The 54825-nt window shown below is 73.7% G+C and carries 53 protein-coding genes (2 of these 53 only partly in view); 28 read left to right on the top strand and 25 right to left on the bottom strand.

What is annotated here, in order from left to right; translation table 11 throughout:
- The 6 genes from ACJ6WD_RS10400 to ACJ6WD_RS10375 form a co-directional block, all read left to right on the top strand.
- Nucleotides 1–354: the 3' portion of a phage tail protein gene (locus ACJ6WD_RS10400; protein ID WP_407615620.1), read on the top strand. Its footprint begins 66 nt before the window's first position; only the last 354 of its 420 coding nucleotides appear in the window; the start codon falls outside the window, past its left edge; the stop codon is at nt 352–354.
- A gap of 135 nt (nt 355–489) precedes the next feature.
- A complete protein-coding gene (locus tag ACJ6WD_RS10395; RefSeq protein ID WP_407615619.1) occupies nt 490–1380 on the top strand; it encodes a TIGR03621 family F420-dependent LLM class oxidoreductase in 891 nt (296 codons plus the stop codon).
- Nucleotides 1381–1442: 62 nt separating this feature from the next.
- Nucleotides 1443–1868 carry a GNAT family N-acetyltransferase gene (locus tag ACJ6WD_RS10390; protein ID WP_233659032.1) on the top strand — a complete coding sequence of 142 codons (426 nt, stop codon included), beginning with the start codon at nt 1443–1445 and terminating at the stop codon, nt 1866–1868.
- A gap of 257 nt (nt 1869–2125) precedes the next feature.
- The gene (locus ACJ6WD_RS10385) at nt 2126–3463 is read left to right on the top strand and encodes a hemolysin family protein (RefSeq protein ID WP_233659031.1); all 1338 of its coding nucleotides are present in this window, start codon (nt 2126–2128) and stop codon (nt 3461–3463) included.
- Nucleotides 3460–4479, top strand: a complete 1020-nt coding sequence (locus tag ACJ6WD_RS10380) for a hemolysin family protein (RefSeq protein WP_020929283.1) — start codon at nt 3460–3462, stop codon at nt 4477–4479. The genes ACJ6WD_RS10385 and ACJ6WD_RS10380 overlap by 4 nt, the downstream gene beginning before the upstream one ends.
- A gap of 174 nt (nt 4480–4653) precedes the next feature.
- Nucleotides 4654–5934 (top strand): FAD-dependent oxidoreductase, encoded by a 1281-nt coding sequence (locus tag ACJ6WD_RS10375; protein WP_376440717.1) that lies wholly within the window; start codon nt 4654–4656, stop codon nt 5932–5934.
- Here the strand turns inward: ACJ6WD_RS10375 and ACJ6WD_RS10370 are convergent.
- Nucleotides 5909–6532 carry a TetR/AcrR family transcriptional regulator gene (locus ACJ6WD_RS10370; RefSeq protein ID WP_407615618.1) on the bottom strand — a complete coding sequence of 208 codons (624 nt, stop codon included), beginning with the start codon at nt 6530–6532 and terminating at the stop codon, nt 5909–5911. The two genes, ACJ6WD_RS10375 and ACJ6WD_RS10370, sit on opposite strands and share 26 nt — an antisense overlap.
- A gap of 89 nt (nt 6533–6621) precedes the next feature.
- Here ACJ6WD_RS10370 and ACJ6WD_RS10365 point away from each other — a divergent pair, with 89 nt between their 5' ends.
- Complete coding sequence (locus ACJ6WD_RS10365; RefSeq protein WP_407615617.1) at nt 6622–7527, top strand: SGNH/GDSL hydrolase family protein; 906 nt, start codon at nt 6622–6624, stop codon at nt 7525–7527.
- On the opposite strand, the gene ACJ6WD_RS10360 is transcribed toward ACJ6WD_RS10365, so the two are convergent.
- Entirely contained in the window at nt 7524–7904 is a 381-nt protein-coding gene (locus ACJ6WD_RS10360) for a hypothetical protein (protein WP_233659026.1), read from the bottom strand. The genes ACJ6WD_RS10365 and ACJ6WD_RS10360 overlap by 4 nt on opposite strands.
- Nucleotides 7905–8092: 188 nt before the next feature.
- On the opposite strand from ACJ6WD_RS10360, the gene ACJ6WD_RS10355 reads away from it, so the two are divergent.
- From ACJ6WD_RS10355 to mug, 3 genes are all read left to right on the top strand, one after another.
- Nucleotides 8093–8248, top strand: a complete 156-nt coding sequence (locus ACJ6WD_RS10355) for a hypothetical protein (RefSeq protein ID WP_407615616.1) — start codon at nt 8093–8095, stop codon at nt 8246–8248.
- Between the two features lie 119 nt (nt 8249–8367).
- A complete protein-coding gene (gene purB, locus ACJ6WD_RS10350; protein WP_038523846.1) occupies nt 8368–9801 on the top strand; it encodes an adenylosuccinate lyase in 1434 nt (477 codons plus the stop codon).
- Between the two features lie 12 nt (nt 9802–9813).
- Nucleotides 9814–10362 carry a G/U mismatch-specific DNA glycosylase gene (gene mug / locus ACJ6WD_RS10345; RefSeq protein ID WP_233659025.1) on the top strand — a complete coding sequence of 183 codons (549 nt, stop codon included), beginning with the start codon at nt 9814–9816 and terminating at the stop codon, nt 10360–10362.
- A gap of 64 nt (nt 10363–10426) precedes the next feature.
- Here the strand turns inward: mug and ACJ6WD_RS10340 are convergent, their stop codons facing one another.
- Entirely contained in the window at nt 10427–10930 is a 504-nt protein-coding gene (locus tag ACJ6WD_RS10340; protein ID WP_331246526.1) for a hypothetical protein, read from the bottom strand.
- Nucleotides 10931–11065: 135 nt separating this feature from the next.
- Here ACJ6WD_RS10340 and ACJ6WD_RS10335 point away from each other — a divergent pair, with 135 nt between their 5' ends.
- Nucleotides 11066–12223 (top strand): ROK family transcriptional regulator, encoded by a 1158-nt coding sequence (locus ACJ6WD_RS10335; RefSeq protein ID WP_407615615.1) that lies wholly within the window; start codon nt 11066–11068, stop codon nt 12221–12223.
- Nucleotides 12224–12310: 87 nt separating this feature from the next.
- Here the strand turns inward: ACJ6WD_RS10335 and ACJ6WD_RS10330 are convergent, their stop codons facing one another.
- Nucleotides 12311–13057, bottom strand: a complete 747-nt coding sequence (locus tag ACJ6WD_RS10330; RefSeq protein ID WP_233659022.1) for a GntR family transcriptional regulator — start codon at nt 13055–13057, stop codon at nt 12311–12313.
- A gap of 212 nt (nt 13058–13269) precedes the next feature.
- On the opposite strand from ACJ6WD_RS10330, the gene ACJ6WD_RS10325 reads away from it, so the two are divergent.
- Nucleotides 13270–13932 (top strand): aspartate/glutamate racemase family protein, encoded by a 663-nt coding sequence (locus ACJ6WD_RS10325; protein WP_233659021.1) that lies wholly within the window; start codon nt 13270–13272, stop codon nt 13930–13932.
- Nucleotides 13933–13985: 53 nt separating this feature from the next.
- Here the strand turns inward: ACJ6WD_RS10325 and ACJ6WD_RS10320 are convergent, their stop codons facing one another.
- Complete coding sequence (locus tag ACJ6WD_RS10320; protein WP_233659020.1) at nt 13986–14408, bottom strand: VOC family protein; 423 nt, start codon at nt 14406–14408, stop codon at nt 13986–13988.
- A 210-nt stretch (nt 14409–14618) separates the two neighbouring features.
- Here ACJ6WD_RS10320 and ACJ6WD_RS10315 point away from each other — a divergent pair, with 210 nt between their 5' ends.
- The 4 genes from ACJ6WD_RS10315 (at nt 14619) to ACJ6WD_RS10300 (ending at nt 20123) form a co-directional block, all read left to right on the top strand.
- The gene (locus tag ACJ6WD_RS10315) at nt 14619–16208 is read left to right on the top strand and encodes an alkaline phosphatase D family protein (protein ID WP_407615614.1); all 1590 of its coding nucleotides are present in this window, start codon (nt 14619–14621) and stop codon (nt 16206–16208) included.
- Nucleotides 16209–16291: 83 nt separating this feature from the next.
- Nucleotides 16292–17695 (top strand): GNAT family N-acetyltransferase, encoded by a 1404-nt coding sequence (locus ACJ6WD_RS10310; RefSeq protein WP_407615613.1) that lies wholly within the window; start codon nt 16292–16294, stop codon nt 17693–17695.
- A gap of 116 nt (nt 17696–17811) precedes the next feature.
- Nucleotides 17812–19506 carry a DUF885 domain-containing protein gene (locus ACJ6WD_RS10305; RefSeq protein ID WP_233659017.1) on the top strand — a complete coding sequence of 565 codons (1695 nt, stop codon included), beginning with the start codon at nt 17812–17814 and terminating at the stop codon, nt 19504–19506.
- 170 nt (nt 19507–19676) lie between these two features.
- Entirely contained in the window at nt 19677–20123 is a 447-nt protein-coding gene (locus ACJ6WD_RS10300; protein ID WP_233659016.1) for an Lrp/AsnC family transcriptional regulator, read from the top strand.
- A gap of 22 nt (nt 20124–20145) precedes the next feature.
- Here ACJ6WD_RS10300 and ACJ6WD_RS10295 read toward each other — a convergent pair whose 3' ends face one another.
- From ACJ6WD_RS10295 to ACJ6WD_RS10270, 6 genes are all read right to left on the bottom strand, one after another.
- A complete protein-coding gene (locus ACJ6WD_RS10295) occupies nt 20146–23277 on the bottom strand; it encodes an AAA family ATPase (RefSeq protein ID WP_407615612.1) in 3132 nt (1043 codons plus the stop codon).
- On the bottom strand, nt 23274–24440 hold the full coding sequence (locus tag ACJ6WD_RS10290) for an exonuclease SbcCD subunit D (RefSeq protein ID WP_407615611.1): 1167 nt from the start codon (nt 24438–24440) through the stop codon (nt 23274–23276). Before ACJ6WD_RS10290 ends, ACJ6WD_RS10295 begins: the two co-directional genes overlap by 4 nt.
- 219 nt (nt 24441–24659) lie before the next feature.
- Nucleotides 24660–24836, bottom strand: a complete 177-nt coding sequence (locus ACJ6WD_RS10285) for a hypothetical protein (RefSeq protein WP_233659013.1) — start codon at nt 24834–24836, stop codon at nt 24660–24662.
- On the bottom strand, nt 24806–26278 hold the full coding sequence (locus tag ACJ6WD_RS10280; RefSeq protein WP_407615610.1) for a glycerophosphodiester phosphodiesterase family protein: 1473 nt from the start codon (nt 26276–26278) through the stop codon (nt 24806–24808). The genes ACJ6WD_RS10285 and ACJ6WD_RS10280 overlap by 31 nt, the downstream gene beginning before the upstream one ends.
- Before the next feature lie 125 nt (nt 26279–26403).
- Nucleotides 26404–26982 (bottom strand): hypothetical protein, encoded by a 579-nt coding sequence (locus tag ACJ6WD_RS10275; RefSeq protein ID WP_407615609.1) that lies wholly within the window; start codon nt 26980–26982, stop codon nt 26404–26406.
- Nucleotides 26983–27209: 227 nt separating this feature from the next.
- Entirely contained in the window at nt 27210–28475 is a 1266-nt protein-coding gene (locus tag ACJ6WD_RS10270; RefSeq protein ID WP_331246535.1) for an alpha/beta fold hydrolase, read from the bottom strand.
- Nucleotides 28476–28968: 493 nt separating this feature from the next.
- Between ACJ6WD_RS10270 and ACJ6WD_RS10265 the strand changes: the two genes are divergently transcribed.
- The 3 genes from ACJ6WD_RS10265 (at nt 28969) to ACJ6WD_RS10255 (ending at nt 31723) form a co-directional block, all read left to right on the top strand.
- Nucleotides 28969–29838 carry a universal stress protein gene (locus ACJ6WD_RS10265; protein ID WP_376440683.1) on the top strand — a complete coding sequence of 290 codons (870 nt, stop codon included), beginning with the start codon at nt 28969–28971 and terminating at the stop codon, nt 29836–29838.
- A gap of 151 nt (nt 29839–29989) precedes the next feature.
- Entirely contained in the window at nt 29990–30289 is a 300-nt protein-coding gene (locus tag ACJ6WD_RS10260) for a DUF1876 domain-containing protein (protein ID WP_331246537.1), read from the top strand.
- A 72-nt stretch (nt 30290–30361) separates the two neighbouring features.
- The gene (locus ACJ6WD_RS10255) at nt 30362–31723 is read left to right on the top strand and encodes a nicotinate phosphoribosyltransferase (RefSeq protein ID WP_376440678.1); all 1362 of its coding nucleotides are present in this window, start codon (nt 30362–30364) and stop codon (nt 31721–31723) included.
- Between the two features lie 28 nt (nt 31724–31751).
- Here the strand turns inward: ACJ6WD_RS10255 and ACJ6WD_RS10250 are convergent, their stop codons facing one another.
- On the bottom strand, nt 31752–32606 hold the full coding sequence (locus ACJ6WD_RS10250; protein WP_233659006.1) for a universal stress protein: 855 nt from the start codon (nt 32604–32606) through the stop codon (nt 31752–31754).
- 231 nt (nt 32607–32837) lie between these two features.
- On the opposite strand from ACJ6WD_RS10250, the gene ACJ6WD_RS10245 reads away from it, so the two are divergent.
- Together ACJ6WD_RS10245 and ACJ6WD_RS10240 are read left to right on the top strand one after the other, a co-directional pair.
- Nucleotides 32838–33602, top strand: a complete 765-nt coding sequence (locus ACJ6WD_RS10245; protein ID WP_233659005.1) for an HAD family phosphatase — start codon at nt 32838–32840, stop codon at nt 33600–33602.
- Entirely contained in the window at nt 33599–36004 is a 2406-nt protein-coding gene (locus ACJ6WD_RS10240) for a glycoside hydrolase family 65 protein (protein WP_407615608.1), read from the top strand. Before ACJ6WD_RS10245 ends, ACJ6WD_RS10240 begins: the two co-directional genes overlap by 4 nt.
- A gap of 33 nt (nt 36005–36037) precedes the next feature.
- Here ACJ6WD_RS10240 and ACJ6WD_RS10235 read toward each other — a convergent pair whose 3' ends face one another.
- Both ACJ6WD_RS10235 and ACJ6WD_RS10230 read right to left on the bottom strand, forming a co-directional pair.
- Nucleotides 36038–37510 carry an APC family permease gene (locus ACJ6WD_RS10235; RefSeq protein ID WP_233659003.1) on the bottom strand — a complete coding sequence of 491 codons (1473 nt, stop codon included), beginning with the start codon at nt 37508–37510 and terminating at the stop codon, nt 36038–36040.
- A gap of 136 nt (nt 37511–37646) precedes the next feature.
- Nucleotides 37647–38273 carry a YigZ family protein gene (locus ACJ6WD_RS10230; RefSeq protein WP_233659002.1) on the bottom strand — a complete coding sequence of 209 codons (627 nt, stop codon included), beginning with the start codon at nt 38271–38273 and terminating at the stop codon, nt 37647–37649.
- A gap of 242 nt (nt 38274–38515) precedes the next feature.
- On the opposite strand from ACJ6WD_RS10230, the gene ACJ6WD_RS10225 reads away from it, so the two are divergent.
- The 4 genes from ACJ6WD_RS10225 to ACJ6WD_RS10210 all read left to right on the top strand — a co-directional run bounded on the left by ACJ6WD_RS10225 (nt 38516) and on the right by ACJ6WD_RS10210 (nt 41716).
- Nucleotides 38516–39295: a type VII secretion system-associated protein gene (locus ACJ6WD_RS10225; RefSeq protein WP_331246540.1), complete on the top strand. Its 780-nt coding sequence runs from the start codon at nt 38516–38518 to the stop codon at nt 39293–39295.
- A 215-nt stretch (nt 39296–39510) separates the two neighbouring features.
- A complete protein-coding gene (locus ACJ6WD_RS10220; RefSeq protein WP_331246541.1) occupies nt 39511–40677 on the top strand; it encodes an acyltransferase in 1167 nt (388 codons plus the stop codon).
- 86 nt (nt 40678–40763) lie between these two features.
- Entirely contained in the window at nt 40764–41171 is a 408-nt protein-coding gene (locus tag ACJ6WD_RS10215; RefSeq protein ID WP_233658999.1) for a CoA-binding protein, read from the top strand.
- Between the two features lie 80 nt (nt 41172–41251).
- Nucleotides 41252–41716, top strand: coding sequence for a GNAT family N-acetyltransferase (locus ACJ6WD_RS10210; protein ID WP_233658998.1), 465 nt, complete (start codon nt 41252–41254; stop codon nt 41714–41716).
- Nucleotides 41717–41753: 37 nt separating this feature from the next.
- On the opposite strand, the gene ACJ6WD_RS10205 is transcribed toward ACJ6WD_RS10210, so the two are convergent.
- Entirely contained in the window at nt 41754–42611 is an 858-nt protein-coding gene (locus ACJ6WD_RS10205) for a class I SAM-dependent methyltransferase (protein WP_331246542.1), read from the bottom strand.
- A 95-nt stretch (nt 42612–42706) separates the two neighbouring features.
- On the opposite strand from ACJ6WD_RS10205, the gene ACJ6WD_RS10200 reads away from it, so the two are divergent.
- Nucleotides 42707–43222 carry a GNAT family N-acetyltransferase gene (locus ACJ6WD_RS10200; protein WP_407615607.1) on the top strand — a complete coding sequence of 172 codons (516 nt, stop codon included), beginning with the start codon at nt 42707–42709 and terminating at the stop codon, nt 43220–43222.
- Between the two features lie 22 nt (nt 43223–43244).
- On the opposite strand, the gene ACJ6WD_RS10195 is transcribed toward ACJ6WD_RS10200, so the two are convergent.
- A complete protein-coding gene (locus ACJ6WD_RS10195) occupies nt 43245–43802 on the bottom strand; it encodes a YbaK/EbsC family protein (protein ID WP_407615606.1) in 558 nt (185 codons plus the stop codon).
- 81 nt (nt 43803–43883) lie between these two features.
- Complete coding sequence (locus ACJ6WD_RS10190; protein WP_233658994.1) at nt 43884–44627, bottom strand: DapH/DapD/GlmU-related protein; 744 nt, start codon at nt 44625–44627, stop codon at nt 43884–43886.
- Between the two features lie 128 nt (nt 44628–44755).
- Between ACJ6WD_RS10190 and ACJ6WD_RS10185 the strand changes: the two genes are divergently transcribed.
- Entirely contained in the window at nt 44756–45322 is a 567-nt protein-coding gene (locus ACJ6WD_RS10185) for a gamma carbonic anhydrase family protein (RefSeq protein WP_233658993.1), read from the top strand.
- Between the two features lie 76 nt (nt 45323–45398).
- Here ACJ6WD_RS10185 and ACJ6WD_RS10180 read toward each other — a convergent pair whose 3' ends face one another.
- From ACJ6WD_RS10180 to ACJ6WD_RS10145, 8 genes are all read right to left on the bottom strand, one after another.
- Nucleotides 45399–46163: an enoyl-CoA hydratase/isomerase family protein gene (locus ACJ6WD_RS10180; RefSeq protein WP_407615605.1), complete on the bottom strand. Its 765-nt coding sequence runs from the start codon at nt 46161–46163 to the stop codon at nt 45399–45401.
- Between the two features lie 50 nt (nt 46164–46213).
- Complete coding sequence (locus tag ACJ6WD_RS10175) at nt 46214–47176, bottom strand: cytochrome P450 (RefSeq protein ID WP_308401771.1); 963 nt, start codon at nt 47174–47176, stop codon at nt 46214–46216.
- A gap of 392 nt (nt 47177–47568) precedes the next feature.
- Entirely contained in the window at nt 47569–48936 is a 1368-nt protein-coding gene (locus ACJ6WD_RS10170; RefSeq protein ID WP_233658990.1) for a cytochrome P450, read from the bottom strand.
- Between the two features lie 10 nt (nt 48937–48946).
- On the bottom strand, nt 48947–49537 hold the full coding sequence (locus ACJ6WD_RS10165; protein WP_055583375.1) for an ATP/GTP-binding protein: 591 nt from the start codon (nt 49535–49537) through the stop codon (nt 48947–48949).
- Nucleotides 49512–49892, bottom strand: coding sequence for a DUF742 domain-containing protein (locus ACJ6WD_RS10160; RefSeq protein WP_038523811.1), 381 nt, complete (start codon nt 49890–49892; stop codon nt 49512–49514). Before ACJ6WD_RS10160 ends, ACJ6WD_RS10165 begins: the two co-directional genes overlap by 26 nt.
- On the bottom strand, nt 49889–50299 hold the full coding sequence (locus ACJ6WD_RS10155) for a roadblock/LC7 domain-containing protein (RefSeq protein ID WP_016574205.1): 411 nt from the start codon (nt 50297–50299) through the stop codon (nt 49889–49891). Before ACJ6WD_RS10155 ends, ACJ6WD_RS10160 begins: the two co-directional genes overlap by 4 nt.
- Nucleotides 50296–51504, bottom strand: a complete 1209-nt coding sequence (locus ACJ6WD_RS10150; protein WP_233658989.1) for an ATP-binding protein — start codon at nt 51502–51504, stop codon at nt 50296–50298. Before ACJ6WD_RS10150 ends, ACJ6WD_RS10155 begins: the two co-directional genes overlap by 4 nt.
- A gap of 592 nt (nt 51505–52096) precedes the next feature.
- The gene (locus tag ACJ6WD_RS10145; protein WP_233658988.1) at nt 52097–53110 is read right to left on the bottom strand and encodes an esterase family protein; all 1014 of its coding nucleotides are present in this window, start codon (nt 53108–53110) and stop codon (nt 52097–52099) included.
- Nucleotides 53111–53406: 296 nt separating this feature from the next.
- Here ACJ6WD_RS10145 and ACJ6WD_RS10140 point away from each other — a divergent pair, with 296 nt between their 5' ends.
- A protein-coding gene (locus tag ACJ6WD_RS10140) for an AAA family ATPase (RefSeq protein WP_233658987.1) crosses the window boundary here: on the top strand, nt 53407–54825 show its 5' portion. Its footprint extends 519 nt past the window's final position; 1419 of the gene's 1938 nt are visible here — the first part of the coding sequence; it begins with the start codon at nt 53407–53409; its stop codon lies off the right edge, out of view.

Here is a 54825-nt window from a genome sequence, read left to right as displayed (position 1 = left end):
CAGGTGGAGACGGTCCGCTCGGTGTCCGGGCCCGCCTTCGACACCCCGCCGTCCGACGAGGACCCGTTCACGCACGGGATGGGGCACCCGGGCGAGGTCACCATCGTGCGCGGCCCGGACAAGAGCGCCGCCCTCACCGACTGGCTCACCAGATGCCTGGTGGAGGGCGGTGCCGCCGCCTCCCGGCAGGCGGTGACGGTGGTCCACTACGCCGCCGACCGCACCCCGCTGCGCCGCTACCACCTCGCCGGGGCGCTGCCGACGGCGTGGGAGGCCGCGAGCGTCGGCACGGATCCCGGGGCCGACGAGGAGTGGGTGACCCTGGCGTACGAGGAGCTGACCGTCACGGCCTGACGGGGTGTCGCCCGCCCCGGGCCCCCGGCGGCGCCGAGCACGGCCCGGGAATCCCGGGTACGGCGGCCAAGGGAGCGTGATTTCCTGCGTGTTGACGGTTGCCGATCCGCGGCGACCAGCTCTCAAGGGGGCCCGATGTCACGACCGTTCCGCTTCGGCGTCACGATGCTCACCCTCGACTCCGGCCCGGCCTGGCGGGAGAAGTGCCGCCGCGCCGAAGCGTTGGGCTACGACGTGCTGCTGGTCCCCGACCACCTGGGGTGGCCGTCGCCGTTCCCCGCGCTGGTGGCCGCGGCGGAGGCGACCGCACGCCCGCGGGTGGGCACCTTCGTCCTGAACGCCGGCTTCTGGAACCCCTCGCTGCTGGCCCGCGAGGTGGCCACCACCGACGCGCTCACCGGCGGACGGCTGGAACTCGGCCTGGGCACCGGGTACGTCAGGGCCGAGCACGACGGGGCCGGCCTGCCCTTCGGGACGCCCGGGCAGCGGGTGGACCACCTGGCGCACGTGATCGAGGAACTGGACCGGCTGCTCGGCGACCCCGGGCACCTGCCGGCGTCCCCCCAACGGCCCCGCCCGCCGCTGCTGATCGGCGGCAACGGACCGCGGCTGCTGCGGCTGGCGGCCCGGCACGCCGAGATCACCGCGTTCACCGGCGGCCGGCAGGCGCCGGGCCGACCGGAGGGCACCCTGGAACTGCTGCCGGCCGAGCGGGTCGCCGCGTCCGTGGCCGCGTACGAGGAGCACGCCGCAGGCCGCGCGGAGCCGGCCGAGCTCAACGTCCTCGTCCAGCGGGTGCTGGTGACCGACGACCGGCGGGCCGCCGCCCGGGAGTTCGCCGCGCACGGGGTCGGGGTGGACGCGGACCAGGCGCTGGAGGTGCCGACGCTGCTGATCGGCACGCCGGCGCAGATGGCCGAGCAGCTGCGCGAGCGCCGGGAGCGGTACGGCTTCTCGTACGTCACCGTCCTGGACACCTTCATGGCGGCGTTCGCACCGGTCATCGAGGAACTCGCCGGCAGCTGACCGGCGGGCGGCCGCCGGGAATGCGATCGACAGCGCACCGGGCCCGGTGATGGGATCCGACCATGACCGAGCTGCACATCCGGGCCGGGGGCCCGGCCGATCTCGATGCCGTCCTGACCTTCTGGAAGGTGGCCGCCGAGGGCACCAGCATCAGCGACGACTCCGACGGGGTGGCGCGGCTGGTGGCCCGCGACCCGGAGGCGCTGCTGCTGGCCGAGCGCGACGGGGAACTGGTGGGGACGGTGATCGCCGGGTTCGACGGCTGGCGGTGCCACCTGTACCGGCTGGCGGTCCGTCCCGACCAGCGCCGGCGCGGGATCGGCGGGGCGCTGCTGGCGGCGGCCGAGGAGCGATTCGCGGCGCTCGGCGGACGGCGCGGCGACGCGATGGTGCTGGACCGCAACACCGCCGCCCACCCCGCCTGGCGGGCCGCCGGGTACGCCCCGGAGCCGCAGTGGAGCCGTTGGGTCAAGCCGCTGGACGCCTGAGCGCGGAGCGCCGCACGAGGAGCCCGTCCCCTTGCCGGGGCGGGCTCCGTCGCGTCCTTGCGGGGCTCCGGTCGCCGACCCGACCGCCGACTTTGCCGATCCTTTACCATGGATGTCCGGGTGACGGACTCCCGGTTCCCCTTCCCACGAAAGGTGTGTGAGCGTCCGGCCATGGCCGAGCCTCCCAGTAGTCGTGCGTCCCGTCGACGGGACGCGAACCTCCCGAACGTGTCCGACCATGGGACGGAGGTGAACCGATGACCGACCTGCTCCTCCTGGCCGTGGCCGTCCTGCTGACCCTGGCCTGCGGCGTCTTCGTCGCGGCGGAGTTCTCGCTGACGACCGTCGAGCGGGGTGACCTGGAGCGGGCCGCCGCCCGCGGCGAGCGCGGTGCGGACAGCGCCCTGAAGGCGGTCCGCTCGCTGACCTTCCAGCTCTCCGGCGCCCAGCTCGGCATCACCGTGACGGGCCTGATCATCGGCATGCTCTCCAAACCGGCCATCGCGACCCTGCTGGACGGTCCGCTGGTCGCGATCGGGCTGCCGCGCTCCGCCGCGGACTCGGTGGCGCTGGTCCTGGGGACCGCGCTCTCCACCGTCGTCCTGATGGTCATCGGCGAGCTGGTCCCCAAGAACTGGGCGATCTCCAGCCCGCTGGCCGTCGCCAAGCGGGCGGCCACCGCCCAGCGCGGTTTCAGCGCCGCCTTCAAGCCGCTGATCACCCATTTGAACAACACCGCCAACCGGACCGTGCGCCGCCTGGGCCTGGAGCCGGCCGAGGAGCTGGCGTCGGCCCGCGGCCCGCAGGAGTTGGTGGCACTGGCCCGGCACTCCGCCAAGGAGGGCGCCCTGGAGGCCGACACCGCCGAGCTGTTCGTCCGCACGCTCAACCTCGCCGAGCTCACCGCGGAGAACGTGATGACCCCGCGGGTGCAGGTGGTGGCCCTGGAGGTGCAGTCGACCGCGGAGGACGTCGCCAACGTGACCCGGGCCACCGGACTGTCCCGCTTCCCGGTCTACCGCGGCAACCTCGACAGCGTCGTCGGCGTCGCGCACATCAAGGACGTGCTCGCCGTCCCCGCCCACCTGCGGCCCCGGCACCCGGTCTCCGAGCTGCTGCGCGAGCCGCTGCTGGTCCCCGAGACGCTGACCGTGGACCGGCTGCTGGACCGGCTGTCCGGCCGTCGGACGATGGCCGTGGTCATCGACGAGTACGGCGGCACCGCCGGGGTCGCGACGCTGGAGGACATCGTCGAGGAGGTGGTCGGCGAGGTCCGCGACGAGCACGACCCGCTGGAGATCCCGGACCTGGCGCCGGCCGGCGCCGACGCGGCCGGCCGGGCCGTCTACCAGGCCGACGGCGCGGCCCGCACCGACCAGTTGGCCCGGATCGGGCTGCGGCTGCCGGAGGGCCCCTACGAGACCCTGGCCGGCCTGATCGCCACCGAGCTGGGCCGGATCCCGCAGGGCGGCGACACCGTCGAGGTGGCGGGCTGGACGATGGACGTGCTCGACGCCTCCGGCCACCGCGCCGCCCGAGTGCTGCTGCACGCCCCGCCGGCCGGCACCCCGGACGCCGAGGAGGTCGGCCGATGACCGCGCTGCAGCTCTTCGTGGGTCTGCTGACCCTGGTCGTCAACGCCTTCTTCGTGGGCGCCGAGTTCGCCCTGATCTCGGTGCGCCGCAGCCAGATCGAACCGTACGCGGAGGCCGGGGACCGGCGGGCGGGCAGCGTGCTGTGGGGGTTGCAGCACGTCTCGGCGCTGCTGGCCGCGGCCCAGTTGGGCATCACGCTGTGCACGCTGGTCCTGGGCGCGGTCGCCGAACCGGCCATCGCCCACCTCCTGGAGCCGGTGTTCGACGCGGTGGCGATCCCGCACGCGCTGATCCACCCGATCTCGTTCGTGATCGCACTGGCGGTGGCGACCTACCTGCACATGCTCTTCGGAGAGATGGTCCCGAAGAACGTGGCGCTGGCCGAGCCGGTCCGCACCGCCCTGCTGCTGGGGCCGCCGCTGGTGGCGCTGACCCGGGCCCTGCGACCGGTCATCTTCGCCGTCAACGCGCTGGCCAACGGCCTGCTCAAGCTGCTGCGGGTGGAGACCAGGGACGAGGTCGCGGCCACCTTCTCGGACGCCCAACTGGCCCAGCTGGTGGAGGACTCGCGGGCCGCCGGGCTGCTCGACGAGCGGGCCCAGGAACGGCTCCGGGACGCCCTGGAGCTGGGCCGCCGCCCGGTGCGGGACGTGGTGCTCCCGGTGGACGCGGTGGTGTCGGCCCGGATGGGGACCACCCCGGAGGAGCTGGAGCACCTGGCCGCCGAGTCCGGCTTCTCCCGGTTCCCCGTCGTCGACGACACCCAGCGCATCCTCGGCTACCTGCACGTCAAGGACGCCCTGGACACCGCCCCGCGCACCGCGCCGTTCCCGGTGTCGGCGCTGCGCCCGATCGCCCGGGTCCGGGCGGCCACGCCGTTGGACGACGTGCTGACCGCGATGCGGGGCTCCCGGACGCACCTGGCCGCGGTGATCGGTGACGACGGTCGGCTGGCCGGACTGGTGACCATGGAGGACGTCCTGCGGGAGCTGGTGCTCCAACGGCCTGCGGCCTGATCGCCGGCCCGCCCGAGTAGCGCACCGAAGACGGCACCGACGCCCGGCAGGCCCCGCACCCACCCCGCCCTGACCGATCGGTTAGATTACTAACCGATCGGTCAGTCGCGTGTCGGGGACACGGCGACCGCCCGGTCACGCATCCGTACGCGCACGCGACGAGGGGGCAACACCATGGATCGCACGACATGCTGCGTGGTGGGCGGCGGCCCGGCCGGCATGATGCTCGGACTCCTGCTGGCCAGGGCCGGCATCGAGGTGACCGTCCTGGAGAAGCACGGGGACTTCCTGCGCGACTTCCGCGGCGACACCGTCCACCCGTCCACCCTGAACCTGCTCGACGACCTCGGCCTGGGCGCGCGGTTCGCCGAGCTGCCGTTCCCCAAGCTCCAGGAGATGCGCGCGCAGATCGGCGACACCACCGTGGTGATGGCCGACATGCGGCGCATCCCCGGCCGGCACAAGTACTTCGCCATGGTCCCGCAGTGGGACTTCCTCAACCTGATCGCCGACGCGGCGGCCGCGGAACCCTCCTTCACCCTGCGGATGCGCACCCGGGCCACCGGGCTGCGCACCGACGGCGGCCGGGTCACAGGGGTGCACTATGTCGACGAGCACGGCGCGCCCGGCGAGTTGGCCGCCGACCTGACCTTCGCCTGCGACGGCCGGGACTCGCCGGTCCGCGAGGCGGCCGGGATGCGGCAGCGGTACTTCGACGTCCCGATGGACGTCTGGCAGGTCCGGGTGGACGCTCCCCCAAGCTCTCAACTGCGTTCGAGCAGGGGGGACCCCCATGCCGACGCCGTCAAGGAAGGCCGGGTCTTCGCCCGGTTCGGCGGCGGCCAGGCCGCGGTCACCATGGACCGCGGCAGCTACTTCCAGACGGCCTACCTCATCGGCAAGGGACAGGACGCCGCCATGCGCCGGCACGACGTCCAGTGGCTGCGGGACCGGCTGGGCGCGCTGTTCGGCTGGGACTCCGCGGTCACCGACACCATCGGCTCCTGGGACGAGGTGAAGCTGCTGGAGGTCACCTTCGGGCGGCTGCGGCGCTGGCACCGGCCCGGTCTGCTCTGCCTCGGCGACGCCGCGCACACCATGTCGCCGGTCGGCGGGGTGGGCGTCAACCTCGCCCTCCAGGACGCGGTGGCCGCCGCCCGGCTCCTGGCCGGGCCGCTGCGCCGCGGCACGGTCGGCAGCGACGACCTGGCCCGGGTGCAGCGCCGGCGGGAGTGGCCGATGGCGGTGGTCCAGAAGTCGCAGCAGAGCGAGCACGCGATGATCCGCTCCGCGCTCGCCGGCACCCTGCACGGCGACCGGCTGCCGGTGCCGATGAAGCTGCTGCGGCGGATCCCGGCGCTGCGGACCGTCACCGGCTACCTCGGCGGGGTCGGCATCCGGCCCGAGCCGACCCCGGACTTCGCGCGGGTCAGTCCCGGCGCGCCACGGCGTTGAGGGTGAAGGTCTCCAACTCGGCGGCGGCGGCGTCCAGATCGAGGTCCGGGTGGTCGAGCCAGTGCCCGATCACCCCGTCGATCGCGCCGCCGATCGCCAGCGCCACCGCGCGTGGTGCGAACTCCCGCAGCACACCGGCCCGTTGCCCCTCCTCCAGGAGGGCGGCGAGGGCCTGCCAGCGGCCGTAGGCGTCGTGCTGCCCGGGGGTCTTCAGGCGGGTGCCGCCGGCGTCGTCGAGCAGCATCTCGGTGATCACCCGGACCTGGCGGCGGTTGTCCCGCTGGTAGCCGATCATCGCGTGGACGTAGGCGACGACCGCGGCCAGTGGGTCCGGGGCCCGCTCCACCCGCTCCCGGACGTACCCGCCGAACTGCTCCAGCACCTGGGTCAGCGCGGCGCGGGTGAGGTTGTCCTTCGAGGAGAAGTGGTACAGCACCGCGGCCTTGGAGACCCCGGCCCGCTCGGCGATCGCGGCCAGCGACGTCGAGGGGAAACCGCGGCTGGAGATCAGGTCGATGGTGCAGTCGATCAGCTGCTGCCGACGGGCCCGTTCGGTGAACGTCGCCGCCTCGGGGTCCGTGCTCCGCCGAGGACTCATCCCACGCCCACCTCTGTCTTTCCGCACCGCTGCGCGGCCGGCACTCCGGCCGCTGTCGACCGTACACCGCGGGATAGGATCACCGCGCCATGGAGAAGAATGTGCCATACACCAGTTTCGTCGCGGTCGGCGACAGCTTCACCGAAGGCATGTCGGACGGCCTTCCGGACGGCTCCTACCGGGGCTGGGCGGACCTGCTCGCCGCCCGACTGGCGGCCCTCGGACCGCCGGCGGCCGGCGACGCCCCCATCGAGGGGGACCCGCCCGGCTTCCGGTACGCCAACCTCGCCGTGCGCGGCAAGCTCATCGACCAGATAGCCGACGAGCAGTGCGGCCCCGCCGCCTCGATGGGCGCCGACCTGGTCACGCTGGTCGGCGGGCTCAACGACGTACTGCGCCCCTCGTGCGACGTGGAGCGGGTGTGCGCACGGCTCGCGGACTGCGCGGACGTGCTGGCGCGCGGCGGCGGGCAACTGGTGCTGATGCGCAGCCCGGGCCGCCGCGGACCGGTGATGGAGCGGTTCCGGCCGCGGATGGAGCAGCTCTTCGCGACCGTCGACGCGCTGGCGGCCCGGCACGACGCCGTGGTCGTCGACCTCTACGCGTCGCAGGCGCTGGCCGACCCCCGACTGTGGGCCGCGGACCGGCTGCACCTCAACGCCGAGGGGCACCGCCGGGTCGCCGAGGCGGTCTGGCAGGCACTGGGGCTGCCCGCCGCCGCGGACTGGGACGCCCCGCTGCCGCCCGCCGTCCCGCCCCGCTGGGCCAGCCGGCGCACCGCCGACCTGCGGTTCGCCCGCGAGCACCTGGTGCCGTGGATCGGCCGCCGGCTCACCGCGCGCTCCTCGGGCGACGGGCGGAGCGGCGCCCAGTTCGACGCCGGCCTGGGCACGGCCTTCTGGATCACCCCCACGGACCCCGCCGACCCCGGCCCGGTGACCGGCTGGCGCGCGGTGAGCGGCGTCCCGGGGCGGGCGGACCGTCAAACGCCCTAGCCGAAGCGCCGGCGCAGCTTCTGGACGCCGCGGTAGCCGAGGTACCCGAAGAAGCCCACGAACACGACGAAGACCAACAGCGCCTCCCACCACGGCATCCTGCCGTGGGAGCGGGAGGTCCCGCGCGTGGAGGAGTGCCGGGTGGTGTGCGAGTGCCAGCCCGAACCGCTGCGGCCGCGACCACCGCGGCCGAGCGCCACCGCGTCGAGGCCCGCGCTCCGCTGGCCGCGGTGATCCTCGCCGCCCCCGTCCCGCTCGACCGCGGTGGCGCGGACCGGGCGGTGCGCCGGTGCCGCCCGGGCGACCGCGGCCGGCGCCGTCCAGCACAGCGCACCGAGCAGCAGCAGCGTCACGGCCCGTGCGGTTGTCCCTCGCATGATGTCTCCCCCTCGTCGGGCGGCGCGACGAACGCCGCGCCCGGTGCCCGGCGTTGCAGGCTAGGGCATGCGGCGGACGGCGGGTACCGGGGTTCGGGGGCCGGCGGCTCGGGCACGGCCGGGCCGCCCGCCGGTCCCGGCGTTACGCTCGTTCTGTCGGCATACGTTCCGCTCGGACGGAGGCGGCCATGAGCCAGTACGACGAATACACGACTCCGTCGCAGGCCGAGGGCGAGCGGCTGGACGAGGACCGGGACCCGTCCGAGCCGCGCCACCCCGCGACGATGCGCACCCAGCCGTCCCAGGCGGAGGGCGAGCGCACGGCGGAGGACGACGCGGACTGACGGCGCCGGCGGCCCGGGAGCACGTGCCCGCGAGGGGCCCGGGGGCTGTAGGAAAGCACAGCCGGGACCGGGGCTCTGGCCTGCGCAAAGCGCCAGTAGACTCTGGCCACGTGACTGCTGTGTCTGCGAAGCCTCGCATCCCCAATGTCCTGGCCGGCCGCTACGCCTCCGCGGAGCTGGCCGTGCTGTGGTCCCCCGAGTACAAGGTCAAGCTGGAGCGGAAGCTGTGGCTCGCGGTGCTGCGCGCCCAGAAGGACCTGGGGGTGGCCGTCCCCGAGCAGGCGCTGGACGACTACGAGCGGGTGCTGGACACCGTCGACCTGGCCTCGATCGCCGAGCGGGAGAAGGTCACCCGGCACGACGTCAAGGCCCGGATCGAGGAGTTCAACGCCCTGGCCGGGCACGAGCAGATCCACAAGGGCATGACCTCCCGCGACCTGACCGAGAACGTCGAGCAGCTCCAGGTCCGGCTGTCGCTGGAGCTGGTGCGCGACCGCGCGGTCGCCGTGCTGACGCGCCTGGGCGCGCTGGCCGCACAGCAGTCCGAGCTGGTCATGGCCGGCCGCTCGCACAACGTCGCCGCGCAGGCCACCACGCTCGGCAAGCGCTTCGCGACCGCCGCCGACGAGCTGCTGGTCGCCTTCGCCCGGGTCGAGGAGCTGCTCTCCCGCTACCCGCTGCGCGGCATCAAGGGCCCCGTCGGCACCGCCCAGGACATGCTCGACCTGCTCGGCGGGGACGCCGGCAAGCTCGCCGAACTGGAGCAGCGGATCGCCGCCCACCTCGGCTTCGGGCAGGCGTTCACCTCCGTCGGCCAGGTCTACCCGCGCTCGCTGGACTACGAGGTCGTGACGTCGCTGGTGCAGCTGGCCGCCGCGCCCTCGTCGCTGGCGAAGACGATCCGGCTGATGGCCGGGCACGAGCTGGTCACCGAGGGCTTCAAGCCCGGTCAGGTCGGCTCGTCGGCGATGCCGCACAAGATGAACACCCGCTCCTGCGAGCGCGTCAACGGCCTGATGGTGATCCTGCGCGGCTACGCCTCGATGACCGGCGAGCTGGCCGGCGACCAGTGGAACGAGGGCGACGTGTCCTGCTCGGTGGTCCGCCGGGTGGCGCTGCCGGACGCCTTCTTCGCGCTGGACGGCCTGCTGGAGACCTTCCTGACGGTGCTCGACGAGTTCGGTGCCTTCCCTGCCGTGGTCGCCCGCGAGCTCGACCGCTACCTGCCGTTCCTCGCCACGACCAAGGTCCTGATGGGCGCGGTGCGCGCCGGAGTGGGCCGCGAGGAGGCCCACGAGGCGATCAAGGAGAACGCGGTCGCCTCGGCGCTGGCCATGCGCGAGCAGGGCGCGGAGCGCAACGAACTGCTGGACAAGCTGGCCGCGGACCACCGCATCCCGCTGGACAAGGACCAGCTCCAGGCCCTGATGGCGGACAAGCTGTCCTTCACCGGCGCGGCGGCCGACCAGGTCGCGTCGGTGGTCGCCCGGATCGGCGAGATCGCCAAGCAGCACCCCGAGGCCGCCGCCTACGCCCCCGGCGCGATCCTCTGACCCGGGGCCGACGTGCGCTTCACCCCCGAGGAGTTGCAGGCCGCTCGTGACCGCGTCGTCCCGGACGTGGTCGCGAGCGGGCTGCGGGTGCTCTTCTGCGGGATCAACCCCGGGTTGATGACGGCCGCCACCGGACACCACTTCGCCCGGCCCGGCAACCGCTTCTGGCCCGTACTGCACGCCGCCGGCTTCACCCCCCGGCAGCTCCGCCCCGACGAGCAGGGCGAACTGCTCGACCACGGGCTGGGCATCACCAACGTCGTGGCCCGGCCGACCGCGCGGGCCGACGAGCTCAGCGCGGCGGAGTACCGCGAGGGCGGCCGGCTGCTGGCCGAGCGGGTCGCCCGGCTGCGGCCCCATTGGCTCGCGGTCGCCGGCGTCACGGCCTACCGCGTCGCCTTCGACGACAAGCACGCGGTGATCGGCCCGCAGGAACGCACCCTGGGCACCACCCGCATCTGGGCACTGCCCAACCCCAGTGGCCTGAACGCCCATTGGACGCTGGCCACCATGGCCGAGGAGTACGGCCGGCTGCGCACCGCGGCGTTCACCGACTCCTGACGGACGGCGGGCGGTGCGCGTCGGCGCGTGCGGACCCGTCGGCGGGCGTCCGTCGCCGCGCCGGCTAGCCGGCTCCGGGCGGTGGCCCCGGTGCCACGGCCGCCAGCACCTGGCACGGCTGCCCGGGCTCCAACGGCCCGGCCCCGACCGCGACCCAGCGGTCGCCGGCCGTCCATGCGTACACCCGCGGCACCAGCCCGCACAGCGCGTCCAGCGGCGGCGGGACGGGCAGTCCCCGCGCGGTGCGCTCCAGCGCGTCCGCCAGATCGTGGACGACCGGGCGGCCCCAGCGCAGGGACACCACCGCGACCAGCGCGGCGAGTTCGTCCACGCACCGCTCGCGGGCCGCCGCGGCGTCCGCCGGATCCGCGTCCCACAGCGGGCCGCCGGCCCACAGCCGTACGAGGTGGAAGCCCGGTCCGCTGGTACCGACCGCGGTGTGCTCGCGCTGCTCGGGGAAGGGGCGGGCGCATAAGGCGTCGAGCGTGGTGAGCGCGGCGGGCGGTCCGCCGGGCGGCTCGGGTCCGGGCCGTGCGACGGGCGCGGCGCGGCGCGGTTCGTTCGTCATGCCGTCAGTAAACCGCCGGGGTCTGACAATTGGCCGGGCGCGCGGTCCGCACCGCCGCCACGGGCCCGACGGGGCTCGCCGCACACCCACTGACCGGCTACGATCCGCCAGACAGGCGAGGCGAGGAGACGGACGTTGGGTCGGCTCACCGGCGGGGACCCCTCCCTGCTGCGACGGATCAACTCCGCGGTGGTGCTGCACGCGCTGCGCGCCGCGGACTCCCCCACGCTCACCGACCTCGTCCAGGTGACGGGCCTGTCCCGGCCGACCGTCGAGGGCGTGGTCGAGGGGCTCATCGAAACCGGCCTGGTGGCCGAGGCCCCCGCCGAGGAGGGCGAGGCCCGGCGCCAGGGGCGGCCGGCCCGCAGGTTCCGCTTCCGCACCGAGGCCGGGCACCTGCTGGGCATCGAGATCGGGTCGCACCGGGTCGCGGTGCTCCTCGCCGACCTCGACGGACGGGTGCTGGACTCGGCGCACCGTGCCGTGTCGGAGAGCGCACCGGCCGACGAACGGCTGGAACGGGTCCGCGCGGTGGTGGCCGACCTGCTGCGCCGCACCGGCGTGGCCCGCAGTTCGCTGCGGGCGGTGGGCGCGGCCGGTCCGGGCATCGTGGAGGCGGACGGCACCGTGCGGCTGAGCACCGCGCTGCCCGGCTGGACCGGACTGCCGCTGGGCGACCGGCTGCGGCGCTCGTTCCGCTGTCCGGTGCTGGTGGAGAACGACGCCAACGCCGCGGCGGTGGCGGAGCACTGGCAGGGCGCGGCGACCGGTTCCGGCGACGTGGTGTTCGTCCTGGCCGGGTTGAGCCCGGGGGCCGGGGCGTTGATCGGCGGACGGCTGCACCGCGGCTTCGGCGGTGCGGCCGGCGAGATCGGCGCCCTGCACCTGCTGGGGCGCGAGGCCACGCCGGAGGCGCTGCTGTCGACGACCGGGGAACCGCTGCACCCGCTGGACGAGGCGCAGGTGGCGGCGGTGTTCGCGGCCGCCCGGGACGGGGACGCCGAGGCGCGGGAGGCGGTGGACCGCTTCATCCGGCGGCTGGTGCACGACGTCGCCGCGCTGGTGCTGGCGCTCGATCCGGAGTTGGTGGTGATCGGCGGCTGGGCGTCCGGGCTGGCGGGCGTCCTCCCGCCGCTGCGCCGGGAGTTGGCGCGCTACTGCCTGCGCCCGCCGCAGGTGGTGCTGTCGCAGCTGGGCCCGGCCGCGATCGCCACCGGTGCGCTGCGGCTGGCCCTGGACCACGTGGAGAACGAACTCTTCGCGGTGGACGGGACGTTGGCGGGGCGGCGGTGAACGGCCCGTCCCGCGTCGGACGGGCCGACGCGCACGGGCCCGCACCGGGAGCGTTCCGGTGCGGGCCCGTCCGTGGGGCTGCGGTCGTCAGCCGGCGAGCACCGGCTCCCCGGTGCGCTCCCCGAAGGTGAGCCGGCAGGTGTCGGCGCGGTAGGTGGAGACCGCGACGGCCGCGGTCCGGCCCCGGGAGACGTAGCGGGTGGTGACGACGAGCACGGGCGAGCCGGGCAGGCGGTCCAGTTGCTTGGCGTCCTCGGCGCGGGCCGAGCCCAGTTCGACGGTGCGGTCCTGGCCGTCCAGGTCGAGGGCCTGGAGGGCGCGGAGCACGGCGCGGGCGTGCGCGTCCGGGGCGAGGGCCGCCGCGTCGACGCAGTCGGGGACCGTGGCGGTCCGGACGTAGAGGAGTTCGGCGGCGACCGGTTGGCCGGCCGAGACGCGGCTGCGGCGGACCACGTGGACCGTCTCGCCGGGTGCGGACTCCAGCAGGCGGGCCACCGCGGCGGGCGCCTCGTCGGTCTCGCTGGCGGCGACCGGCTGCCAGTCGTCGCCGGCGGCGCCGGGCCAGGTGTGGCGCGCGGGATCGACCGCGACGCCGAGCCGGGGCGGGGCGACGGTGGTGCCGACGCCGCGCCGGCGGTGCAGTCTGCCTTCGAGTTCGAGCTGTTCGAGCGCCTGGCGGAGCGTGGCGCGGGCGACGCCGAACCGGGCCGCCAGGTCCCGTTCGTTGGGCAGGATCTCGCCAACCGCGAACTCGGTGTCCAACGCGTCGCTGAGCACTGTCTTGAGATGCCAGTACTTGGGCTCCGGAGCCGTTTCGAGCTGCGTGGTCCCCACCCCCAAGGCAGCGGGCCCCGGTCGGGCCCGGTGATGTGCGGCCCGCGAGCGGGCCCTAATAATGAGCGCTTCTTTATTAAAGGTTGTTGCAGTATCCCGACGATATGACCGACCCCACCCTTGGTCAAGACCAATCCCGTACCGGTTTTCGGCCGCCACCGCGGCGCCGCCCGACCGGCGCCCGCCGCCGACCGGCCGCTAGCCTCCTGGTCATGCTCGGTCTGTTGCACACCTCGCCGGTCCACGTTCCCGTCTTCGACGCGCTGCGGGACGCCGATGCCCCCGGGCTGCCCCTGCGGCACCGGGTGCGGCCGGAACTCCTGGCCGCGGCCCGGGAGTCGGGCCCGGACGGGGTCGCGGAGGAGGTCGCGGAGGCGGTCGGCGCGCTGGCGCGGGACGGGGCGCGGGCGGTGCTGTGCACCTGCTCGACGCTGGGCGACGTGGCCGAGGCGGCCGGGGCGGCGGCCGGCGTGCCGGTGCTGCGGGTGGACCGGCCGATGGCCGCCGAGGCCGTCGCCGCCGGTCCGCGCCTCGCGGTCCTCGCCACCGTGGAGAGCACCCTGGCGCCCACCACGGAGTTGATCGCCGACGAGGCCCGGCGGGCCGGGCGCCCGGCCGCGGTCCGCACCGTGCTCGTGCCGGACGCCTGGGAGCGCTTTCAGAACGGCGACCGGGAAGGCAGTCTGGCGGCGGTCGTCGCCGCGGTGCGGCGGGAGCGGGCCGCCGGCGGGATCGACGCCCTCGTGCTGGCGCAGGCGTCGATGGCGCCCGCCGTGGAACGGCTCGTCGACGAGGGGCATCCGGGGGCGGGCGTGCCGGTGCTGGCGAGCCCGCGAAGCGGCCTGCGGGCGGCGGCCGTGCTGGCGGGCCGGTGACTTCAGCCCGTCTGGTCTGACGCTACGTCATACGTCTTGTGCGGCAGTGGTGTTCAGCGTGCGGCGAGCGCTTCGGCGTTGTTCCAGTCGCGGGTGGACAGGACCAGTCGGTAGCCGTCGGGGTCCTCGACGGTGACGCCCCAGGCGTCCCAGTAGGGGTTGTGGGCGGCGACGCGGGTACCGCCGCAGCGTTCGAGGCGCGCGACGAGGTCCTCGGGGACCGGTCCGCCCACGTAGACGACGAGCAGGTCGTCCGGCGTGGGCGTCGGGTGGAGCGCGCCCGACGGGTCGTGGGTCAGTTCCAGGTGCCAGGCGGCGTCCGGCCACCCCAGCATCAGGAGGGAGTGCTCACCCGCCTGCGAGGTGTGGCGGTGCAGTTCGCGCAGGCCCAGCCCGTCGCGCCAGAAGCGGCCGGCGGCGACCAGGTCGCGGGTCGGGCGGGCGAGGCGGAGGTGTGCGGAGCCGAGGGCCGGCATCGGTGTGGCCTTCCGTGGGGGCCGCCGACGGCGGCGCGTCATCGAACCGTAGACGTCCGGGCCGGTTCCTGGCGATCGGTCATCGGTCCTGCGACTCTGGTCGCGGTCCGCGACCCGGCCGCCGCGTGTTCACCGGGAGTTCGCCCGGTCGGCATCGGGTGGCGATACCAACGGGACGTGACGAGATCGGACGCATCACGGAGGTGCGAGATGGCGCAGGGTTCCGGCGGCGGCTTCGGGCGGCGGGCACTCCTGCAGGGCGCGGCGGCGGGGTCCGCGGCACTGGCGCTGCCCGCGACGGTCGGGCTCGCGCCGGCGGCGGCAGCGCCGGCGCTGGTGCACGGCGGACGGCCGCGCGCCGACTGGGGCGTGCAGGTCGGTGACGTGACCGCGTCGTCCGGCCTGGTGTGGGCGCGGTCCGACCGGCCGGCCCGGATGGTGGTGCAGACCTCGGCCACCGAGTCGTTCCGCAACGCCCGCACCTGGCACGGGCCGTTGCTCGGGCCGGGCACGGACTTCACCGGGGTGACGGCGCTGCACGGCCTGCCGGCCGGGGAGCAGGTCCACTACCGGGTGCTGCTGGCCGACGCCGACCATCCGGAGCGCACCGGCGAGCCGGTGGCCGGGACGTTCCGCACCGCGCCCGTCCACCGCCGGGCGGACGTCCGTTTCCTGTGGTCGGGGGACCTGGCCGGGCAGGGCTGGGGCATCAACCCCGAGCACGGCGGCTACCGCGTCTACGAGGACATGCGGCGCCGGAACCCGGACTTCTTCCTGTGCAGCGGCGACAACATCTACGCCGACAACCCGATCCCGGAGCGGGTCACGCTGCCGGACGGCCGGATCTGGCGGAACGTCACGACCGAGGAGAAGGCCAAGGTCGCCGAGACGCTGGCGGAGTTCCGCGGCGCGTTCCGCTACAACCTGCTGGACGAGAACCTGCGCCGGTTCAACGCCCAGGTGCCGACCATCACCCAGTGGGACGACCACGAGGTGCACAACAACTGGTACCCGGGCCAATTGCTGGACGACGACCGGTACCGCGTCAAGGACGCCGACGTGCTCGCCGGGCGGGCGCTGCGCGCGTTCGGCGAGTACTTCCCGATCCGCACGCTGCGCCCGGACGCCGGCGGCCGGGTGTACCGCGTCCTGCGGCACGGTCCGCTGCTGGACGTCTTCGTGCTGGACATGCGCCGCTACCGCGACGCCAACTCCCCCGACCGGCAGACCGACGACCCGCAGGGCATCCTGGGTGCCGAGCAACTACGCTGGCTCAAGCGGGAGTTGTCGCGTTCGCGTGCGGTGTGGAAGGTGATCGCCTCGGACCTGCCGCTGGGGCTCGTCGTCACGGACGGCCCGGCGAACTTCGAGGCGGTGGCGCAGGGCGACCCGGGCGCGCCCCTGGGGCGGGAGCTGCAGATCGCGGAGTTGCTGCGGCACGTCAAGCACCAGCGCATCACCGGCACGCTCTGGCTGACGGCGGACGTGCACTACACCTCGGCGCAGCACTACGCGCCGGAGCGGGCGGCATTCAAGGACTTCGCACCGTTTTGGGAGTTCGTGTCCGGGCCGCTGAACGCGGGCGGCTTCCCGGCGGTGAAGTTGGACGGAACCTTCGGGCCGGAGCAGCCGTTCGTCAAGGCACCGGACCGTGCGAACGTCTCCCCGGCGGAGAGCCCGCAGTACTTCGGCGAGGTCGACATCGACGGGGGAAGCGGGGAGCTGACGGTGCGGCTGCGCCAGGAGGGCGGAGAGGTCTTGTTTACGAAAACGCTACAACCGGGACGGGTAGGACAGTAGAGGCCAATGCGTCGATTGTGTCTTTTACCCGTGCGACACAAGGTGTTGGCGACCAGGCAACACCGGTCGGCGAGGCTGGCCGCATGACTGAAGCCACCTCCGCCCGTTCGGCCCGGCACCACTCCTGGCGCCGGGACGTCGTCGAGCTCGCCGCCCTGTTCACCGCCGTGGCGGTGGCCGACGCCGCGGCCAACACCGTCGCCCACGGCCCGTCGGGGCCCGTGCTGCTGTGCGCCGCCGCGGTCGCCCTGCTGGCCACCACGGGCTTCCACGTCTGGTGGGCACGTCGGCACGGACACGCGCCACCACCGACGGACACCCCGGCTCCCGATACCGCCGCGCCGCCCGCCGCCACGACCCCCGGGACGGGGGCCCGCCAGAGCGCGCTGTGGCGGATGCGGACCACGGTCCGGGACGAGCCGGGCAGCCTCGCCGCGCTGTGCACGGCACTGTCCGCGCTGGGCGTCGACATCCTCAGCCTCCAGACCCACCCGCTGTCCGAGGGGACCGTCGACGAGTTCCTGCTGCGCGCGCCGGCCGGCCTGGCGCCCGCGGAGCTGACCCGCGCGGTCGCCGGCGCGGGCGGCGCGCACAGCTGGCTGGAGCGGGCCGACGCCCACGACCTGGTCGACGCGCCGACCCGGATGCTGGGCCTGGCCACCCGCACCGCCCTCGACTCCGCCGAACTCCCGCTCGCACTGCGGCAGTTGCTGGGTCGCTGCACCATCCACTCGGTGCCCGCACGGTCGCTGACCGGCCAGCCGCTGGCCGACGAGGTGCCCGCCGAGGGCGTGCTGGAGGAGCACACCATGACGTTCCGGGACCCGTCCGGGGGCTCGCTCACCATCGAAAGGCCGCAGTTGCCGTTCACCCCCACCGAGTTCGCCCGGGTGCGCGCACTGGTCGAGCTGGACACCCGGCTCGGCCAGCGCGTCCCACCGCGGCGCGAGGTGCTCACGCTGCCCGAGGGCAACGCGATCACCGTCCGCCGCGCCGGCACCGACGACCTGGCCGCCGCCCGCGCGATGCACGAGCGCTGCTCGGCGCGGACGTTGGCGCAGCGCTACCACGGCCCGGTCGGGGACGCCGACCGCTACCTCGGGCACCTGCTCAGCCCGCGCTTCGGCCGCACCCTGGCGGTGGAGACCGCCTCCGGGCGGCTGGTGGCCCTGGGCCACCTGCTGTGGGACGGCGACGAGACCGAGGTGGCGCTGCTGGTCGAGGACGCCTGGCAGCAGCGCGGCATCGGCGCGGAGTTGCTGCGGCGACTGGTCGCGATGGCCGCCGAGACCGGCTGCGAGAGCGTCTACGCCATCACCCAGGCGTCCAACACCGGCATGGTGACGGCGATGCGCGGCCTGGGGCTGCCGCTCGACTACCAGATCGAGGAGGGCACCCTGGTGATCACGGCGCGCCCGTCGGGCGTGCCGGCCCACCGCGAGGACCGCACGGCGCTCCGCCTCCGGGACGGCTCCCGGCACGGCTGAGGGCCCGCCCCGCCCGGCGCCGGTGCCCGAAGCGCGGCGCCGGGCACCGGACGCGACAGTAACGTCCGTCGGAATGATGGTGACGCGGCGGCCCCATCCGTACGAGGATGGCCCGCATGTCCAACACCACTACTCCCGCGGGCGGTCCGCTGCCCCGCCAGGTCGCCGACGCCTACGTCGACGCCCTCGTCGAACTGGACCCGATCACCGGCACGTTCCTCGGCGTCGCCGAGAGCTCCGGCAAGCTCCCCGACCTCTCCCCCACAGGCCAGGAAGCGGTGGCGCAGCTCGCCCGCACGACCCTGGAGCAGCTGACCGAGGCCGAGGCCCGGCCGGGCGCGGACAGCCCCGCCGAGCAGGTCTGCGCCCGGCTGCTGCGCGAACGGCTGACCGCGGAGCTCGCGGTGCACGAGGCCGGCGAGGGCCTGCGCGCGGTGAGCAACATCGGCTCGCCGCTGCACGCCGTCCGGGAAGCCTTCACCCTCACCCCGGCCGACACCGAGGACGACTGGTCCGCCCTCGCCCAGCGGCTGCGCGCCGTACCGGGCGCGCTGACCGGCTACCGCGCCGCCCTCCAGGCCGGCCTGGACCGGCAGCTCCCCGGCGGCCCGCTCCAGGTCGCCACCGTCATCGGGCAGCTGGGCGAGTGGATCGGCACCGACCGCAGCTGGTTCGCCGACTTTACCGCCCCCGGACCGGCCTCGCTGCGCGCCGAGTTGGACGAGGCGGCCGCCGTCGCCACCGGCGCCCTGGGGGAGCTGCGCGACTGGCTCCGGGACGTCTACGCACCGGCGGTCGAGGGCGCACCGGACGTGGTGGGCCGCGAGCGGTACGCCCGGCTCGCGCGCTACTACAACGGTGCCGACCTCGACCCGGAGGAGGCGTACGCGTACGGCTGGTCCGAGTTCCACCGGCTGCTCGCCGAGATGGAGGCCGAGGCCGAGAAGGTGCTGCCCGGCGCCAAGACGCCGTGGGAGGCGCTGGCCTGGTGCGACGAGCACGGCGAGGCCGTCGAGGGCGTCGAGGAGACCCGGCAGTGGCTCCAGTCGCTGATGGACGAGGCCATCGACACCCTGGACGGCACCCACTTCGACCTCGCCGAGCGGATCCGCCGGGTGGAGTCCAAGATCGCCCCGCCGGGCAGCGCCGCGGCGCCGTACTACACCCAGCCGTCGCTGGACTTCGCCCGGCCCGGCCGGACCTGGCTGCCCACGATGGGCGCGACCCGCTTCCCGGCGTACGACCTGGTGTCCACCTGGTACCACGAGGGAGTGCCCGGTCATCACCTCCAGCTGGCGCAGTGGGTGCACGTCGCCGACCGGCTCTCGCGCTACCAGACGACCGTGGGCATGGTCAGCGCCAACGTCGAGGGCTGGGCGCTGTACGCCGAGCGCCTCATGGACGAGCTGGGCTTCCTGTCCAGCGCGGAGCGGCGGCTGGGCTACCTGGACGCCCAGATGATGCGGGCGGTCCGCGTCATCATCGACATCGGCATGCACCTGGAGCTGGAGATCCCGGCCGACTCCCCGTTCCACCCGGGCGAGCGCTGGACGCCGCAGCTGGCGCACGCGTTCTTCGCGCAGCACAGCAGCCGCCCGGCCGACTTCGTCGAGAGCGAGATCATCCGCTACCAGGGCATCCCCGGCCAGGCGATCGGCTACAAGCTGGGCGAGCGCGTGTGGTTGCAGGGCCGGGACGCGGCCCGGGCCCGGCACGGCGCGGACTTCGACCTGAAGGCGTGGCACATGGCGGCGCTGTCCCAGGGCTCGCTCGGCCTGGACGACCTGCTGACGGAGCTCTCGGCGCTCTGACGGCAGCGTCCCGGGCCCGCCCCGCCCCGGCGGCGGACCCGGGACGCCGCGGCCGGCGCGCGCCGCCGGCCGCGGGGGCCGGTCCCGGCGGCCGCCCCGGCGCTCGGCCGGCACAAGCCGGAACCCCCGGGCCCTTGCTCCGCCGGCGTTCCCCCTGCTAGACAGCGGGGATGACCGGATACTCCCCCGATGACGCCGACCGGCGCATCCTCGATGTCCTCCAGCACGACGGGCGGGTGGGCAACGCCGAGCTGGCGCGGTCGGTGAACCTCTCGCCGAGCACGGTGGCCGCGCGGGTGCGGCGCCTGGAGGAGTCCGGAGTGATCTCCGGGTACGCGGCGGTGATCGACCCGGAGCGGGTCGGGCTGCCGGTGCTGGCGTTCGTCCGGCTGCGGCAGACCGGCGGGACCGGCCAGCCGTTCCGGGACCTGCTCGCGGACACCCCGGAGATCCTGGAGGCGCACCACGTCACGGGCGAGAACGCCCTCTTCCTCAAGGTCGCGGCCCGGTCGATGAAGCACCTGGAGGAGGTGTCGGGCCGGATCGGCGCCCTGGGCGAGGTCGCCACCAGCGTGGTGTACTCCTCCCCGCTCCCCCGGCGCCCGGTCAGCACCTGACGCCGTACGACGGGCCGGGCGGTCAGCCCCCGGCCGGTACCCGGTGCCGGACGCTGGATCCGGCGCGGTCCTTGACGACCTCCAGTTGGGCGGGGATGCGGGTCTTGAGGTCGGCGACGTGGCTGACGATGCCGACGCTGCGGTCGCGTTCGCGCAGGCCGTCGAGGACGTCGAGGACCTCGTCGAGGGTCTGCTCGTCGAGGCTGCCGAAGCCCTCGTCGATGAAGAGGGTGTCCAGTGGGGTGCCGCCCGCCTCGTCGGTGACGACGTCGGCGAGGCCGAGCGCCAGGGCGAGCGAGGCGAAGAACGTCTCGCCGCCGGAGAGGCTGGCGGTGTCCCGTTCCTGCCCGGTCCAGGCGTCGACGACGTGCAGGCCGAGGCCGGAGCGGCGGGCGCCGCCGGCGCGTTCGTCGGAGTGGACCAGGGTGTAGCGGCCGGCGGACATCCGGTGCAGCCGGGCGGTGGCGGCGGCCGCGACCTGTTCCAGGCGGGCGGCGAGCACGTAGGACTCCAACCGCATCCGGCGGGCGTTCTCGGCGGAGGTGCCGGCGGTGAGCGTGGCGAGGCGGGCGATCCGGTCGTAGGCGGCGCGCAGCGGGGCCAGTTCGCGGGCGTCGGCCGCGGCGTCCGCGGAGAGCCGGTCGAGGGCGGCGCAGCGGTCCCGGGCGGCCGCGAGGGCCGTGGTGGCCGTGCGCAGGCGGGCGGCAGCGGCCTGGTGGGCGGCGCGGGCGGCGTCCGGGTCGGCGGCCGGGAGGGCCGCGGCGGCGCGGAGTTCGGGGTGGTCGAGTTCCGCGGCGACGGCGGCGGCCTCGGCCTGCCAGGCGTCCTGACGCTGTTGCAGGGCACGCCGTTCGACGTCGGGGAGCAGCGCGTCGACGGCGTCCCGCGGGGTGGCGAAGCCGGCGCGGTGGGCGGCGGCGGTGAGCCCGGCGTCGGCCTCCGTCAGGCGTGCGGCGCAGGCCGCGGCGGTGCGGGACGCCTCGGCGGCGGCGGCGAGCAGGGTGACCTGCCGCTCCAGTCGGGCCGCCCGGTCGGCGACGCTGGCGCAGTCGGCGCGGGCGTCGGCGAGTTCGGCGTCGAGCGCGGCCCGTTCGCGGTCCAGGGCCTCGCGGTGGGAGGTGCGGGCGGCGGCCCGGCGCTCGGCCCGCTGCTGGTCGTCGCGGCGGCGCTCGTACTCGCGCTCGGCGCGGGCCAGCGCCTCGCGGGCGGCGTGCAGGTGGGCGCCGGCGGCGTGCGCGCGGGCCGTCTCCTGTGTCACGCGCTCGACCTGCTCGGCGAGTTCGGCGGTGGGGGTGTCGCCGGCCGCGGCGGTGGCGGCGGCCCGGGCCTCCTTGACGGCCTGGCGGCGGTCCTCGGCCTGCTGGCGGGCGTCCTCGGCGCGACGGTGGTCGGCCTGCGCGGCCTCCTCGGCCGCCCGGTCGACGTGGCCGGCGCCGGGGCGGGCCGGCTCCGGGTGGCTGACCGACCCGCACACCGCGCAGGCTTGACCGTCCGTCAGACTGGCGGCGAGTTCGGCGGCGATGCCGCGCAGCCGCCGGTCCTTGAGGTCGAGCCAGTGTTCGCGGGCGGTGGCCGCGCGCTCCCGGGCGGCCAGCACCTGCCGTTCGGCGGTGGCGAGTTCGGTGGCGAGCCGGTCGCGGCGGCGGGCGGCGGCGAGCCGTTCGGTGGCCGACTCGCGCTGTGCGGCGAGCTGTTCGGCGCGCTGGGCGGCTTCCTGGGCGGCGTCGATACGGCGCTGGTGGGCGGCGCGGGCGGTGTCCCAGTCGGCCAGCCACTCCGTGGCGTCCAGCAGCGTCTGCTCGTCGGCGCGGGCCTCCCGGTCGAGGTCGGCGCGTTCCCGGGTGAGGTCGGCGGCCCGCCGTTCGGTGCGCCGGGCCGCCGCGAGGGAGCCGAGCGTGGTCCGCACCTCCCGCTCCTGCGCGGCGAGTTGAGCGCCGTCGGCGTCCGCGAGAGAGGGCGGCAGCGGGGCACGGTGGTGTCGTTCGGCGTCCTGGGCGGCGGTCAGTTCGCGCCGGGCCGCATCGCGGAGGGCGAGGGCGGGCGCGACCTCGGCGGCGGCCGCGGCCCGCGTCAGCCGCGCACGGGTCCGGTCGCGTTCGTCGCCGGCGGCGGCGAGCCGGTCGGCGCGCGACTGGGCGTCGGCGTGCCGGCGTTGCCGACGGTCCTGCTCGCGGACCTCCTCCAGGTGCCCGGCCGCCGCGCGCTCGGCCGTTTCCGCCGCGGCCACGGCGGCTCGGGCGCCCGTCAGGCGTTCGCGGGCGGCGACCCGGGCGACGGCGGCCCGGGACAGCACCGCGTCGGCGAAACCGGGCTCGCCGGGACCGGGGGCGGCGTCGGCGGCCCCGTCGGCGGGGCGGGCCGGGGCGGCGGCCCGGGCGGCGCGGCCGGTGGGGCCGGCCTGGGCGGGCACCGCGGCCCGGACGGCCGGTGCGGGAACGGACGGGTCGGCCAGGTCCGGGAGGTCCCCGGCGGCCTGCGCGATCCGGTGGGCCAGCGCGAGCAGCCGCTCGTCGCCGGCCGCGACCCGGTCGGCGGCGGACCGGCGGCGGGTGGTGAGCTGGTCCTCCAACGCGGCGAACCGCCGGGTGTCGAAGAGCCGGCCGAGGAGTCGGGCCCGGGCCTCCGCGTCGGCCCGCAGGAAACGCGCGAAGTCGCCCTGCGGCAACAGCACCACCTGGCAGAACTGCTCCTTGCTCATCCCGAGCAGCTGCCCGACCTCCTCGCCGATCTCCTGGTGGGAGCGGCTGAGCGCGCGCCACGCACCGCCGGCCGGGTCGCCGTCAGCGGCGGGGGCGAACTCCCGCAGCCGGCTCTGCGGCTTCTCCTTCGTCGTCCCGGTCCCGCGCTTCTTGGGGCGGGGCTGCTCCGGAAGTCGGGTGATTTCCAACCGGCGCCCGGCGACGGTGAGTTCGAGGACGACCTCGGTGGGAACCTGCGGGTCCGCGAGGTCGCTGCGGAGCGCCTGGCCGCTCTGCCGCGCACCGGGCACCGACCCGTAGAGCGCGAAGCAGACCGCGTCCAGGACGGAGGTCTTGCCGGCCCCGGTCGGGCCGTGCAGCAGGAACAGGCCGTCTCGCGCCAACCGGTCGAAGTCGACGGTGTGGCTGCCGGCGAACGGGCCGAACGCGGTCACGGTCAGACGGTGCAGTCTCATGGCGCCACCTCCGCGGCCAGGTCGGTGATCCGCACCTCGTCGAGGGCCGAGCGCAGTTCGGCCCGCTCGGCGTCGTCGGCAGCGCGGCCGGAGCGGACGTGCGCGACGAAGTCCTCGGCGATCTCCTGGTCGCTGCGGCCGCGCAGCCGCTGGGCGTACGAGGCCGAGGGACGGTCCGGGGCCTCGTCCGGGTCGAAGACCAGGCTGAGGGTGTGCGGGAAGCGCTTGCTGAGCCGGGCCATCGGCTCGGCCGGGCGGGAGCCGTCGGTGAGCGTGGCCTCGATCCAGGAGTCCTCGTGCCGGGCCAGCTCGGGGTCGTCGAGCAGGTGCGCGAGCGGGCCCCGGATCCGGGCCAGCGGGCGCGGCACCGGGCAGTCCACCCGCTCGGCCCGCACCGCGCCGTCCGCGTCGAGGTCGACCAGCCAGGACGACTTGCGGTGGGTGGCCTCGGAGAAGGAGTACGCCAGCGGAGAGCCCGAGTAGCGGACCCGCTCGGTGAGGGTCTGGCAGCCGTGCAGATGGCCGAGGGCCGCGTAGTCGACGCCGGCGAAGACCGTGGCGGGCACGGAGGCGGCACCGCCGACGGTGATGTCCCGCTCGCTGTCGCTGGGGGTCCCGCCGGTGACGAAGGCGTGCGCCAGCACCACCGAGCGGGTACCGGCGGGCCGGGTGGCGAGGTCCGCGCGGACCCGGTCCATGGCCGCGCCGAGCACCGCGGCGTGATCGGCGCGCGCGGCCCCCAGGGTGGCGCGCACCATCGCCGGTTCGAGGTAGGGCAGCCCGTAGAAGGCGACCGGCCCGTGCGTGTCCTCCAGGAGGACGGGGGTGTCGCAGGCGGCCGGGTCGGTGTGCAGGTGGATGCCGGCCCGCCGCATCAGCCCGGAGCCGACGCCGAGCCGGCGCGCGGAGTCGTGGTTCCCGGAGATCATCACGGTGGGCACGTCCAGCTCGGCCAACCGGTGCAGGGCCTCGTCGAAGAGCTCGACGGCGGCCAGCGGGGGCACCGCCCGGTCGTAGACGTCGCCGGCGACCAGCACCGCGTCGACGTCCCGGGTGCGGACGGTCTCGACGAGGTGGTCGAGGAACGTCCGCTGGGCGGCGAGCAGGTTCACGCGGTGAAAGGACCGGCCGAGGTGCCAGTCGGAGGTGTGCAGAAATCTCACGACATCGCTCCGACCTGCATGTTCTCCCTCTCCAACGGCTTCACCCCAGCACCGGGTCAGCACGAGTCTACGAGTCACCACGGGGCACGTGGTGCGGGGCGAGCATCCCGGCGCCGACGCACTCGACCACCTCGCGCCTCCCCTTTCCGGGGCCAGGGCCCGGTCATGGGCGTCGGCCCCGGAAAGGGGAGCCGGTGGAAGGGTCCGTCCGGTGATCCGCTACCGGCGCCGGGTGCGCGCCTCGATCCGGTGGTCGAAGGCGGCGGCGCGGACGCTGCGGAGCGCCGCGACCGAAGCCACCGCGACCACCGCGCCGCCGGTCGCAACGGCTGGCGGACCATGGTCGAAGTGGCTGTTGTCGAGGCTTACTTGGTGGTGCACAGGGTGTTCCGCCATGGGATGAGTTGATCCGCGCGGTTGGTGATGATGCCGTCGACGCCCCACGTCGTGGCGGCTCGCCAATCGCTGTCGCGGTCGACCGTCCATACGAAGACTTCGATTCCGGCGGACTGGAGCCGGTCGACCGCTGCCGGCGAGACGGAGAGCCCCTTGAAGCTCACGGCATACGCGCTGAGTGAGAACTTCCGGGCGGTGGCCACGGGGTCCGCATCGAGGTTGTCCCGCAGCAATGCGATCTTGGTCCTGTACCGGGAGGCTCCGGCGTGGCGCACCACGTCTTCGTCGAATGACTGGGCCATCGTGCGCCGGGTCAGTCCGGCTTCGGAGACCAGTCTGAGTGCGTGGTCGACGGACGCCGGGGTCTGGGTTCCCTTGATTTCCAGCAGGAGACGGGTCGACCTGCCCTTGAGCAGCGTCAGCACTTCTTCCAGGGTGGGCACGCGTCCCCCACCCTTGACGGTGAGCCTGGCGATCTCTTCTGCACTGAGTTGGTCGATGCGGCCCTTGCCGTTGGTCATCCGGTCCACGGTCGCGTCGTGCATGATGACGGGCTGTCCGTCCTTGGTGAACTGGACATCGGTCTCGATCCAGTCCGCCCCGCGGTCGATCGCCTTCTGGAGTGAGGCAAGCGTGTTTTCCGGGGCGAGTTTCGGCGCGCCACGGTGTCCGACGACGGAACTCCGGGGGCAGTCGAAAGGAGAACTCCGGTCAGAGATGCGGATGTTGTCGATGGTTCCCGAAAAGTGTTCCTGCCAGATTCCTCGGTAGCGGAGGCGGCCGATCTGAAGGCCGCCTCGGGCCTGCCACGGCGTGGTGAAGGCAGCGGGCGTCTGGGCCTTGCCGTTGACGAACAGTTGGATCGTCTCGGCGGTGTCGTCGTACACACCGGTCAGCTCCGTCCACACACCCACCTGCGCGGCTTCGGCGCTGCTGGAGCGGGCGACGGCGGTGGCATCGGTGTCGCTGGCATGGCGGTTGAACACCCACGTGTCGAGGTCTTTGGAGTAGGAGAGCTGGAATCCGCTGGCACGATCACCGGCCTGCGACAGGAACGTGTGGCTGCGGGCCTTGTTGTCGAGCTTTACCCATACGGATACGGAGAAGGATGTGGTGGTGTCCACCACGGGTCCTGCGGTCGCCGCGTAGGCAGAGGTACCGTTGAGCTTCAGGGCCGTGTTGAATTTGCCGGCAGCTCCCAGTTCGGCACCGCCGGCCAGCTCGGCAACAGCCCCTCCTGTTGCACCACCCGACACACGTCCCGTCCCCGCAGTCTCATCCAGGGGGAAATTCGCCTTCTCGACCATCGGGGGGAGATCGACGTCGAGGGCTTGCGCGTCAGTCGAAGGTCCGACCATGCCACAGGACGTGAGTGTCCAGAGGGTCACTGACAGCGCCGATATCGAAATCAACGACAGCTTGACCCTGCTCGGCATTTTCATTTCAAATCCTCATTGAATGCACGTGAAAGCGCGCAGAAAAATGTTCTCGCGCTGGTGAGGATCGGGGTCTGCACCGACAGAGCAGGCCACAGCAGAACCCGAAGAGGGATGCGGTGCGTCAGCCGCTACTTCTTGACGCGGAAGCCTTCGTTGGCGATGTTCTCGGCCCCGACGGTCCGACCCCGAAGGCGGAGGCCGTCGATGGTCCCGGCGAAGTGTTCCTGCCAGGCGCCTTTGTGGAACAGGCGGCCGATCTGGAGGGCGCCGGGGGCCTGCCACGGTGTGGTGGAGGCGGCGACTGTTCGGGCCTTGCCGTCGACGAACTGCTGGCTCGTCTCGGCGGCGTCGTCGTACACACCGGTCGGCCCCGTGCACCCGCCGGCCCGCGCGGCGTCGACGCCGCTGGAGCGAGCAACGGCGGTGGTGTCGGTAGCGCGAACGCGGCGGCTTCGTATCTGCACCAGGTCGTTGTCTGCGGTGCAGTCGGTCAGCGTGATGTCGGCGTCTCCGGAGAGTAGCTTCAGCCCGTTTTCGGCCAACAGCTCGTCTCGATCCGGGTACGCATGTTCCTCTACGAGGGACCCGAGGTCCTCATCGGCGGCCTGTGCGGTGCCGGCCAATGGCCCGCCGTGCCAAACGGTTACCGCGGCTGATGCCGCCGACGCCACGGTAACCGGCCGTCTTAACTTGACCTGCGATCTCATGCGCAACCCCCCACCATTCAGGCATGCCGCGCACCAAAAGGGTTCGGGCATGCTGTGGTTGGGCGCACGTCACGGTCGAACCGCTGATTCCCCCCACCGCGACCCGTAACGCCCTGGCGCGCACATTTCGTGCATGCTGGCCTACGGTTCAACAACTTGTCAAGGGAAGTCAAAGCGGACGCCTACAGGGCGCATCGCACCCCGCCGCCGCCCCCTGCCTACCGGGATCAGGTGCGTCCCGCGGCCAGGTCCATCAGTCGGGACAGGACCCGGTCGCCGGAGGCGGCGAGGCCGTCGTGCTCCCACTCGTTGGTGACCCAGACCCGGGCGCCGCCGATCTTCCCGGCGGTGTCCAGGGACAGGCCGGCGTCCACGTACATGTCGTCGTGGTAGACGGCGGCGGCGAGCGGGACGGTGTTGGCGGCCAGGCGGTCGGGGTCGTACAGCGCGGGCCAGTCGGTGCGCCGGGCGAGCAGGTCGGCGGCGTCCGCGAAGGGCCGCAGGCCGTGGACGTCCGCGAACATCCAGGGGTAGATCATCTCGCCGGTGAGCAGCAGCGGGTCGGCGTCCTCGGTGAATTCCGGGAGGGCGGCGTGGGTGCGGGCCGCCGCCCAGCCGGTGGGCCCGGCGCCCTGGCCGTAGACGGATTCCTGGAGGACGGCGTAGAGCGGGTTGTCGGTGAAGCCGGTGAGGGCCGTCACCTGGTGGCGGAAGGTGTCGGTCAACTCGCCGTCGTCGTCCAGCGCTTCGTCGAGGAGCCAGTGCAGGCGCTCGAAGCCGTCCCCGGTGCCGAGGACGATGCCGAGGGTGCGCAGCCGGCGGACGGTGAGCCGGTCCCCGTCGGGCAGCCGGATGTCATGGGCGGCGAGGAGGTCGGCCACCCGGCGGAGGCGGTGGGCGTCGTCCGGGTAGCGGGCGTAGTAGGCGTGCACCCGGTCGCGGACCCGGGGGAAGGTCCGTGCGTAGACGTCGTCCGCGGTGGCGGCCAGGCCCGGCAGTCCGCCGGCGACGTAGCACGCCCGGAGCCCTTCGGGGGCGCGGGAGAGGTAGGTCAGGGTGACGAAGCCGCCGTAGCTCTGGCCGAGGGTCTCCCAGGGCTGTCCGCCGCACAGTGCGCGGCGGATCAGTTCGGCGTCGGCGACGATCGCGTCCGCCCGGAAGTGCGCGAGGTGGGCGGCGAGTCGGGCCGGGTCGGGGAAGCGGGCGGCGGCCCGGGCGGTCAGGGGCGTGGACCGGCCGGTGCCACGCTGGTCGAGGAGGAGGACGCGGTGCGTCTTCAGGGCGTGCGCCAACCAGCCGGGCGAGGTGCGGTACGGGCGGGGAGACTTGCCGCCCGGGCCGCCCTGGAGGTACAGCAACCAGGGCAGGTCCTCGTGGGCGCGGGACGGGTCGACGACCTCGCGGGCGAAGACCCGGAGGGTTTCGCCGTCGGGCGCGGTGTGGTCGAGCGGGACCGTGAAGACGTGGTCGGCGGTGGCGTACGCGGGGTTCATGGCTGCTTTCCGTGGGAGCGGGCCGTCGGGGCGTGGTGGTGCGGTGGTGGTGGCGGGTGCGGCGGCCGTGCACCGGTGCCGCGAGGGGCGTGCGGGTCGCGGTGTGCCGGTCGGGGTCGCGCGCGGTGACGTGCCCGGGCCGCGGAGTTGCCTTGGTGCCGTCCCCGTGGCCGAGCGGCTCATCAGCGTACGGCGTCAGGGCGGGGCGCGCCGCGGGTGTGCCGGCCAACCAGGGAGCGGGCCGAGGGAGTTGGGATGCCGGCAGCCGCTGAGCGGTGCGCGTTCCCGTCGTCCGCGGGACGGGCCGTCGGCGTGCCCTCCGGTCCGCGTGCGCGGGCCGCGTACGGGTTCCCGCTCCCCGCCGGGAGGCCGTGCGCCGCCGCCCCGCCCCGCGCCGCCCGGGCCGCGGCGGCCGGTCCGACGGAGACTGGAAGTGCGGCGCACCGCCGGCCGCGGTGTCCGGCGGCGAGCCGGCCGGGAGCGAGGTGAGGTCATGCAGGACGTGATCACCGTGGGCGTCGACGGGACGCCCGAGGCGACGGCCGCCGTGGTGTGGGCGGCGCGCGAGGCGGAGCTGCGGCGGGCCCGGCTGCGGCTGCTGCACGCCTGGGTGCTGCTGGCGCCCGAACCGGAGCCCGGGCCGGCCGAGGCGGACGACCAGAACTACTGGCCGCACCGGATCATCGGCGACGCCCGGGAGGCCGTCCGGGATCGTCACCCGGACCTGCCGGTCGATGAGGCCCTGGTCGCCGACGACCCGCTGGCCGCCCTCAAGGAGGCGGCCGACCGCTCGACGCTGCTGGTCCTGGGCTCGCGGGACCTGGGGACGCTGGCGCGGTACGTGATGGGCGAGATCGGGCTCCAGGTGGTGGCGCACACCCGCACCCCCACGGTCCTCGTCCGGGCCCGGCCGGGCGCCGCGGCACCGGCGCCGGACGCACCGGTGACCGCCGGGCTGAGCCTGCACGAGCCGTGCGAGGCGCTGTTGGCGTTCGCGTTCGAGAGCGCCGCCCGGCGGGGCGCGCCGCTGCGGATCGTGCACGGCCGGCACCTGCCCTCGTACGCGTACAACCGGGGCGGCGGGGTCGAGCCGGTCGCCGCGCAGCAGGCGGCCGCGGACGCCCGGCAGGAGCTGGCCGCCGCGCTGCTGCCGTGGCGGGAGAAGTTCCCCGACGTCCGGCTGGACGCGCGGGTGGAGCAGGAGAGCCCGGCGCAGGCGGTGCTGCGGGACGCCGCGGACGCCGCGCTGCTGGTCGTCGGCCGCCGGCACAAGCTGCACTTCCCGGCGCCCAAGATCGGTCACGTGGTCCAGGCCGCGGTGCACCACGCGCCGTGCCCGGTCGCGATCGTGCCGCACGAGTAGCCGCCCCGGACCCACCCGCGGCGGGCGCCCCGGCCGGTACGGACAGGCGCCCCGGTCGGTTTCTCCGAACAATGGGTGGCAGGGCCCACGGACGACGCGCGTGCGGTGGCGCGGTCCCACGCGGCCCCCGAGGACACCGCGGAGGTGAGCCATGGCGAAGACCACGGAGTGGCCGGTCCGGCTGATCCTCGTCGAGGAGGACGGCACGACCCGGGCGCGGGTGGAGCTGGACACCGGCACCCAGGAGCTCACCGGGCACGGCCGGGCCCGGTGCAGTCCCGGGGACCAGGACGTCCCGGTGATCGGGGACGAGCTGGCCGCCGGCCGGGCGATGAAGGACCTCGCCGGGCAGCTGATCCGGCTGGCCGACCACGACCTGGCGGGCGTCGGCGCCGCGCCGCCGGGGCACGAGCGGCGCACCGTCTACGGCTGGACGAACGAGCCGGCCTGAGACCGCCACGGACCGGGCCACGGGGCCGTGCACGGCCCCGGTCCGCCGACCCGGCCCGGGAAGGAGCCGGCGATGCCGGATGCGACGACGGCCGGTCCGACCACGACCGACCTCTACGAAGTGACCATGGCCCTGTCGTACCTGCGCGAGGGCATGACCCGGCCGGCCACCTTCAGCTGCTTCGTCCGGGAGCTGCCCGCGGACCGGGGGTTCCTGGTCGCCGCCGGGGTGGAGGCGGTGCTCGACTTCCTCGCCCGCTTCCGGATCGGGCCCGAGGACGTGGAGGTGTTCGCGGAGGCGATGCACCGGCCCACCACGGACCTGGCACCGCTGCTGGGGCTGCGCTTCGCCGGCGAGGTCCGGGCGGTGCCGGAGGGCCGGGTGGTGCTGGCCGGCGAACCGCTGCTGGAGATCACCGCGCCGCTGCCCCAGGCACAGCTGGTGGAGTCCTACGTGCTGAACCAGCTCAGCCACCAGACCGCGATCGCCGCCAAGTGCACGCGCTGCGTCCTGGCGGCCCGCGGCCGGCCGGTGGTGGACTTCTCGCTGCGCCGCGCGCACGGGGTGGAGGCGGGCCTGCGGACCGCGCGGCTGGCGGCGATGGCCGGTTTCGCGGGGACCAGCAACGTGGCGGCGGCGCACGCCGAGCGGCTGCCGGCGGTCGGCACCATGGCGCACTCCTACGTCGAGGCGTTCGAGGACGAGGAGGCCGCGTTCAGCGCCTTCGCGCGGGCCCACCCGGGCCCGGTGACGTTCCTGGTGGACACCTACGACGTCGATTCCGGGGTGGCGGCGGCGGCCCGGGTGCTGCACGCCCTGCAGCGCACCGAGGGGGCCGCGATCCGGCTGGACAGCGGTGACCTGGCGGAACTGGCGATGCGGGCCCGGGCGATGCTGGACCGCGCGGAGCTGCCGGGCGTGCGGATCGTGGCCAGCGGCGGACTGGACGAGTTCTCGGTGGACGACCTGGTGCGGGCCGGGGCGCCCATCGACGTGTTCGCGGTGGGCACCCGGGTCGGGGTCAGCTCCGACGCGCCGTACCTCGATTCGGCGTACAAGCTCGTGGTGTACGACGGGCGGCCGGTGATGAAGCTGTCGACGGCGAAGGCCACCGCGCCGGGCCGCAAGCAGGTGTTCCGGCACCCGGGCTGCCGCGACGTGATCGGGCTGGCCGAGGAGCCGGCGCCGGTCGGCAGCGTGCCGCTGCTGGAGACGCTGATGCGCAACGGGCTGCGCTGTGCGCCGCGGACCCCGCTGGCGGACGCCCGGGCCCGGCTGACGGCGGACCTCGCGGAGCTGCCGGCGCCGGCCCGGGCCATCCGGGCGCCGGTCGCGGTGCGGCCGTCGGTCTCCGCGCCGCTGGCCGCCCTGTCGCAGCTCGTGCAGCGGCGGATCGAGCGGGCGGTACTGGCCCCGTACGACCACTTCGCCTGAGGACTCCGGCCCGGTGGGCGGTGCGGGCTCAGCGGCGCGGGACCACCGCGACCGGACAGGCCGCGTGGTGCAGTGCGGCGTGCCCGACCCGGCCGAGTTGCAGTCCGAAGTAGCCGTGCCGGTGGCGGGCCCCGAGCACCAGCAGGTCGGCGGCGGCGGACCGCCGCACCAGCACCGTGTGCGCCGGCCCCTCCACGGTGGTGCGCCGCACGGGCACGCTGGGGTGCGCCTCGGCCTCCGCCGCCACCGCCGCGTCGACCAGTGCGGACGCCCGCTGCTCGGGGCCGGCGCAGGGCTCGGTGCGGTCGGCGGTCTCGTGGGCGGGGGACCGCCAGGCCCGGACCGCGTCGAGGACGCAGCCGCGGGCCTCCGCCTCCCGGAAGGCGAACCGGACGGCCGGTGAGCCCGGCGCGGTGTCGCCGACGCCGAGGAGCACCCGGTCGTGGCGGCTCTCCAGGCCGGCCTTGTCGCCGCGGACCACCACCACGGGGTGCCGGGCGCGGGCCGCCACCGACAGGCTGACCGACCCCAGCAGCAGGTCGGCGAACTCCCCGCGCCCCTTGCAGCCGAGGACCACCGCCGTGGCGTAGGGCGCCTCGCGCAGCAGCGCGGTGACCGCGTCGTCGGCCAGCACCTGGACCGATACCTCGACCTCGGGGTTGCGGCGGGCCACCCGGTCGGCGGCGGCGGCGACGACCCGGTCGGCCATCGCCTGCTCGGCGGGGGCGCTGTCCTGCGGAGCCACCCCTTCGTACCACTCCCACCGCGAGGCGTGGACCAGGCGCAGCGGCAGTCCGTGGCGGGCCGCCTCGTCCACCGCCCAGTCCAGGGCGCGCATCCCGGCGTCCGATCCGTCCACGCCCACGACCAGGGGGAGTTCCATCGTCCCCACCGCCTTCCGTCGCTCGGGCCGCGGCCGGGCCCGGGCGGAGCGCGCGGCCGGCGGTGCGGGGCCGGGCCGCGGCGTCCGTCGGCGCCCGACGGCCCCCTTCCATCGTGGGCTCCGGCCCCGCGGCACGCCAGGGCCGGGCGGGCGGTCACGAGCGGCCCGGGCCGGGATGTCGTGGTGCCATGGAGGGACGAGCCCGCGGGAGGAACGCTGGAGGCACCCGTCATGTCCGCCGCCCCACCACTGGCCGCGTGCCTGCGCCCGGTGCGGGCCGTGGTCTTCGACACCGACGGTGTGCTCCTGGACTCCGCGGGGCTGCACGCCGCGGCCTGGCAGCAGGCGTTCGACGCCTGCCTGGCGGCCGCGGGCGAGGCGCGGCCCTTCGATCCGGTGGCCGACTACCTCCGCCACGTGGACGGCCGGTCCCGGCTGGACGGCGCCGCCGCGTTCCTGGCCTCCCGGGGGCTGGCGCTGCCGCCCGGCGCCCCCGACGACCCGCCGGGCACCGGCACGGTGGCGGCGGTCGCGGCCCGCAAGGAGCAGGCGTTCACCGCGCTGCTGCGCGAGGGCGGGGCGGCCCCCTGGCCGGGCAGCGTCCGCCTGCTGCACGCCCTGCGCGCGGCGGGCGTGCCGTGCGCGGCGGTGTCCGCGTCCCGGCACGCCACCGAGCTGCTGTCCGGGGCGGGGCTGCTGGGGCTGTTCGCGGTGGTGGTGGACGGCCGGCTGGCGGCGCGGCTGGGACTGCCGGGCAAACCGGACCCGGCGCTGTTCACCGAGGCGGCCCGGCGGCTGGCGGTCCCGCCCCGGGAGGCGGCCGTGGTGGAGGACGCCGAGGTCGGCGTCGAGGCGGGCCGCCGCGGCGGCTTCGCCCTGGTCGTCGGCGTGGACCGCAGCGGCGCCCCGGGGCACGCGGCCGCCCTGCGCCGCCGCGGCGCCGATGTGGTGGTCGACGACCTCGGCGACCTGCTGGTGCCCGGGGCGGCCCCGTGACGGCGCCGGGCTGGACCTGGACGTACGAGGGGTACGACCCGGAGGACGAGGGGTTGCGGGAGGCCCTGTGCACGCTCGGCAACGGCCGGTTCGCCACCCGCGGCGCCGCGGCGGAGACGCCGGCCGGCCCGGTGCACTACCCGGGCACCTACGCGGCCGGCCTCTACAACCGGTCGACGTCCACCGTCGCCGACCGGCGGGTCGAGAACGAGGACCTGGTCAACCTGCCGAACTGGCTGCCGCTGCGCTACCGCATCCGCCCCCGGGGAGCCGCGGAACCAGGCCCGTGGCTCTCCCCCGACCACCCGCAGCTGACCGGGCACCGCCGCACGCTGGACCTGCGCCGCGGCACCCTGACCCGCTGGTCGTCGTACGAGGACGACGCCGGGCGGCGGCTGACCGTCACCGAGCGCCGCCTGGTGCACATGGCCGAGCCCGACCTCGCCGTGCAGCGCGCGGTGTTCGCCGCCACCGGTTGGACGGGGATGGTGGAGGTCGCGGCGGGGCTCGACGGCGACGTGCACAACCGCGGGGTGGCCCGCTACCGCGCGTTGGCCGACGGCCACCTGACCGGTTGGGAGACCGGCGCCGAGGACGACGGCGCGTGCTGGCTGCGCTGCCGCACCCGCACCTCCGGTGTCACCATCGCGCTGGCCGCCCGTTTCCGCGCCGCGCCGCGCGGCGGGACCGACCGCTGCGAACCGGGGCCGCGCGGCGTGCGGCGGCTGTTCACCGTGCCGGTGTCGCCGGGGGCCCCGGCGACCGTGGACAAGACGGTGGCGCTGCACACCTCGCGGGACCGGGCCCGCGCCGCGCCGCTGCCGGCCGCCCTGGAGGCGGTCCGCCGGGCCCCGGCCGTGCCCCGGCTGCTGGCCTCGCACCACCGCGCCTGGCAGCACCTGTGGCGGCAGGTGCGGCTGGACGTGCCCGGCACGGCGGGCCGGATCCTGCGGCTGCACCTGTTCCACCTGCTCCAGACCCTCTCGCCGCACACCGCGCGGCTGGACGTGGGGGTCCCGGCGCGCGGCCTGCACGGCGAGGCGTACCGGGGGCACGTCTTCTGGGACGAGCTGTTCGTGCTGCCGTTCTTGAACCTCCATCTGCCCGAGGTGTCCCGGGCCCTGTTGGCGTACCGCCACCGGCGGCTGCCGGCGGCCCGGCAGGCGGCGCGCGCGGCCGGTCGGACGGGTGCGATGTACCCGTGGCAGAGCGGCAGCGACGGCCGGGAGGAGACCCAGCGGCTGCACCTCAACCCGCGCTCGGGCCGCTGGTTGCCGGACCACTCCCACCTCCAGCACCACGTCGGCTCGGCGATCGCGTACAACGTGTGGCAGTACTGGCAGGCCAGCGGCGACACCGCGTTCCTGCACACCAAGGGCGCGGAGATGGTGCTGGAGATCGCGCGCTTCTGGGCGGCGAGCGCGGACTGGGACCCGGCGCTGGAGCGCTACCGCATCCGCGGGGTGGTCGGCCCCGACGAGTACCACGACGGCTATCCGGACGCCGACCGTCCGGGACTGGACGACAACGCCTACACCAACGTCACCGCGGCCTGGGTGCTGACGCGGGCGCTGGACCTGTGCCGGACGCTGCCGGAGGCGCGCCGGCGGCCCCTGTTCGAGCGGTTGGCGCTCTCCCACGACGAGCGCCAGCACTGGGACGACGTCGCGCACCGGCTGCACGTCCCCTACCACCGGGGCGTGATCAGCCAGTTCGCGGGCTACGGGCAGCTGGCCGAACTGGACTGGGCGGGCTACCGGGCCCGCTACGGCGACGTTAGGCGGCTGGACCGGATCCTGGAGGCGGAGGGCGACAGCGTCAACCGCTACCAGGCGTCCAAACAGGCCGACGTGCTGATGCTCGGCTACCTCTTCTCCCCGTCGGAACTGGCGGGTGTCTTCGCGCAGTTGGGCTACCGGCTCGACGACGACGGGTGGCGGGCGACCGTCGACCACTACCTGCACCGCACCTGCCACGGTTCGACGTTGAGCGCCGTGGTGCACGCCTGGGTGCTGGCGCGGGTGCGTCGCGCCGACGCCTGGACGTACTGCGAGGAGGCGCTCACCGGCGATGTCGCCGACGTCCAGGGCGGCACCACCGCGGAGGGCATCCACCTGGGCGCGATGGCCGGCACCCTCGACTTCGTGCAGCGCGGGATGACCGGTCTGGAGACCCGGGACCGCGCGCTGTGGCTGGATCCGGCGCCGCTGCCCCAGCTGTCGAAGTTCGGCGTGCGGTTCCGCTACCGCCGGCACCGGGACATCGACCTGCGGATCCACCCGGACCGGGTGCGGCTCACCGTGCCGGACTCGGAGCACGCGGCGGTGCGGGCCCGGTTGCGCGGCCGCCCGTTCACCGTCGCCCCGGGCACGTCCCGCCGGATCGACTTCTCCGACCCCTGAACCCAGCGCATGTGGCGATCACTTGACGCAGCGTCAGGGCGTCACCGCGGACTCCGCCGGCCCGTCCGCGGCGTCCGGCTCCGCCGCGTGCAGGTACTCCTCGCTGATCCGCTTCGGCCCGAACGGCCACTCCCGCTCGTGCCGGGCCCACGCCAGGAACGCCACCAGCCCGGCCGCGACCCAGGCCAGCGACCATTCGATGGGGTGCCGGCCGGGGGCACTGCGGTCCGCGTAGCCGTAGATCACCAGCCAGCCGGTCGACGCGACCAGGCTCGGCAACGGGTACAGCCACATCCGGTACGGGCGGCGCAGCGTCGGTTGCCGGCGCCGCAGCACGGTGACCGCCGCGATCTGCGCCAGCGTCTGGACCAGCACCATCACGGTGGTGAGGAGTTGGATGACGGTGGTCAGGTCGGTGTGCCGGCCGAGGAGGAAGCCGGCGGCCATGATGACGCCCATGGTGAGCAGTCCCAGGACCGGGAAGCGGTGGCGGGGGTGCAGCGTCCCGTAGGGGCGGAAGAACACCCGGTCCCGGGCGGCGTCGTAGGGGACCCGGGAGCCGCCGAGGAGTCCGGTGAGGACGGAGGTGACGGCGGTGATCAGGATGAGCACGGTGACCGCGTCGGCGGCGGTGCGGCCCCAGGTGCGCTCCAGGACGGCGGAGGCGACCGACGAGCCGGCGGTGCTGTGCGGGTCGAGCATCTCGCGCCAGTCGACGACGCCCAGGGTGCCGATCTGCAGGAGCAGGTAGATCCCCATGATGCCGAGGATGGAGAACACGATGGCGCGCGGCAGGGTGCGGCCGGGGCGCTTGATCTCGGCGCCCATGTAGGCGGTGGTGTTGTAGCCGAGGTAGTCGTAGACGCCGATGGTGAGTCCGCCGGCGAAGCCGATCCAGAAGTGGCTCGCCGTCAGGTCCACCGCGTGCGCCGGGTAGGTGAAGGCCCGCTCCGGGCTGAAGTGGGTGAACGCCGCGGTGATGACCAGGCCGACGGCGGCGATCATCACCGCCCAGAGCACGACGGTGAGCCGGGCGATCCGCTCCACCCGGCGCCACAGCAGCGCCACGATGCCGACGGTGACGACCAGTCCGACCGCGTCCCCCTGCCCCTGGCCCATCCCCGGCCAGAGGTAGCCCAGGTACTGCACGAAGCCGATCACGCCGGTGGACATCCCGAGCGGGATGAAGAGCATCGCGGTCCACACGAACAAAAACGGCATCAGCTTCCCGGTGCGGTACTGGAACGCCTGCCGCAGATAGACGTAGCTCCCGCCCGCCCCGGGCAACGACGCGCCCAGCTCCGCCCAGACCAAGCCGTCCGCGAGCGCCAGCACCGCACCGGCCAGGAAGCCGATGACCGCCTGCGGCCCACCGAACGCGGTGACCATCAGCGGGATCGTCACGAACGGGCCGATGCCGCACATCTGGCTCATGTTGATCGCGGTGGCCTGGAACAGGCCGATCCGGCGGACGAAGCCCACCCGCTCCCCGAGGACGTCCGGCATGCGTGCAGCCCCTTCCCGTGCCGGCGCGCGCACGCCGGGCGCGGCCCGTTCCGCCGGGCCAGGCTGACACGTCCGGCGCCACCGCGCACCGGTCGGGACCGAACTTCCCGCGGCAGCGCCGCCGGCGCCGGGCCGCCTACACGTCCCCGTACGCCTCCCCGCCGAGTTCCAGTCGGGCGGTGCCGGCGGTGGCATCGGCCAGCCAGGCGCGGAACTGCGCCAGGTCCGCCTCCGGCAGCCCCACCTCGATGCGGACCTCCGCCCCGTAGGCCACCTCGCGCACCGCCCGCCCCGTGGTGCGCAGGTCGTTCTCCAGGCGGCCCGCGCGCTGGTGGTCCACGGTGACCGTGACCAGGCGGAACCGCTGCCGGGTGACCGTGCCCAGCGCGTCCAGCGCCTCGCCGACCACGCCCCCGTAGGCGCGGATCAGGCCCCCGGCCCCCAGCTTGATGCCGCCGAAGTACCGGGTGACCACGGCGACGACGTAGCGCATCTCGCGCCGCACCAGCATCTGGAGCATCGGCACCCCGGCGGTCCCGCCCGGTTCACCGTCGTCGCTGGCCTTCTGGACTCCGCCGTCGGCCCCCAGGACGTACGCGAAGCAGTGGTGCCGGGCGGTCGGGTGCTCCTTGCGGATCCGCGCGATGAAGTCCTGGGCCTCCCCCTCCGTCGCGACCGGCGCGAGCGCACAGAGGAAGCGGGACTTGTTGATCTCGATCTCGTGGACACCCTCACGGGCCAACGTCCGGTACTGCTCCTGCATCCGACCAGCCTACGGGCCGGTCCGACCGGGGCGAGGGGCCACCCGGCAGCCGGCGCCGCACTCGGGTGTCCGCCGTACGGGCGCAGTGCGCACCGCCGGGCGGCGTACCCGGGCGCCGCGCACGGTGCGTCGGGGAGACGTCCGCCGCGCCCGTGGGCACTGTGGCCCCCAGCGGGACCCGGCGGCCCTTGGGTCGGCCCGGCGGCCCGCGGGACCGGAACGGCGGCTCGGCGGAGGGCTCGATGGACGACAGCACACAGGCGGCGATGACGGCCGGCGCTCCGGTGACCGGCGAGGAGATGCCGGTGCCGCCCCCGGAGGTCGTCGAGGCGGCGCGGGAGGCCCCGGACCACTGGCTGGCCATGGTGGACCTGACCTGGGTGGGCGAGGGCGCGCCCCCGCTGTGGGCGGTGATCGGGCAGTGGCGGTCGGGCCCGGACGGCACGATCGTCGAATGGCGGGACAACCCGGAGTACCGCCCGTCACCGCAGATGTTGGAGTGGGCGGACCCGACCGACCCGGTGGACCGCGCGGTGCAGCTGTCCGCCACCGGGTACGGCCCGGAGCGGGCGGTCTGCGAGGAGCTGGCCCGGGCGGAGGTGTCGGTGCTGGTCAGTGCCGCCGGCACGCCGCTGACCGCGGCGTCGCCCGAGGGCGCCCCGGTGGTGCCCGTCTACACCTCCGCGGCCCAGCTGGAGTCGGCCGGCCGGCTGCTCTACGACCAGCGGTCGGCGGCCGAGCTGGTCGAGCAGCTGCCGCCGGGCCACACCCTCTACCTCAACCCGTCCGGGCCGGTGAGCATGGTCGTGGAACCCGACCGGCTGCGGGCCGCGCTGGCCGGCGCGGGCGGCGCCGGGGCCGCCCGGCGCGTGCGGAAGCCGGCCGCGGAGGGCGCGTTGCGGCCGGGCACCGGTGCCGGTGCGCCCGAACCGGTCGGCGGCGGCCCGGCGATCGGCAAGCCGGCCCGTTCCGCGGCGGGCGACCGCGTCGTCGGCGCCGGATCGGGCCGCCGCACCGGCTGACCGCCCGCCCCCCCGAACCCGCCCCGCCCGTCTTCCCCTTCGGGCGGGGCGTTTCGTTGCGCAACGGCCCCGCCGTCACCGTGGGTAGCCTCCACACGCCGCGTACCGACCCGTGATCAGCCCGTAATCGAAACTTCGTCCAACTTTGCCTACCGTCTGTCAGTCTCACCAGGCAGAGATCGCTCCCGCGACGGGAGCGCTAGGGGGGTTGCACGATGGCCGAGAAACGCTCGGGGAACAGACTGGCCGCACTCGACGGCCTGCGCTTAGTAGCCGCCTTGCTGGTGGTCTTCTACCACTACGTCGCCCTCGCCGTGCCGTGGGGCCATCCCACCGCCACCATCTTCCCGACGGCCCACAAGGCGGCCCAGTACGGGTGGTTGGGCGTCGAGGTCTTCTTCTTGATCAGCGGCTTCGTGATCTGCATGAGCGTGTGGGGCCGCACGGTGGGCCAGTTCGCGGTCTCCCGTGTCTCGCGGCTGTTCCCCGCCTACTGGGCCGGCATCCTGCTCACCGCGCTGGTGGTGAAGTTCTGGCCGGAGGTCACCTCCCTGCGCGGCTGGGACACGGTGATCACCAACCTGACCATGCTCCAGGCCGGCAACAACACGCCCAACGTGGACCCGGTGTACTGGACGCTCTTCGTGGAGCTGAAGTTCTACCTGATCATGGTCGTGGTCATGCTGTGCGGCGTCACCTACCGCAACTGCCTGCTCCTGTGCGGCGTGTGGACCGCGGCCGCGGCCCTCGCACCGGCCCTGAAGACGCCCCTGCTCACGGCGTTCGCGATGCCGCAGTACGCACCGTTCTTCATCGCCGGCATCGCCTTCTACCTGATGCGCCGCCACCGGCCCAACGCGGTCCTCTGGGCGATCGTGATCCTGCAACTCCTGCTGGCCCAGCGCTACATCGGCTACCGTCTGGCCACCAACCTCGGCCAGGCCACCGCGCACGCCGTGCCCACCTGGCCCGCCCGCTTGCTCATCGTCGCCGCGTTCGTCCTCGTCGGCGCCATCGCGCTCGGCGCCTTCGACCGCATCCAGTGGAGGTGGCTCACCACCGCCGGCGCACTCACCTACCCGCTCTACGTCCTCCACATGAACATCGGGATGACCCTCATCCACCGCTTCCGCAACAGCGTCCCCGCGCCGGTCCTGGTGGTCTCGGTCACCGCCCTGATGCTGGTGTTCGCCTGGCTCGTCCACCGCCTCGTCGAACGCCCCCTCGGCGCGTGGCTGCGCACCAAGATGCGCGGCGGCATCCAGGACGTCCGCCAGCACGTCGCGCCCCGCCGCCGACACGCCCGTCCCGCGCCCACCGTGCCCCACCAGGCCGACGGCGACCGCTCCCAGCCGCCGACCCGCACCTACGAGTCCGTCTGACCGGCGCACCCGCGCCGCGTTCCGGGAATCAGCGGCGCCGCCCGCCCGTTGATCCCTGACGCGACCACGGACGACAGGAGACCCCCGTGCAGAACGACCAGGCGACCATCCGCAGGATCCTCACCGAGCTCGGCGACACCTGGGCCGTCGTGGGGCTGTCGGCCAACCGCCAGCGAGCCGCGTACCGCGTCGCGGAAGTGCTCCAGCGGTACGGCAAGCGGATCGTCCCCGTGCACCCCAAGGCCGAGACCGTGCACGGCGAAGCGGGCTACCCGTCCCTGGCCGCCGTCCCCTTCCCGATCGACGTCGTCGACGTGTTCGTGCGCAGCGACCTGGCCGGCCCCGTCGCCGACGACGCCGTCACCATCGGCGCCAAGGCCGTCTGGTTCCAACTCGGCGTCACCGACGGCGACGCCTACCACCGCACCCGCGCCGCCGGCCTCGACATGGTCATGGACCGCTGCCCGGCCATCGAGATCCCGCGGCTGGGCTGAGGCCGCCGCACCCCTCGGGCGCGGTCCCGGCAACGGGCCGCCGTGCCAGGGGGGTTGACGCGCTCTGGGAGGATGCCCGGGTGATCGTTCGACTCGCGCGGGAGCAGGACCTCCCCGGCCTGCTCGGCCTGGCGGCCGAGGTGGAGCACTGGTTCGGCGCCATGGTGGCGGAGCCCGGCTTCCACCGCGCGGTCGACCGGCACCTGCGCCGGGCCACCGCACTCGTCGCCGTCGACGCGCGTTCCGCGCTCGTCGGGGGCCTGCTGTTCGGCGCGGAGCCCCCGGTCTACCACGTCGACTGGCTGGTCGTCGCCGCCCGGGCGCGCGGCACGGGCGTGGGCCGCGCCCTGATGGCGGACGCGCAGGACAGGTTCGTGCGGGGACCGGGCACCCTTGAGGTGGTCACGTTCGGGGCCGACCATCCGGGCGCGGTCACGAGCGGCGCCCGCGTCTTCTACGAACGCCTCGGCTTCGCCCCGGCCGAACCCACCGCCCCGGGCCCCGAAGGCGGCTCGCGGCAGGTCTACCGCCGGCCGGTGCCGTGAGGCGGACGGGTCGCCCGGTGGCGGTGGGCCGGGCGCGTCAGGTGGTGGCCACCAGCAGATCCTCGCCGCTGGACGGGCGCAGGCCGTCGCCGCGCCCGGCGAAGTAGCGCTCGGCGAGCGCGGCGCCCGGCACGTGCCGGACGTCGGGGAAACCCGCCGCGCGAGCCATGTCCACCACCTCCTGCGGGGTGTAGAAGCTGATGAACGGCGTGCCGGAGGCCCGTGCGCCCTCCTGGCTCGCGCGCAGGCCCGGGCGGTCGGCGGCGTCGACGCGTTCGGCCGGCAGCAGGAAGGTCATGGCCAGCGTCGAGCCGGGGGCGAGCCCCGCGATCTGCCGCAGGGTGGCCGCGGTGGCGTCCTCGGTGAGGTACATGGTGACGCCGGTCGAGACGACGACCGCCGGCCGCGCCGGATCGAAACCGGCCGCGACCAACGCCGCCCACCAGGAGCCGCCGGCCTCGAAGTCGACCGGCACCAGGTGCAGCCGGTCGGACACCCCGTAGCCGCACGCGGCCAGGCGGCGGCGCTTCCACGCCTGCGCGCCGGGCCGGTCCACCTCGAAGACGTCCAGGCGGGCCGCGACCTCCGGCCGACGCTGCGCGAAGGTGTCCAGACCGGCGCCCAGGACGACGTACTGGGTCACCCCGCTCGCGGCCCGTTCGACGACCAGGTCCTCGATGAACCGGGCGCGCGCCACCACGGCCGCCCGGAAGCCCCTGGTGGCCTGCGGGTCCATGTCCGGTCGGCGGCGCCACTGGGCGTCGGGGGCCGCCAGCTCCAGCCCGACCTCGTCCGCCAGCACGTGCGGCGGCGGATCGAGCCGTACGTGCATCGCCCGCCAGAGGGCCACCCGCACCGCCGTGCTGTCCGGGCCCTCGCCCTGCGTGTCCGCCATGGCGTTCCCTCTCGTCCGTACCGGCCACCGGCCCCCGCGGTCACCGGCACGATAACCGGTGGGAGGGCGGCCGACGGGTGCACTACCGTGCCGGCATGATCACTCCACGTGCGGCCCGGCCCGAGGACGCCGGCGAGTTGGTCCGGCTGCGCCGCCTGATGTACCTGGCGATGGACGGCCGCGACCGCCCGGGCCGGTGGGAGCGGGACGCCGAGGAGGCGGCGCGGCGCCAGTTGACCGGGCCGGATGCCCGGTTGATCGGCTTCGTGGTGGACGGGCCGGCGGGCGAGGCCGCACCCGGCGCGGCCGCCCGGCACCTCGCGGCGTGCGCGCTCGGCTGGATCGACGAGCGGTTGCCCTCACCGGCCCAGCCGTCCGGCCGGGTCGGCTTCGTCTTCAACGTCTGCACCGACCCCCGCTACCGGGGCCGGGGCCATGCCCGGGCGACGACCGAGGCCCTGCTCGGGCGGTTCGCCGCGCTGGGCGTCGGCCGGGTCGACCTGCACGCCACCGACGACGCGGTGCCGCTCTACCGCAGCCTCGGCTTCGCCGAGCACGGCACGCCGCTCACCCTGGACCTGCGCCGGTGGCCCGGCGTCGAGCCCGGCTGACCGGGCCCCGTGGGCCGGGCGGTCAGGCGGTGCCCAGGCCCTCCAGGACCGCGGCGCCCGGCAGCTCGGCCAGCGCCTTGCCAGGCACGATGAGCTTGCCGCGGCGGCTGCCGCTGCCGATCAGCGCGTAGGGGCTGTCGGCGACCGCGGCGTCCACCAGCAGCGGCCAGGCCGCGGGCAGGCCGATGGGGGTGATGCCCCCGTACTCCATTCCGCTGTCGCCGACCGCGCTGTCCATCGGCGCGAACGACGCCTTGCGGGCGCCGAGATGACGGCGGACCACGCCGTTGACGTCGACGCGGGTGGTGGAGAGGACGACGCAGGCGGCCAGCGTGACCTCGCCGCCGCGCTTGCCGGCCACCACCACGCAGTTCGCCGACTGCTCCAAGAGCCAGTCGCCGTAGTGGGCGACGAGGAGTTCGGTGTCGGCGATGGCCGGGTCGGTGTCGACGTAGCGGACTTCCGCGACGGGGACCGAGCCGCGCCAGTCGCGCAGCGCGGCGGCCACGGGGGCGGGCAACAGGTCCAGGCACTCGGTGGCGGGCCGGACTTCGTCGAAGGCATCCATCGGCACGGGCATGCCGCCAAATTAGCAGGCCCGGCGGGCGCGGCGGACGGCCTCGATCATCACCGCACGGCCCTCGCCACCGGGGCGGTACACCTACCCGTCCGCCTTGTCCCACTCCCCCAGTGCCACCAGTTGCTCGGGCGTGATGCCCTCCGGGATGGGCACCGGCGCCGGCGTCCGCAGCGGCGGCTGCCAGCCCGCGTCCGGCTCCCAGCGGCGGACGATCCTGGCGGGCGCCCCGGCCACCACCGCATGGTCGGGGACCTCGCCGCGGACCACCGCACCGGCCGCGACCACCACGTTCCGCCCCAGCCGGGCGCCCGGGAGGATGACCGCCCCGGTGCCGATCCAACCGCCCGGGCCGATGACGACGGGGTCGGTGCGCGGCCACTGCTTCCCGACCGGCGTCTCGGGGTCGTCGTAGCTGTGGTTGGTGGTGGTGACGTAGACGCCGGGGCCGAAGAAGCAGTCGTCGCCGATGGTCAGGCGGACGTCCGCGATCACGTGGCTGCCGCGCCCGAGCACCACGCCGTCGCCCAGCGTCAGGATCGGGTCCGGGCCCAGGTCCAGGTCGGGCATCATGCCCGCGGTGAGCGTGACGTCCTGGCCGATGATGCAGTGCGCGCCCAGCTCGATCCAGGGAGCGCCGAAGACGGTGCCCTGCGGGAACGCCAGCCGGGTGCCGGTGCCGATCCGGCGGAAGCGGTACGGGCCCGGCCGTTCGGCCGTGACGGCCCCGGTCTCCCGCACCCAACGCGCCCCGCGGTGGACGGCCCGGGACACCGCCCGGCGCCGCCAGGCCGTCAGGGACGAGAACACGTTCTGGTTTATCGGCACCCGCACACCGTACTCAGCAGGCGCGGCCGCCGATCGCGCGACCGGCTGTGATCTTCACCCCACCGACCACCGGCCGGGTCGTCTACGGTGCTGGTGGCGCGGCACTCAACCGGCGAGGAGATGCGCAGATGGCAGAACGGGCAGTGATCGCAGCGGTGGGCGGCGAGGCACCGGACATCGACCCCGGCGCGTACACCGCGCCCACCTCCGTCGTCGTCGGGGACGTCACCCTGGCCGCCGGGGCGAGCGTCTGGTACCACGCCGTGCTGCGCGCCGACTGCGGCCCGATCGTCCTGGGCGCCGACAGCAACATCCAGGACAACTGCACGGTGCACGTGGATCCGGGCTTCCCGGTGACGGTCGGCGAGCGGGTCTCGGTCGGCCACAACACCGTGCTGCACGGCTGCACCGTCGAGGACGACGTACTGGTGGGCATGGGCGCCACGGTGCTGAACGGAGCGCACATCGGCGCGGGGTCACTGGTCGCGGCCCAGGCGCTGGTGCCGCAGGGGATGCGGGTGCCGCCGGGCTCGCTGGTCGCCGGGGTGCCCGCCAAGGTCAAGCGCGAACTGACCGCCGAGGAGCGGGAGTCCATCAGGCTCAACGCCGCGATGTACCTGGAGTTGGCGGCTCGTCACCGCGCGGCGGTCCCGCTCGCCACGGACGGTGCACAGGCCGGGGACTCCACGGACTGACGGCTGCGGACACGCGGTGGTGCGGCCTGGTCAGGGCCGCACCCACGGGTCGACGTCCCCCGTCATGGGCAGGGTTTCAGTGCCGCCGTGCCTGATGGGCGCTGCTGAGCGCGGAGGAGAGCAGCTCCGCGTCGAAGAGTGTGGCGTCCGCGAGGCGGTTGGCGTTCCCGTAGGCGTTCATCATGAGCTTGGCGGTGCGCAGCGCCGTGGGCGACCGGCGGACCAGCGGCTTGGTCCAGCGGGTGACGGCGGCGTCCAGCTCGTCCTCGGGGACTACGGTGTGCAGGATCGAGAGTTCGGCGGCCTTATCGGCGCCGAAGTTGGCGCCGGTGAGCATCAGTTCGCGCACCTTGGCGGCACCCGCTTCCTGCAACAGGCGCGGCAGGGAACCGCCCCAGGCCGGCGGCATGCCGAGTGCGAGCTCCGGCATCCGGAAACGGCAGGTGTCCGCGCCGGCTCGCAGGTCGCAGAAGAGCGCCAGCGCCAGCCCCGCCCCGATGACCCCGCCGTGCAGCCGGGCGATGGTGACCGCCGGAGCGGTGGCGAGGGCGTCGCAGACCCGGCGCGCCTTGCCCGCCAGGGCGCGCAGTTCGGCGCCACCGGGGTCGGCGGCAAGGAGGTCGCCGAACTCCCGGCGGTCGCCGCCCAGGCAGAAGTCGTCACCCCCACCGGACAGGACCATGACGCGTATGTGGGGGTCGTCGTGCACGGCGCCCAGTACGGCCAGGAGTTCGTCAAGGAGCAGTCCGGACACGGCGTTCCCCGTCTCCGGACTGTTCAGTTCCACTCTTGCCACCGGCCCCTCGGTGATCACGCGGAGGGCCTTGAAGTCTTCCATCACGGTGTGCTGTCTTCCTCGCTTGTACTCACCCGAGAGCATTCGAAACCCCGTCACAACCCGGCGACCTGCAACTCGACGATGCGCCGGAACCCCACTCGCGGCGCATAGACCGGCGGGGCGCTCACCCGCAGGCCGGGCATGCGGCGGAGCAGCGCGGTCAGCAGTGTGCTGGCCTCCAGGCGAGCCAGGGGCGCACCGAGGCAGTAGTGGACGCCGCCGCTGAAGCTGAGGTGGTTGGCCTTGCGGCGGATGTCGAAGACCTCCGGATCCGCGATGTGCGCGGGGTCGTGATTGGCTACGCCCACCATCAGGTGGACCATGCGGTCCTTCTCGATGCGCACGCCGCCGATGGTGGTGTCTTCGGGGGCGACCCGGCTGATGATGTGGTTCGGGGAGTCGTAGCGCAGGACCTCCTCTATGGCCGCCGGTATGTGCTCCTCATGGGCACGCAGCCACCCGAGCTGGCGCGGGTGCTCCAGGAGCAGCCACACCATGCTGGACAGCAGGGTCGCGGTGGTCTCCGGCGCGGCCAGGAACACCAGGAGCGCCAGCAGGTACACGGCCTCGTCGGCCGCTTCCCGATCGGGTTCGAGCTCGTCCCAGGTATGCAACCACCTCGACACCGGGTCGTCACCCGGTGCCCTCCGACGCTCCTGCACGAGTGCCCGGAAATAGGACTCCAGCTGTAGCGTGGCGGCGTCGGAGAGCGCGAGTTGACTCGCGGAGGGCAACAATTCCTGGGTGAATACCTGGTCATGGGCGAGCGAGCGGAGCAACTCGTAATCGCTCTGCGGCAATTGGAGCCACTCCCCGATGGAATACATCGGGAGTTGTTCACTCACCAGTTTACTGAAATCCGCCTCACCGCTGCGGAGTTCGTCCGCAAATCGGTCGAGCAGGCGCTCGGCATGAACCTCGATGGTCTGCGCGATGCCGCCGAGACATTTCCGGTCGAACATGTTGCCCAACGACCGCCGCACCCGGGTGTGATGCGGCGCATTGAGCGCCGGCAAGGTCCGCCCCATTTCCGTCGACGAAGGTGCGCCCCAGCGGGTACCACCCCCCTGACGTGCCCGCCAGGCACTGTCAGGGACCCCCCACGCACGATCCCGAAGGATCCGGTCACACCAGCCGAAAGAGTTGATCAGATACCCGCCCCAGGGGGCTGGAACGACATCGCCCATTCCCCTGAGTTCGGAGTAGATAGGCAACGGATTCGCTTGTCCGCTCGGCTTCCGCAAACGCGAGAAGAGCGAAACCACCGCACGCCGGTCAACAGACCGAGAGGCCAGGGCGGGCTCCACAACAACTCCCTTTCAGAAGATCATGTAGGACGCAACACCCCTTCCTACCCCTGCCCTTGAACATTCATACGACGCACCCATGATCGACTTCGTTGCGAACGTCACATCTTCCACCACGTCAGGAACCCGCTCCACCAACTACTCTTCCGGGATTTGCCGGGCGTCGTCTCCTTCGCGGCAATGGCACCGGCGCCCACCGGGGCCGGCATCGGCCCGGCCGAACGGCGGTCGGACCGCACCGGGGTGAAACGCGCCGGCAGCGAGTTCAGGGCCCGGTGGAAGGGGCCCGGACGCCAGGACAGACTCTCCTCGGGCACCCCGAGCTCGATGTCCGGCAGCGCGTTCAGCAGCTTCTCGATGGCGAGCACCGAGATCAGCAGCGCCGGATCCTTCGCCGGGCAGGCGTGCGGGCCGGCTCCCCAGGCCAGGTGCGCCCGCTTGCTCAGCGTCTGCCGGCCGCCCGCGAGCCCCGGATCGGTGTTGGCCGACGCGAAGCTGATCAGGACCGGGCTCCCCGCGGCGAGCTTGCTGCCGGACACCTCGACGTCGTGAGTGGGGTAGTGCGTGGCGTAGTTGGCGATCGGCGGGCTGTTCCACAGCACGTCGTGGATGGCGTCGTCGACCGGCAGCCCTGCCGAGTGTTGGCCGCCCGCATAGCGCTCGTCGCACAGCATCAGCCGCAACGCGCTGGAGATGAGGTTCTGCATCGGCTCCGCGCCGGCGCCGATCAGCATCACCAGTTGGTGGATCATCTCCTCGTCGGAGAGCTGGGAGGCGTGCTGCATCAGCCACGAAGTGACGTCGTCGGCCGGGTTGGCACGCTTGAGGGCGACCAGCTCCAGCAGCGACTCGGTCAGCGTCTCGTTCGCCTTCTCGGCATCGACGCCGTCGAAGATGCCGGAGAACCCGAACACCAGGCGGTCGCCGATCTCGGCCGGGCAGCCGAAGAGGTCGTTGAAGACCAGCAGCGGCAGCCAGCGGGCGTAGTCAGCGACCAGGTCGACCTTGCCGTGCCCGCTGAACTGCTCGATCAGGTACTTGGCCACCCGGTCCACGTGCCGCCCCACGCGGTGCATGTCGAGGCGGGAGAGGCTGTCGGTCACCGCCTGACGCAGCCTCAGGTGCGCGGGTCCGTCGGAGAACATGCTGTTCGGCCGGTACATCATCATCGGCAGGACGGGGCTGTCCAGCGGCACCCGGCCCTCGTTGAGGGCGCGCCAACGACGCGGATCGCGGGCGAAGGAATCCGGGTTCTGCAGGATCTGCAGCGCCGTCGCGTAGTCCGTGACGAGTTCCGCCTCCACGCCGGGGGAGAGTTCGACCGGCGCGGTCGGGCCGTGCTTCCGCAGCTGCTCGTACACCGCGTGCGGTGCGGCGGCGAATTCCGTTCCGTGCAGGGAGGTTTTTATGCCTTCGGCATGTGCCGGGCAACCCGGCGGTGGAGTCTGGAATTCCGGATGAGATTGCATGGAGGCACTCCTAGTTGAGGCGGGACTGCAGATAACGAACCAATGTGATCAAGGAATCCGCCGACGACTTCTCGTCCCGCGCGTCACAATTGATGACCGGCGTCTCGGGGAGGAGATCGAGCGCCTCCCGGATCTCGTCGAGCGAATGCTCCGGCGTCCCGTCGAAGCGGTTCACGGCGATCGCGTAGGGGATGCCGTAGTGCTCCACCAGGTCCATGATGGCGAAGGACTCCTCCAGGCGCTGCGGGTCGACGAGGATCAACGCCCCGAGCGCCCCGCGCGTCATGTCCTCCCACACCTGAACGAAGCGCTGCTGCCCGGGAGTTCCGAACAGATAGAGAACCAGCCGTTCACTCAGCGTCAACCGGCCGAAGTCCATGGCCACGGTGGTCGTGGTCTTCCCCGGCACCGCCCGCAGGTCGTCAATTCCCGCGCTGGCCTGCGTCATCACCTCTTCGGTGCGCAGCGGCGGAATCTCCGACATCGTCCCGATGAACGTGGTCTTGCCCACGGCGAAGTGTCCGACGACCAAGATCTTCGCCGCGGTCTGCACGGAATCCCGTACGTACACTCCGTCATCCAAAGCGAGCCTGGAGCCCATTCAGCACCTCCTCCAGGATTTGCCGTTCGACAAGCTGAGCGCTGGGGATGGGCGCGCGCGCATAGAGATGGCCCTCCTCCGTGAGATCGAACACCAGAATTTTGACGATGCCCACCGGGAACCCGGTGTGCCCGGCTATCTCGGCGATCGACAGAAAACCCCCGGCACACAGCTCCAGCAGACGCTGCTTCTCCGGGTCTAGCGGCTTTTGATGGGGTGGTTCCTGAGCGACGGTGACCAGCGTCAGCAGCGAGAAGGCGCTGTCTTCGACGAGGTCCCGGCCGTTGGTGATGACGTACGGCCGTACTAATTCCGCTGCTTCCTGTACCAGCTCCGGCTCGTCATCGGTCGTCATGGTTGGATATCGGCCCTCTCACGCGGAGGACTGGTCAGCGCCTTGCCCAGCTGACCGACCAGTTGCTGCATCCGGAACGAGATCTCTCCCATGTCGACGTCGGGCGACGCCGACACCGCGAGATACGCGCCTTCACCGGCCGAGATCAGGAAGACCCAGCCATGGTCGAACTCCACCAACGTCTGCCGCCATTGCGGGCGCATCGCAGGACCGTTGTTGCAGAAGTCGGAGACCGTGCGGCTGAGCGACTGCATACCGCTCATCGCGGCGGCCACGGTGTCGGCGTGATCCCGACCGACGTCCTTGGAACGAGCCATAAGGAGACCGTCGGCGGAGACGAGAATGGCATGCTGCGCTTCAGGCAATTCCAGAGCACTGTCAAGCATCCACGACAGATCGTAGTTCACGGAACTTCATGCCCTTCACTGCTTGCTTGGGTGGAACGGCGACCCGACTGCGTACCGCGCTGAAAAGCCCCCATGGCGGAGGCGGTCCGGGCGCTGTCGCGGGTCGGAGTGGGGGTGTCCTCGGTCGCCGACGGCACGATGGATATCGCGCCGCGGCGGCGCCGCTTCGGCAGTCCGCCGGCAGTCGTCTCGCTCGCGGCCGGAGCGCCCTCGTCCGAAGCGCCGAACGCGGCAGCCGCCGGCGCGCGGTGCCGTCCAGGAGCCGGAGTGCTCTGCTGACCAGGAGGAATCTCGGGCGGCAACGGGTTGGACGCGGCCACGGCAGGACCCTCCTCGGGCTCGTGCAGGGACGTGAGCAGCTCGTCGGGGAGCAGGACGACCGCGCGCACACCGCCGTACGGCGAGGTGGAGTCGACCGAGACCGTGAAGCCGTAGCGGGCGGCGAGCACGCCGATGACGGTGAAGCCGAACTGCGGCGGGTTGCCGAGGCTGGAAACGCTGGCGGAATTGCCACCGGAAAGCAGCTGTCCGGCCCGCGCCTTCTCCTCCTCGTTCATGCCGACACCGGCGTCGTCCACGACGATGCACACGCCCTTGGGTACCGGGCGGATGTTGATCTCGATCATGGTTTCCGGCGCCGAATAGCTGGTGGCGTTGTCCAGCAATTCCGCGAGGACCAGCGCCACCGGTTCAACGGCGCGGCTCACGATGGCGAAGTTGCTCTGCGATCGGATCTCGACGCGCGTGAAGTGACGAATACGGCCCTTGGCGCTGCGGACCACGTCGTAGAGCGAGGCATCGTTACGGCGACGACCGAGCCAACCGTCGCAGAGCACCGCGATGGACTGGGCCCGTCGCGCGAACTGCGAGTTCATGTGGTCGATGTCCAGCAGGTCCTGCAGGATTTTGTGCTCGCCGTAGGTCTCCTGGATCTTGGAGATCGTCAGCTGCTGTTCGCTCGCCAGTCCCTGGAGGGTCCGCATGGCGGCCTTCAAGGTGTTCTTGGTGGCCTCTTCTGCGCGGTCCTTGGCCTCCTCCACGGCCTCCGCGTAGTGCTCTTCGAGTTGGGTGTAGTGCTGCTTTAGCTCAACCCTTTCTTTCCTCAGCTCCGAAATCTTTTTTCGGCCACGAACAATCGCGGTAGCGGCGACAGGTGTACCAGCGACCAATGCCCACAGTGCTGGATCCTGGAGATATTGCGTCATAGGTCTCTCTTCGGATGACGAAGCCACCAGGTGCCGTATGCCCGGCGGCCGTGCAGATGCTCACACGCGACCCCAGACAATAGACGAACGGCCGCGCACGGTCGCCTGCCAGAAAGCCTCTGAAGGCCCGGTTAACGGCATAGCTCTCCCCGGGGTGGCGATTTTCTCAGGCCAATGCGCGGAATTCTTTTTTGCCATAGCAGGTGACTACCCGGATGGCAAGTGCGATGATCTTAGCATCACGACATCGGCTGAAGTCCAACAGAGATCTGTAACGTTCTGGCACCTGACGGAGATTCAACAAAGGTGCGCTTTGGGGACATTGGCTCCCGACACGCCTTCCCGACGCAACCGGTTGGGCCGCTTCCTGACGGTCCGCTAGCGCCCCTGACCACTGCGTAGCGCTCGCCGCGCAGCCCCGCGGCGTCCGCGCCGAGGCACCGTCAACCGCCCGCGGTGCACGGGAAGTCGGCGACCTCGACGGCCGCCTCGGGACCACGAGGAACAAGCCGGCGTCGTGAGCCGCGCAGCCGTCGGCGCACGGGCCGCGGGCGATGGTCCCGCGGACCCCGTGCGCCGTGCCGACGGGCCGTCAGACCGACGGCGCCGCCACCGGTCCCTGCATCTGCTCGCTGATCCAGTGCAACGAATCAGCCATTCGCTTGATGTACGTGTGGCCGCTGTGCACGCCGTCCGGTATTTCGAAGAGCGTGGAGTGGATCGGCCCGCGGGCCCCGTTCGTGTAGCCGCTGATGAAGCGCTTCACGTCCGGCACCGCGTCCTCCTTGCTGCCGAGCTCGAAGGCCAGGTAGACCTGCGGCCCGCCGCGCGCCACCAGTTGCCGCGCCAGGTGCCGCGGATCGTTGGCCAGCTCTTCGGCCGGGTGCCCCTTCCACAACGGCGAGTCCGGCGCGGTGTCCGGACCGTTGACGACCGCCGCCTTGAACCGCTGCGGCTCCTTCAGCACCGCCTTCAACGCCGCGAACCCGCCCGACGAGGACCCCATGTAGGCCCAGCCGTCCCGCGAGCCGTACGTGCGGAAGTTGGCACGGGCGAAGTCCGGCACGTCCTTCGTGAGCCAGCTGCCCATCTTGGGCTGCCCCGGGATGTCACTGCCGTCGTAGTACGTCTTGCGCGGGTTGAGCACCGGCATCACCAGGATGAACGGCAGCGTCTTGCCCTGCTTCGACCACTCCGCGAGCCGCTCCTCCAGCGCGAAGGGCGCGTCGGTCCAGTAGTTGGCCGGGTACCCCCAGGCGCCGGGCAGCGCGATCAGCACCGGGAAGCCGCTCCGGGCGTACTGCGGCTGGTCGTACTGCGGCGGGACCCAGGTCCAGACGTCCCCCGTGTAGCCGGAAGCCCGACCGTGCCACTTGGTGTGCAGCACCTTGGTGCCGTCGTCCCCGGTCGTGCGGTAGGTGGTGAACACCGACCGGGGGCCCTGCGGCAGCACCATCCGGGGCCGGCCGTTGACGGCGTCGGCGGCGTGCGCCCGCAGCCGCGGGACGTTCGACGAGTCGACGACGTCCTGACCCGGGCCCCCGCACGCGGTCAGCAGCCCCAGGGCCAGCACACACACCGCAGCTCTGACGCGTAGGGGCTTCATCGGGTCGATCTCCTCAGGCACTTGGGGCCGGCCGGGGCGCCACGGCGCCACCGCGAAACCGGTCGAGAGGCATCACTCTAAGAGCGACCCGTCCGCCGCCGAACGCCGACCCCGCCCTTCGTGACCTGGGGTTTACCGTTCTGTTTCACCACCAAGACGAACGCCCGCGTCAAGCGCACCGAGCACGTTTCCCCCTAACGGTGCACCCCTTCCGCTGTTTGCCCCACGGTCGGTTCTGGCATCGTGGGTCGCTCCTAGGAAAGTGCGCGGCGCTGTGCCGTGGTTGGGGATGACCGATGACCGCGTGGGCCGATCACGGGCCGCTGCCCGGCGTAGTGGGGCGGGCAGTCGAGCACGAGCAGCTGACCGGACTCCTGGGCGGGGCCACACCGGTCACGCTCACCGGGCCGGCCGGGGTGGGCAAGAGCCTGCTGGCCCGCGCCGTCCTCGAAGCGCACGCCGCGACCGGCCCGCACACCGTCGTCCGGATCGCCTGCTGGGACGGGCTGACCGCGGACGAACTGCCCGGAGCCCTGCTGCGCGCGGCCGGACTCCCCCCGCACGACACCACCACCGCCGCCCTCGCCGCGCACTGCCGCACCCGCCGCGCGATCGTCCTGCTCGACGACTGCGACCCGCTGCTCGACGCCTGCACCGACCTGGTCCGGCGCCTGCTGCGGGCCGAACCGGGGCTGCGGATCGTCGCGACGGCCCGCCGGCCCCTGGGTCTGCCCGGGGAATGCGTCCTCGCCCTCGCTCCGCTGCCGGTGACCCTCGGCGAGGGCATCGCCGGGCCGGCCGTCGAACTCCTCGCCGCGCGGAGCGGCCCCGCCGCCCCGGAACTGCTGGTCGCGGTCTGCCGGGCACTGGAGGGCTGCCCGCTCGCGATCGGCCTGGCCGCCCGGCAGTTGGACCGCATGACGCTGGCCCAGCTGGCCGCCCGACTCGACGGCGAGGGCCCGTTGCACTACTCCGGCCCCTCCCTCACCATCCGTCACACGTCGCTGCACGCCGCGCACGCCGCCGGTTACGCCCTCTGCTCGCCCGTCGACCGTCAGGTCTGGGCCCGGCTGTCGATCCTCCCCGGGGATTTCGATCCCTGGCTGGCCGAGTGCGTCTGTAGCAGCAGTGACGTTCCTGCAGCCGCCGTCGAGGACGCGCTGGAACGCCTCTGCACCGCCTCCGTCCTCGAACGCGTACGGGCCGCCGAGGGCGCCCCCGGCTCCGCCACCGCACTGCCACCCCGCTACCGACTCCCCTACGGAGCACGGCAGTTCGGCCGTACCCGGTTGCGTGCGACGGGCGACGAGGACGGGGCGCTGCGCCGGTTCCGGCAGGCGTGCGCGGCGCTGGCGGCGGAGGCGCAGATCACCTGGCAGGGCACCGGCCAACAACTCGCGGTCCGCCTCGTGGAGGACGAACAGCACCATCTCGACGCGGCGCTCACCCGGCCCCCGCTGGACGCCGAGGACGCCCTCAGTGCCCTGGAGATCGCGGTGTCCCTGTGGTTCCAGTGGGCGGCCTGCGGCTTCCGCCGCGAGGGCCGCGCCCACCTGGACCGGCTGCTGCGCCTCTCCCAGGAGGACACCGCGCTGCGGGCCCGCGCCCTGTGGCTGGCCGGGTACCTCGCCGCCCAGGAGAACGCCCCCACCGCCGCGGAACCCCTGCTCGCCCAGGCGTGGACGTCGGCCGTGATGCACGCCGACACCGACGGC

It is taken from the genome of Streptomyces sp. VTCC 41912 (assembly GCF_045799175.1).
GTDB lineage: Bacteria > Actinomycetota > Actinomycetes > Streptomycetales > Streptomycetaceae > Streptomyces > Streptomyces albulus_C.
The sequence above is the reverse complement of the archived record's forward strand: the minus strand, read 5'-3'. Positions and strand labels throughout refer to the sequence as shown.

What these genes read in the sequence shown, in the direction of transcription:
- ACJ6WD_RS10395 (WP_407615619.1), top strand. Translation starts at nt 490, where the DNA reads ATGTCACGACCGTTCCGCTTCGGCGTCACGATGCTCACCCTCGACTCC.
- ACJ6WD_RS10390 (WP_233659032.1), top strand. Translation starts at nt 1,443, where the DNA reads ATGACCGAGCTGCACATCCGGGCCGGGGGCCCGGCCGATCTCGATGCC.
- ACJ6WD_RS10385 (WP_233659031.1), top strand. Translation starts at nt 2,126, where the DNA reads ATGACCGACCTGCTCCTCCTGGCCGTGGCCGTCCTGCTGACCCTGGCC.
- ACJ6WD_RS10380 (WP_020929283.1), top strand. Translation starts at nt 3,460, where the DNA reads ATGACCGCGCTGCAGCTCTTCGTGGGTCTGCTGACCCTGGTCGTCAAC.
- ACJ6WD_RS10375 (WP_376440717.1), top strand. Translation starts at nt 4,654, where the DNA reads ATGGATCGCACGACATGCTGCGTGGTGGGCGGCGGCCCGGCCGGCATG.
- ACJ6WD_RS10370 (WP_407615618.1), bottom strand. Translation starts at nt 6,532, where the DNA reads ATGAGTCCTCGGCGGAGCACGGACCCCGAGGCGGCGACGTTCACCGAA.
- ACJ6WD_RS10365 (WP_407615617.1), top strand. Translation starts at nt 6,622, where the DNA reads ATGGAGAAGAATGTGCCATACACCAGTTTCGTCGCGGTCGGCGACAGC.
- ACJ6WD_RS10360 (WP_233659026.1), bottom strand. Translation starts at nt 7,904, where the DNA reads ATGCGAGGGACAACCGCACGGGCCGTGACGCTGCTGCTGCTCGGTGCG.
- ACJ6WD_RS10355 (WP_407615616.1), top strand. Translation starts at nt 8,093, where the DNA reads ATGAGCCAGTACGACGAATACACGACTCCGTCGCAGGCCGAGGGCGAG.
- ACJ6WD_RS10340 (WP_331246526.1), bottom strand. Translation starts at nt 10,930, where the DNA reads ATGACGAACGAACCGCGCCGCGCCGCGCCCGTCGCACGGCCCGGACCC.
- ACJ6WD_RS10325 (WP_233659021.1), top strand. Translation starts at nt 13,270, where the DNA reads ATGCTCGGTCTGTTGCACACCTCGCCGGTCCACGTTCCCGTCTTCGAC.
- ACJ6WD_RS10320 (WP_233659020.1), bottom strand. Translation starts at nt 14,408, where the DNA reads ATGCCGGCCCTCGGCTCCGCACACCTCCGCCTCGCCCGCCCGACCCGC.
- ACJ6WD_RS10315 (WP_407615614.1), top strand. Translation starts at nt 14,619, where the DNA reads ATGGCGCAGGGTTCCGGCGGCGGCTTCGGGCGGCGGGCACTCCTGCAG.
- ACJ6WD_RS10310 (WP_407615613.1), top strand. Translation starts at nt 16,292, where the DNA reads ATGACTGAAGCCACCTCCGCCCGTTCGGCCCGGCACCACTCCTGGCGC.
- ACJ6WD_RS10305 (WP_233659017.1), top strand. Translation starts at nt 17,812, where the DNA reads ATGTCCAACACCACTACTCCCGCGGGCGGTCCGCTGCCCCGCCAGGTC.
- ACJ6WD_RS10300 (WP_233659016.1), top strand. Translation starts at nt 19,677, where the DNA reads ATGACCGGATACTCCCCCGATGACGCCGACCGGCGCATCCTCGATGTC.
- ACJ6WD_RS10295 (WP_407615612.1), bottom strand. Translation starts at nt 23,277, where the DNA reads ATGAGACTGCACCGTCTGACCGTGACCGCGTTCGGCCCGTTCGCCGGC.
- ACJ6WD_RS10285 (WP_233659013.1), bottom strand. Translation starts at nt 24,836, where the DNA reads ATGGCGGAACACCCTGTGCACCACCAAGTAAGCCTCGACAACAGCCAC.
- ACJ6WD_RS10280 (WP_407615610.1), bottom strand. Translation starts at nt 26,278, where the DNA reads ATGAAAATGCCGAGCAGGGTCAAGCTGTCGTTGATTTCGATATCGGCG.
- ACJ6WD_RS10275 (WP_407615609.1), bottom strand. Translation starts at nt 26,982, where the DNA reads ATGAGATCGCAGGTCAAGTTAAGACGGCCGGTTACCGTGGCGTCGGCG.
- ACJ6WD_RS10270 (WP_331246535.1), bottom strand. Translation starts at nt 28,475, where the DNA reads ATGAACCCCGCGTACGCCACCGCCGACCACGTCTTCACGGTCCCGCTC.
- ACJ6WD_RS10265 (WP_376440683.1), top strand. Translation starts at nt 28,969, where the DNA reads ATGCAGGACGTGATCACCGTGGGCGTCGACGGGACGCCCGAGGCGACG.
- ACJ6WD_RS10260 (WP_331246537.1), top strand. Translation starts at nt 29,990, where the DNA reads ATGGCGAAGACCACGGAGTGGCCGGTCCGGCTGATCCTCGTCGAGGAG.
- ACJ6WD_RS10255 (WP_376440678.1), top strand. Translation starts at nt 30,362, where the DNA reads ATGCCGGATGCGACGACGGCCGGTCCGACCACGACCGACCTCTACGAA.
- ACJ6WD_RS10250 (WP_233659006.1), bottom strand. Translation starts at nt 32,606, where the DNA reads ATGGAACTCCCCCTGGTCGTGGGCGTGGACGGATCGGACGCCGGGATG.
- ACJ6WD_RS10245 (WP_233659005.1), top strand. Translation starts at nt 32,838, where the DNA reads ATGTCCGCCGCCCCACCACTGGCCGCGTGCCTGCGCCCGGTGCGGGCC.
- ACJ6WD_RS10235 (WP_233659003.1), bottom strand. Translation starts at nt 37,510, where the DNA reads ATGCCGGACGTCCTCGGGGAGCGGGTGGGCTTCGTCCGCCGGATCGGC.
- ACJ6WD_RS10230 (WP_233659002.1), bottom strand. Translation starts at nt 38,273, where the DNA reads ATGCAGGAGCAGTACCGGACGTTGGCCCGTGAGGGTGTCCACGAGATC.
- ACJ6WD_RS10225 (WP_331246540.1), top strand. Translation starts at nt 38,516, where the DNA reads ATGGACGACAGCACACAGGCGGCGATGACGGCCGGCGCTCCGGTGACC.
- ACJ6WD_RS10220 (WP_331246541.1), top strand. Translation starts at nt 39,511, where the DNA reads ATGGCCGAGAAACGCTCGGGGAACAGACTGGCCGCACTCGACGGCCTG.
- ACJ6WD_RS10205 (WP_331246542.1), bottom strand. Translation starts at nt 42,611, where the DNA reads ATGGCGGACACGCAGGGCGAGGGCCCGGACAGCACGGCGGTGCGGGTG.
- ACJ6WD_RS10200 (WP_407615607.1), top strand. Translation starts at nt 42,707, where the DNA reads ATGATCACTCCACGTGCGGCCCGGCCCGAGGACGCCGGCGAGTTGGTC.
- ACJ6WD_RS10195 (WP_407615606.1), bottom strand. Translation starts at nt 43,802, where the DNA reads ATGCCCGTGCCGATGGATGCCTTCGACGAAGTCCGGCCCGCCACCGAG.
- ACJ6WD_RS10185 (WP_233658993.1), top strand. Translation starts at nt 44,756, where the DNA reads ATGGCAGAACGGGCAGTGATCGCAGCGGTGGGCGGCGAGGCACCGGAC.
- ACJ6WD_RS10170 (WP_233658990.1), bottom strand. Translation starts at nt 48,936, where the DNA reads ATGCAATCTCATCCGGAATTCCAGACTCCACCGCCGGGTTGCCCGGCA.
- ACJ6WD_RS10165 (WP_055583375.1), bottom strand. Translation starts at nt 49,537, where the DNA reads ATGGGCTCCAGGCTCGCTTTGGATGACGGAGTGTACGTACGGGATTCC.
- ACJ6WD_RS10160 (WP_038523811.1), bottom strand. Translation starts at nt 49,892, where the DNA reads ATGACGACCGATGACGAGCCGGAGCTGGTACAGGAAGCAGCGGAATTA.
- ACJ6WD_RS10150 (WP_233658989.1), bottom strand. Translation starts at nt 51,504, where the DNA reads ATGACGCAATATCTCCAGGATCCAGCACTGTGGGCATTGGTCGCTGGT.
- ACJ6WD_RS10145 (WP_233658988.1), bottom strand. Translation starts at nt 53,110, where the DNA reads ATGAAGCCCCTACGCGTCAGAGCTGCGGTGTGTGTGCTGGCCCTGGGG.